Raw genomic sequence first — 55,923 nt, forward strand, 5'->3', positions numbered from 1 at the left:
AATTAAAAGAGGACTATTCAGAAGCTCGTCGGGTTATTTCTATGGAGCAGATATTAATGGTTCCTTAAATATTGGAAGAAAGGTAGTCGGAGAGGCCGCCTTTAGCGGGAATCCGATAGAGAGGTTCGTAGTTAACCCAGTACGGGTCAAAGCGTACAAAGCTAATTCTAGATGCAATATTTGCGTACAGAATTAGTAACTATTAGTCCCACCGTTGTATTGAAGCTCGGCACTACTGTCCCAGATGGATGTCCCATTGAGTCGAATGTCAATTTCGTAGCGAGCGAATAACCCCTGTCCGCTTGTGGGTGTATAGCTGGGAGAAATATAAGCGCTCAGTTCTCCCGGAATGATCGTAAAGGTAAAAGTAGCCGGAGAAGGGAAAGGATTTGGGTTGACAAAGGTATCTTTATAAGTAAACAATCCAGTAATGTCATAGTTGCCATCACCGGAAACCCGTGACCCAAAATTGCCAGTGACATCACCGTAGGTGTGATAAAAGACACCGTTACCAGGGACATCATTGTCCCCAGCCAAGACATCTACATAACCACTGGTTGCTGGTCCGTCAATATCGGGAGAACCTGGTCGCGTAATTCCCGCAAGCTTCCAATCAACTTCTGCTTTAATTATTGCCGCTTGCACCGGAACAGTTGCCAACATTAAGGAAGTTGCGATTCCTGATATTAACCAGTTTTTATGTGAACCAAGTATGTCAGTAAATTGTGAACGCATTTTTGCCTCCTAAGATATTTTTTTATTCGGCTTCCAAAGCTCGTATAAGTGCTACGCCCAAGGCAAAAGGCAGTCTGCTAATATGTTTGCTGGCTGAATAATGCTAATTGCGCGTGGCAATCATACTCCCCGATACTAGAGGATTATCTAGTTTTCGTCAACTGTTTTTAGTTAAGATTTGTTACAAGGTTAAATTACGGACTTTCTCAGATAGATGATACTAAATCCGTTGAATATAGGCTACTTATCAGGACAGGCAAAGGGCAAGAGGCAAGAGGCAAAAGGGGGAATAAATAATCAGTCTTTAATAACCAGATTTAGTATTAGATAGTCAATAGTTTATTCCCAATCGATCGGCAGCCATTGGTGATCTAAAACCTGTTCGAGATTAAAAATTATCTGACTCGGTAAACCGCCGGGGGATAAACCCATTTTTTTTCGGACGGCCTCTAAAGCTGTATGGTAGGATGGCTCAAAAATCTCCCGAAGATAGGGCTTTAAACTAGGACTATCCTTCAGTAAATCTTGAATTTCTGCCCGAAAATTATTGATTTCTCCATGACCATGATTGCCATTCCGGTCTCTTTCCGATTGCCAGTAAGTACCTAAGCAAAATTAATTACACATATCTAACCACCTCTTGCTTCTTGTCTCTTGCCTCTTGCCTATCTTCACTAGGAAATTAATTTTGCACGACTACTTAAGTTAATTTGACTAAATGTTCTAGGAGACGAGTTAAAAGACTTTTGAGCGCGTGTCTTTCACTTCTCCCTATCGATTCAATCTCCTCAATTAAGTTGTCTAAATCCACCTCGGCAAACTGGCCTTTTTTTAATTGTTCTGCCGTGGTTTTTAGCCAGAGATAAAAATCTTCTTCGTATAGTGTTGGGGTCGCTGTTTCTGTCGATCTAGTCATGACGGAACTGCCACAGGTGAAAACTAATCGGGATTCTATATTGTAGCAATTCTCATATCGGTGAGGTACAAAGTCTCTCAAGGCTGAGGAATGACGTTCAAAAAGATCGCACTTAATCAATCCAGCGCGATCGCTTTTAGTTATCGATCTTTAATACCATTTTTCTTTATTCTTGGCAGGTATCTTACCCCCCCTTGCCCCCCCCGACGTCGGGGGGTGGGGGGTTAGGGGTGAGGGCGATTAACCATCTCTGCCATTACTTATGAAAAATGGTATAAGTAGTGATTTTCTGAGTCAGATTCCTACTTTAATAATTTGCGCGTCAAAGCCGAACCTGCACCCAAAGCACCGATGGCAAGTAAGCCTAAGACTGACGCAGGTTCGGGAACTTTTTCAGGTCCTGGGATCTGGGTTGCTTGCAGCATATTAATTGCCCAGGCTGTTTGCATAGGCGCAGTGCCATAGGAGCCGCCAGACCAATAATCAGAACCGTTTTGGTGGTCAACAAGATACTGGGAAAATTCCTCCCACCAGTTCCAGGTACTCCCCGGATCGAGGGGATTCGTTCCCTGACCAACAAGGTTAGTGATCCTGGTCGTATCGTCCAGGCCGATAGTGCTTTCTAAACCCTTATAGACTGCCCACATACCGTAGTAGTCGCCAAAAGTACCACTAGGTCCGGAGGTTTGCCAATTATTGTTGATATAGGTTAGGGCATTCTGGACGCGGGAACTGCTAGTAGCTAGGCCAGCAGCGGACATCTGTACCAGTCCCGATCCAGTCCGCAGGGGAGTTGTACTGTTAGGATCAGTATAGCCCAAGCCGCCCGTCGTGTCATTCTGGCTGTAGTCGATCCAGTTCAGTTGCAGATTCTTCACACTGGTAGGCCAGGTAATACCTGCCCCTTGAGCATACAATCCCGCGAGGGCCGGCCATTGGGAGACCGAGTTATCGGAACTGCCAAAGTTGGGGGTATAGCGCCAGCCGCCAGCGTAACCCCCAGTGCCAGTGTCATTCTGTGCATCAGCCAGGTAATCGATCGCCGACTGAACCACCTGGCCATAGGTTTTGCCGTTGACGAGGGAGTTTGTCGAGCTAATCACCGTACTCAGGGGAGCAGCCTTAATAATGGCAGGCAGGACTAACCCCGTGTTGTAAACCTGATTGTTATCGTTGGGACCGAACCTCAGCCCCACACCCGCACTTTGGGCGTTGCTGAACAGGTAATTCAGTCCGTTAGTCACATTGGTACTATAAGTCCCTGATGTCGGGGTGTTTCCCTCCTCGATAAATGCCAGCAGGGCAGCACCAGTCGCGGCAACATCTGCACTGTTCACGTTGTCGTAAATCCACTTCCCATTAGCTTGCTGTTGGGTTGCCAGCCAGGCCAAGCCAGAATCGATCGCCGCTTGTTTTTGGGTATTAGTTGCCGCTTGCGTTGCTGCCGGGAAAGCAACGGCACCCGCTAGAGCAAAACCTAGAGCGATCTTGATTGAGTGACTCACTCGCCCCGAAGAGTCATATTTTTCATTTATCATAACTATCTCCCTAATGATTTTTGTGTCCAATTAAAGCGAAATCGCTTACGGAGAAGATGTCGAAACCTGCAAAGAGTTGAGTCTGGTTTATACGCCAGTCATCCCTTTATTTGACCGTTGAAATAAAGAGATTTAAGGACTCAATTTATTCCTTAAATATTTTTCACTCGACTTACCTTAAGTATAGATAATTGAATTTTGAAAGTCAAGCATATTCATCTATTTTGGCTTAAATATAAATCTTTTTTTAGAGATATTTTATGAAACAAAATGGACAAAAGTTAACAAAGCTACTCAGATTTTTTCTACAAAGTTGGACATATTTTTAAAAATTTTGTTAAGACAGGTTCAAATGGACATAAAAATTAACATTTTATCGATCTTGCAGTTAACGAAACTTGAAGAATTCCCACCTTTTTTTTGTTGAGATTAGTTACAAATCTTTAGCAAAAATAAACCGAAAAAAAAGGAGAGCGCCAGCTCTCCTTCTTGGTTATTTGCTAATTTTACTAACTAGCGACAATATATTCCTTGACGTTGGCCCGGCGACGGCGTAAATGGGCCAGGGCCTGGTGTTCTAATTGTCGCACTCGTTCCCGACTGATGTTCATTCTCTGACCGATTTTGGCTAGGGATAACTCTTTGCCATCGGTTAAACCGAAACGGAGAGTAATTACTTCCCGTTGTTGGGGAGTTAATTCGGCCAGGAGATTGGCTAAGTCTTGCCGTAATAACTCTTGGGTGATGAAGGTATCGGGAGAAACTCCGCTATCTTCTAATAATTCCGACAATTCCGTATCCTGGTTATCGCCGACACGCACATCAAGGGAGATGGGTTGACGAGCCATACTGAGATATTCGCGGATTTGAGCGGGTTCTAGCTCTAATTCCAGGGCAATCTCGGCAGGAGTGGCACTTCTGCCCAGTTTTTGGGCGAGTTCGCGCTGGGTTCTTTTGATTTTGTTCAGTTTTTCGGTGATATGGATCGGTAAACGAATGGTGCGGGCCTGTTGAGCGATCGCACGGGTAATCGCTTGTCGAATCCACCAGTAGGCATAGGTAGAAAATTTATAACCTTTGGTGGGATCAAATTTCTCTACACCCCTTTCTAATCCCAGACTACCCTCTTGAATTAGATCTAGGAATTCCATGTTCCGCTTTTGATATTTCTTTGCGATCGCAACTACCAAGCGGAGGTTAGCTTCAATCATTTTCCGTTTAGCTCGATCGCCGGTTTTCAAGGCCCGATCCAGTTCATTTTCGCTTAAATTCACCGAATCCGCCCAATCCAAGCGATCTGGTTCCCGTCCTAATTGCTTCGATAGTGCTTCTTTCGCTTCTAACAGGCTCATCATCCGTTGGACTTGTTTGCCGTAAATAATTTCTTGTTCGTGAGTTAGGAGGGGAACTCGCCCAATTTCGTGCAGATAGGTACGCACCATATCGGCATTAAGGGTGGGCAGTGGTTGAGTTTGGTTGGTTTTTGCGGTGGGCATTGGTTTGGTGGTGACTCCTTGACACAGAAAAAGTCTGTTACTATTCCGACTCGCGGGTGAGTCTGGCTTATCTGAAGTCGGTATGAGTTCGTTGGAATTTCCCTGATTGTATCCTGCGCTTTTAGACGCAGACAATCCCCTAAAGGTTCAGAGTTAATTCATTCTTTGGTATGATGTTAGGTTTATCCTTTTTTCTCAACATCCAGAACAACAGTATTATAGTTTAGGACTATCAACTACAATCGCTTGTTTTTGGGTCGCTTTTTCCTGAATCCTCGGCAGTGCTGCTGATACTGTTAGGTAAGACTACAAGACCAAAAGGTGATTTTCCCGATTAGTCGTCAACAATCCGGCCGACTTCCGACTCTTTCGCCCTCAGCCTTGAGAGCCAAGCAGAACCAAGCTGAAAACTGACAGCCGAGAACCGACTTCTATATATATAATGACCGATCAACACCAGCAAAGGGAGATGTAATCATTGCGGATTTCCGAACTATTTTCTGTAGTATTTGCTACAAAATGCTAAATTAGCCCCGATAGAGAATCGGGAAAAATTGTTATAAAAATTAGGATTGCCAGGGGGGTAATAACTATCATAGAGACAGCAGGGCGGGGATCGGGATAAATTATCGTTTAAACCAAGCTCGATCGCACTCTCCACAATACCGTTCTGTGGAACTCCTGAACAATGAGGACTTACTATGACTAAAACCGTCGTTATCGATCCCGTCACCCGGATCGAAGGCCATGCCAAGATCTCGATTTTCCTTGACGATGGGGGGGAAGTGGATGACGTGCGTTTTCATGTGGTCGAGTATCGCGGTTTCGAGAAATTCTGCGAAGGACGGCCGATGTGGGAGATGGCGGGAATTACTGCCCGAATTTGCGGGATTTGTCCCGTTAGTCACCTACTTTGTGCCGCCAAAACTGGCGATAAAATTCTAGCGGTGCAAATCCCCCCTGCGGGGGAAAAACTGCGGCGCTTGATGAATTTAGGACAATTAACCCAATCCCATGCTTTAAGCTTTTTTCATCTTAGCAGTCCCGATTTTCTGCTTGGTTGGGAAAGTGACCCCGCCAAACGGAATATTTTCGGTTTAATCGCCGCCGATCCCGACCTAGCGCGAGCAGGCATCCGTTTACGTCAATTTGGACAGAAAGTTATTGAACTTTTGGGAGCAAAAAAAATTCACCCCGCTTGGTCTGTCCCGGGGGGTGTGCGTTCCCCTTTGAGCGAAGAAGGGCGACAATGGATTAAAGAACGACTGCCGGAGTCTAAAGCGACTCTTTACACGGCTTTAAACCTGTTTAAAGGACTTCTGGACAATTTAACCACAGAAATCGCCGCTTTTGGTAATTTCCCTTCCCTATTTATGGGATTGGTCGGTAAACGGGACGAGTGGGAACACTACGGTGGTCATATTCGTTTTACCGATAGTCAAGGCAATATCGTGGCCGATAACCTCAGCGAAGACAATTATCGCGATTATATCGGCGAATCAGTAGAAAAATGGTCTTATTTAAAGTTTCCCTACTATAAACCCCTCGGTTATCCCAATGGTATCTATCGAGTGGGTCCGTTGGCACGGTTAAATGTTTGTTCCCATTTTGGCACGGAGGGAGCGGATATGGAGTTACGGGAATATCGCCATCGGGTCGGTGGTGTAGCAACCTCTTCTTTTTACTATCATTATGCTCGTTTAGTGGAGATTTTAGGCTGTTTGGAGCGTATCGAACTTTTAATCGACGATCCCGATATAGTTTCTCCACGCTGCCGGGCCGAAGCGGGAATTAATAATCTGCAAGGGGTGGGAGTTAGTGAAGCGCCCCGGGGTACTTTATTCCATGATTATAAAGTGGATGAAAATGGTTTGATTGAAACGGTGAATTTGATTATTGCCACGGGTAATAATAATTTGGCCATGAATCAAACGGTGAAACAAATCGCCCAACATTATATCCATGGTGGCGAAATTCCCGAAGCGATGTTAAACCGGGTGGAAGCGGGTATTCGTTGCTATGATCCCTGTTTAAGTTGTTCCACTCACGCTATGGGACAAATGCCGCTACAGCTAGAGTTAGTTAATGCAGCCGGTGAGGTGATCAATACTCGACAACGGGGTTAATTATCTAAGTTGTTGGGGGGTTAGGAAATAGGGGAAATTTATCCTAATACCTGACCCCATTTTACTATTTATTTTTACGGTGAAGATTCTAGCTAAGAATTTCTAGGTTTTGATAAAGAGTTTCTATCGGACAAGAAAAGTTAATACAGTTAATAGTGATTAAATCTCCCGCTTGATAAATATGGGGAATCCAGAGGTTATTAGATTGACGTTGATATTGTTCAATTAGGACTTGTTTTTGCTCGATAAGTAGATATTCCTCTAATTCGGGGATAGTTTGATAATCGGCAAATTTATCGCCTCTATCAAAGGCTGCCGTGGAGTCGGATAAAACTTCGATAATCACTCGCGGATGCAGGATAAAATCTTCCTGGGAAACTCGATCCCGTTGGTCACAAGTAATGGCAAAATCGGGATAATAGAAGATATTTAAGCTAGGGAGACGCACTTTCATATCGGTAGCGTAGGCAAGACAACCACTACCCCGTAAATGATTAATTAATTGAGCCGAAAGATTACCTGTGATGATAACATGGGCTTTACTGGCCCCGGCCATCGCCAAGATTTGCCCTTGCATATATTCATGTTTAATGGGGAGCATCTCACTTACGCGATAAGTAATTATACTTAGCCTAAAAGCCACTCTTAATCGTGTCTTGGAACGAAATAGAGGCTTTTAAAGACTGCGTACATGGAGAATTAAAACAAGAATTACCCTCGAAAAGCCTATTTTTCCACTAAGTATTTATGCTCATTGCAAAGGTGAGATGCTCCCTGTTTAATGGGACTAATTTTCTCTATTTCCAGATAGTCTTTTGGAGTAAAATAAGCGTGACTTTTACCGGCTGTCATGGTGTTTACCTCGCTCATTGTTAGTTTTCTAACGGACAATTAAGCAAAATAACTGAGTCTAAATCAGTCTTATTGCCTTCAGTAATTAGCTTTCGTATCAGTTCAATATAATTAAAATTACTCTCGAATAAAACAAAACGTCTATATAAAGAAGCGGCCGCTAGTCCCACGGTTCCTGAACCAGCAAAAGGATCTAAAACCACATCACCTTTAAAAGAGTAATAATTAATCACTTTTTCTGCCAATTCTACGGGAAAAGCGGCGGGATGTTTTGAGTTAGTGACTGGGTTAATTTTCCAGACATTAGTGCGTTCATAACCATCGGCAATTTTTGAGGCTTTTACTACTTCTTGATCGGGATGATTGCGAATATGCCAATCGATGAGTAAATCCGTGTGTTTACGATAGACTAAAACGTATTCAGTCACCGGCACAGTTTTGTATTGGAGAGGATTTCTATCAGCGGCAAATCTGCGTCCTCTACCAGTTGCCCACCCTGATCCCTCTGGTTTTAGCCAAATAATATCATCAATAAAGTCGTAACCTTCCTCAATAAAAATTCGATGCAAATCAAAGGGGACAGCAATACGTTTAGAAGCTTCATTACGGGAAGCACGACGCAACAGCACGGGAGAAATATTAATGACAAAAAAACGTCCTTCACTCAAAACTCGATGGCATTTTCTGATCACCTGTCGCAGCTTCAATAGATAGGTTTCGTATTCTTCAAATTCCGAATATTCCGGGCGAGCATTAAAATAGGGTGGTGAGGTAAAGATTAAATCAACACTTTCTGCGGGCATTTCCTCCAAAAGTTCGCCACAATCACCAAATCCGATCGTATTTCTCAGAGAAGAAAGCTTGTATTCTTTTTTGGTTTTCTTGCGGGTTTCTAATTTAGATTCATCCTGTTTTAACAGACGAGCGATAATAATTTCAGTCCGAGTTGTTTTATCTAACAAAATCTCGGTAGTGTAGGCATCGATCACCACTTCCCCAACGGTTTTTTTCTGGTCATTACATAAAGGAATTCGCCAAATATGATGCCTGTCATCCACTTCTGGTAAACCTAATTTAATCGCATTAACTAAATTTATTTCTCGCAACCAATTAAGGACAATTTCTTTAGCTTCTGCCACCGTGCGAAGCAGATAACCGCGCTTGTCCGATACCAGTTCTTTTTCCATGACATTACTCTAGTTCTCTCTATAATTCTAGCTGATCATTATCCAAAAAACTAGGAGAGTCTCAAGATAGAAATTGGCCACCTTTTAAAAATTCCACATTGCTAACACTTTTCCCGTAACTGTTTGATTTAACCAGAAAGTATTATGACTGAGGGAGTGAAGATTATTTGCTGTTACTTTCCAGCTTGCTTGGGGATGAAAAAGAATTGCTTCTGCGGGATTACCGGGGTTGAGAGATGCCGGTTTTTGTTGTAAACAATGACAGGGATTGAGACTAAGCGCTTGCCATAATTGTAAAGCTGATAATTGCCCGGTTATTACTAATTTTTCCCAGAGCAGCGGTAAAGCTAATTCTAACCCGATTGCGCCGGGGGGTGCTTCTGCAAAAGAGACGGTTTTTTCTTCGTAGGTATAGGGACGATGATCGATCGCGATTGCATCGATAATTCCCTCCTTAATTGCCGCAATTAACGCCTTGCGATCGCTTTCGTTGCCCAAGGGGGGAGCGAGGTGTAAACTAGGATGATAGGTGGCGATCGATCCTGTATTTAAGAGGAGATGCAACCACGTCACACTAGCGGTTATCGGCAATCCCCGCATTTTTGCCTCGCGAATTAATTCCACTCCTCGACGGGTGGAAATTCGCATTAGGTGAACAGGTGTATTAATTTCGCCGACGATTTCTAAAATTGTGGCTAAAGCAGTGGTTTCGGAAATAGCAGGATCCCCGGGTAAACCGAAGCGAATCGAGGTTTCCCCCTCACGCATGACTCCATTACCCTTTAATTGCTGATTTACGGGGGAAAGGGCGATATTTTTACCGAGGGGTTTTAGGTATTCCAATAAGCGCCGCAACAGTCCCAAATCTTCCAGACTGCGATTATCGGTAAAACCCACCGCTACAGGCATTAAATCAGCCAATTCCGTCATTTTTTGCCCTTGCCTGCCTAGGGTGAGACTTGCCCAAAAATGCAGACGGGTCGATTTTGAGTCAAAAAACCCTTGACTTTTTTGTTGTAATGTGCTAATCAGTGCGGGGTGATCGAGGGGAGGGAGAGTATTGGGGAGAATTGCCACCCGGGTGCAGCCTCCGGCCGTGGCCGCTTTGAGCAAAGATGCGAGGGTTTCTCGATCCTCGTGGCCGGGTTCCCCGGAATGACTGTAGAGATCGACTAATCCTGGAGCAAAAATACAGTTTTGACCGGAAATATAGTTACTGTTTTCTCTTGGGGGAAGCTGAGATTCGATCGCTTTAATTACCCCCTCCTCAATCCAGACATCGGCAATGCGATCGGTTTGTGTCAGGGGGTCAAGGACTCTAACCTGTTCTATGATCGTCGAGGATTGGCTATTCACGCAGACTAATTAAAACGTCATTTTTTCCTCTGGCAGTATATCACGTTAAGTAAAAAGTAAAAAGTAAAAAGTAAAAAAGTTGAGTTCTCGGTTAGGTTAAGGGAGGATAAGTTAGAATATTGATCAGCTACGGTTTTAATCTTTATTTTAATTGGCTGACCTACCCTAAGAAGAATTGATAGCCGAATCATGCAGTTAGAACTTTTCAATTTTAATAATTTAGAAGAATTTAATCGGGGGACACCGCGATTAGTTTCCTTTCGAGATTTAGTACCAGAAATCACCAGCACCAGTTATCTAACCCACAGCATCTATTATTATCCTGCCAAATTTATTCCCCAAGTGGTGAGATTCTGTCTTGATAATTACACCAAAAAGGATGATTGGATTATCGATCCTTTTGCTGGTTCGGGTACGGTGGGTTTAGAGGCTAAACTTTGTCAAAGAAATGCGGTTTTAACTGACCTGAATTATCTTTTAAACCATATTATACCGATTAAGATTACAGAACACCAAGAACCATTGAGTTACTCGGAGTTAGATAAAAAAATCTTAGAAGTTTTTGCCAGCAAGGATAAATTTATCCCTCAGTGGTCAAATTTAAACTATTGGTATCCAGAGGAGATTTTAGCAGTTTTACAGAAACTTTGGGCAGGTCAAAAAAGTCTAAAACTTGATTTGTATTCCCAGATCATTCAAGCGGTTTTAGTGAAAGTTAGTAAACAGTTTTCCTATGCAGAACATACCAAACCTAAATTATTTCAATCGAAATACAAAAAATCAGATATACAAGAACTATTACAAAGAGATTGGCAAGAGGAATTAAAACGAACGATTAAAGAGATGAGTTTTGAAACTTTAACCAGCGTCAATCAATATATTACCGTAACTTGGCGCAATTATAATCAGGTGCTTTTTTATGGAGGAGTAGATAGTGCCACTTTTGAGATTGAGCAAAATCTAGAGTTAGATTGTTTAATTAGTTCCCCCCCCTATCTGCAAGCACAGGAATATATCAGAACAGCAAAACTAGATTTATATTGGTTAGGATATACAGAAAAAGAAGTGCAAAAAATCTCTAAGCTAGAAATTCCCTACCGACAGGCTACCAGATTAATCGAAACCGAAACCTTAAATCAAGTGAGATCAAGTTTAGAGAAAGAGAATTTACATAAAATACTCGATTCCTATTTTTGTCACACCATCAACGCTTTAGAAAATGCCACCAGAAAATTAAAACAAGCTGGGAAAGCTTGCATTTTTGTGGGTAATCCGAAAGTGGATGGGGTGGAAGTAGAAACTTGGCGAATATTAGGGGAATATTTTCAGGAAAATGGCTTTATTTTTGATACCGTCTTTGAGGATAGAATTAAAACCAGACAATTATTCAAATCTCGCAAGAATAAAAATCCTGATGGCATGAAATCTGAATATTTACTAATCTTAGAAAAAAGGTAAATTTTTATTGCTTATGTATCCCAAATATTCCCTATTTCATAAATATTTGAACTGTCTGGAATCCTTACCTAATTTTCAGGAAAATATTGAAGATAAACCCTATATATCTGGTCAATTACTGGCTGAAGTAAAGTTAATTATTAAGACAGATTATGCTACCGTTAATTATGTTTGTGAACTTAAAACAAGATTAAATCATGATCTATCTTAATCGGTGATATAATATTTCGTAAGCTTGGGTCAAAGATTACCATGAAATCAAAGACTTTTACTAATGATCGGGGGTTTATTTAGCTTAATTGTTTAGGAATTGATAGCAAGTAATCTTGAATTTATTGATGTGGATGGTAGTAATTACAAAGGCAGAACGCTCGCAATGTTTGATAATATTTGTAAATTTATCGCCGAAAACTTCTCCGATGATCTAGCCACTTGGTTATTGGGTTCTCCCCTCCCCTTAACCGTCCTCGACCCGACGGAATTACAATTAGACCCCATTCGTGCCGATTCCCTGATTTTTTTGCAGTCAGAGGAATTGATTCTCCATACCGAGTTTCAAACCGACCCCGACTCCAAGATTCCCTTCCGAATGCTCGATTATCGCATTCGCGTCTATCGTCGTCATCCCCAAAAACAAATGCGTCAAGTGGTAATTTATCTGCGACGCAGTGATTCCCCCCTAGTGCAAGAAAATACTTTCCGTCTGGGGGAAACCTTTCATTCCTTCCAAGTCATCCGTCTTTGGGAAGAAAATACACCACAATTTTTCCATCATCCCGGTTTATTACCCTTTGCCATCCTCAGCAATACCGATGATCCCGAACAGGTGTTAAGTCTGGTGTCCCGTTCTCTAGAAACTATCCCCGAAAAACAGGTGCAAAGCAATCTCGCTGCCGCTACCAGTATTCTCGCCGGGTTAGTATTAAATCGAGAGACGATTAAAAAAATCCTTCGGAGTGACATTATGAGAGAATCCGTCATCTATCAAGATATTTTAGAGGAAGGCAGAGAGGAAGGCAGAGAGGAAGGCAGAGAGGAAGGCAGAGAGGAAGGCAGAGAGGAAGGCAAAGAGGAGGGTAAAGAAGAAAAAGCTCGACAAATTGCCCTAAAAATGCTATCTGCTGGCTTTCCTATCCCAGAAATCGCCCAGTTTACTGATTTATCCCCCGATGCGATCGAGCAATTACAAAGACAGCAGCACAATTAAAGCTTTTAACCGCAAAGGGTGGCGAATTGGCAAAATTTTGGCTCATCTCCCCACCCCAAGCGCAATTAACCACGTTTAGCGAGGCGACGCACCACTAAACCGCCCCCTAGTATGCCTAATCCGATAATACCAGAAGGTTCGGGCGTTTTGAATACCTGTATGCGATTGTTGAACGTATCGGCCACATAGATGTTACCACCGCCACCGACAGCGATACCGTAGGGTGTATTGAACTGACCGTTCCCCGTACCGGAGCTACCGAAAGCGTACTGGAAGACACCACCGGAGTTAAACACCTGTACGCGGTGGTTGTTCGTATCGGCCACATAGATCTTACCATCGCCATCGACAGCGACACCACCGGGTGACATGAACTGACCGTTCCCCGTACCGGAGCTACCGAAAGTGGACAGCAAGGTACCACTAGAGTCGAACACCTGTACGAGATCGTTGGCAGTATCGGCTACATAGATCTTACCACTGCTACCGACGGCGATACCTTGGGGGAAATTCAAATCAGCCTCCCCGACAGTGGACTGGAAGACTCCACTGGAGTCGAACACCTGTACGCGACTGTTGAGAGTATCGGCCACATAGATATTACCACCGCTACCGACAGCGATGCCGTAGGGGACACTCAACCCACCGACCCCGACAGTGGACTGGAAGACTCCACTGGAGTCGAACACCTGTACGCGGTTGTTGTAGGTATCGGCCACATAGATATTACCAACGCCATCGACAGCGATACCACTGGGTGAATCGAACTGACCGTCCCCCGCACCGGAGCTACCGAAAGTGGACAGGAAGCCTCCATTGGAGTCGAACACCTGTATGCGGTTGTTGGCAGTATCGGCTACATAGATCTTACCACCGCTACCGACGGCGATACCGAAGGGGTTATTGAACTGACCGTCCACTTTACCATTGCTACCGAAAGCGAATTTAAAATCGGCTGCGGTGGCACTGGTGGCAATACTAATACATCCGATCGCAGTGGCCGTGACTAGGGAAAAGGATTTCCGCAGAGCCTTTGATAAGCTACGCTTCTCCCGCCCCCCATGATTGATAACTTTAGATAGGGACATAAAACTTCAGAATATCTGCCCCTAATATACCCTTTCCTCTCGCAATTGTCAAGAAATTTCTGGGAAGATGTGACAAATTTGCCAATATCTATGGGATAAGTCTATGGTTAGAATTGAATTTTGCCTATAATTTATTCCGCGCTACGATTCTCTTCGGCAACAGTTACGGCCAATACAGGATGTCAACACCGGCGACCGAGGGTATCCTAGGAGAAACGGAAAGTAATCCCTGACGATGTTTGATAATATTTGTAAATTTATCGCCGAAAACTTCTCCGATGATCTAGCCACTTGGTTATTGGGTTCTCCCCTCCCCTTAACCGTCCTCGACCCGACGGAATTACAATTAGACCCCATTCGTGCCGATTCCCTGATTTTTTTGCAGTCAGAGGAATTGATTCTCCATACCGAGTTTCAAACCGACCCCGACTCCAAGATTCCCTTCCGAATGCTCGATTATCGCATTCGCGTCTATCGTCGTCATCCCCAAAAACAAATGCGTCAAGTGGTAATTTATCTGCGACGCAGTGATTCCCCCCTAGTGCAAGAAAATACTTTCCGTCTGGGGGAAACCTTTCATTCCTTCCAAGTCATCCGTCTTTGGGAAGAAAATACACCACAATTTTTCCATCATCCCGGTTTATTACCCTTTGCCATCCTCAGCAATACCGATGATCCCGAACAGGTGTTAAGTCTGGTGTCCCGTTCTCTAGAAACTATCCCCGAAAAACAGGTGCAAAGCAATCTCGCTGCCGCTACCAGTATTCTCGCCGGGTTAGTATTAAATCGAGAGACGATTAAAAAAATCCTTCGGAGTGACATTATGAGAGAATCCGTCATCTATCAAGATATTTTAGAGGAAGGCAGAGAGGAAGGCGAGGAAAAGGGACTACAAAAAGGCAAAGAAGAAAAAGCTCGACAAATTGCCCTAAAAATGCTATCTGCTGGCTTTCCTATCGCAGAAATCGCCCAATTTACCGATTTATCCCCCGACGCGATCGAGCAATTACAAAGACAGCAGCACAATTAAAGCTTTTAACCGCAAAGGGTGGCGAATTAGCAAAATTTGGCTCATCTCCCCACCCCAAGCGCGGTTAACGACGTTTAGCGAGGCGACGCACCACTAAACCACTCCCTAAGAACACCAGTCCTGTGATCATACCAGGTTCAGGAACTGCGACGGGAACAGAGGCAACAGAGGCAAAAGAAGCGATAGCGATCTCGAAGGAATCGGCATTTGTAGTATTATTCCCAAAGACGATCGAGCTAAAGTTTGCGTTACCAATAATGCCCAGAAAGCCGTCTGCTCCGCCGATACTGTTATTCACAAGCAGAGTTTGGTTTCCTGTACCATCGAAATTTCCCGTTAGGTTTAGCCTGTCAGCCGCAGTACCTTTAAAATCCGCTCCGAAGGCAAACACAGGTGAGGGAAAAGTCCAAGTGATAGTTTCGGAAGAGAAAACCGCACCTCCATCAGTGGTATTGCGGAAAAGTCCTCCACTAACGCCATTATCCCCAAAGTTAACTGCTGCGGGTGGAAAGGAATTCGCCGAGACGATGCCCGAATCCAGTGTTATTGTTTTAGCAGAGGCGATGTTGTTGCTAAAAGTATCGGTGGTGGTGACACTGCCAGCGATGGCATCGACGGCAGCTTGCCAAGCGGTGCGATTAGTGAAAGTAGTGAAAGCTTCGGCGGAAGATACCGAACTCAGCACAAGGGTAGTGGTAAAAACCGTGGCTAGGGAAAAGGATTTCAGCAGAGCCTTTGATAAGCTATGCTTCTCCCCCCCCCCATGGTTGATAAGCTTGACTAATAACATAAAGCTTCATAAAATTGATGTGATTGTAATCTACTCCCTTCCTCTAGCAATTGTCAAGAAATTTCTGGTTAAAATGTGACAAATTTACCCATATCTAGGGGATTAGTCCATAGTTAGAATTGATTTTTGCCTATAATGTATTCCGCGCTACGATTCTCTTCGGCAACAGTTACGGCCAATACAGGATGTCAACACCGGCGACCGAGGGTATCCTAGGAGAAACGGAAAGTAATCCCTGACGATGTTTGATAATATTTGTAAATTTATTGCCGAAAACTTCTCCGATGATCTAGCCACTTGGTTATTGGGTTCTCCCCTCCCCTTAACCGTCCTCGACCCGACGGAATTACAATTAGACCCCATTCGTGCCGATTCTCTGATTTTTTTGCAGTCAGAGGAATTAATTCTTCATACCGAGTTTCAAACCGACCCCGACTCCAAAATTCCCTTCCGAATGCTCGATTATCGCATTCGCGTCTATCGTCGTCATCCCCAAAAACAAATGCGTCAAGTGGTAATTTATCTGCGACGCAGTGATTCTCCCCTAGTGCAAGAAAATACCTTCCGTCTGGGGGAAACCTTTCATTCCTTTCAAGTCATCCGTCTTTGGGAAGAAAATACACCACAATTTTTTCATCATCCCGGTTTATTACCCTTTGCCATCCTCAGCAATACCGATGATCCCGAACAGGTGTTAAGTCTGGTGTCCCGTTCTCTAGAAACTATCCCCGAAAAACAGGTGCAAAGCAATCTCGCTGCCGCTACCAGTATTCTCGCCGGGTTAGTATTAAATCGAGAGACGATTAAAAATATTCTTCGGAGTGACATTATGAGAGAATCCGTCATCTATCAAGATATTTTAGAGGAAGGCGAGGAAAAAGGACGACAAGAAGGACTGCAAGAAGGACGACAAGAAGGTAAAGAAGAAAAAGCCCGACAAATTGCCCTAAAAATGCTATCTGCTGGCTTTTCTATCCCAGAAATCGCCCGATTTACCGATTTATCCCCCGCAACTATCGAGGAATTACAATCGGGAGACGATTAAAAATATTCTTCGGAGTGACATTATGAGAGAATCCGTCATCTATCAAGATATTTTAGAGGAAGGCAGAGAGGAAGGAGCATTAACCTCTAAATTAAACTCTATTCCCCGTTTATCAGCCTTAGGATTAAGTGTAGAACAAATTGCTCAAGCTTTAGACTTAGACTTAGAAATTGAACAAGTACCAGAAGTCAATGAGGGACAAAATTGAGTGAAAACGGACAGTATTTTCTATCGTCTCTTTGAGACTTTTCCCGAAAGTTTCTTTGATTTGCTCAATCTTCCCCCAGAAACCGTCAATCATTATCAATTTTCCTCCCTAGAAGTTAAACAACTCGCTTTTCGTTTAGATGGGGTTTTTATTCCCGATAACCTGAATGATCCGATTTACTTTGTCGAGGTACAATTTCAAAAAGATGAACGGTTTTACTCGCGCTTTTTTAGTGAAATATTTCTCTATTTTCATCAAAGTGAGATTAGTAACAACTGGCAAGGGGTGATCATTTATCCCCATCGGGAAATTGAAAATAGTCCCAAATCTCGTTATCAAGAATTCTTTGAGTCAGGTCGGGTTAACTGTTATTATCTGAATCAGTTAGATGAGGGAGATTCTCTGGGGGTAAAAGTGTTACAATTAATTGTAGAATCGGAAGCCAACACCTTAGCTCAAGGCAAAGAACTGATTCAACAGGTTAGACAACAATTCCAGGAGTCTTTAAAAAGAGAGGACATTCTGGAATTAATTGAGACAATTCTCATTTATAAATTGCCCAAATTAAACCGTAAGGAGATTGAAAAAATGTTTAGCTTAAGTGATTTAAGAGAAACTAAAGTCTATCAAGAAGCTTTAGAGGAAGGCCGAGAGGAAGGCCGAGAGGAAGGCCGAGAGGAAGGCCGAGAGGAAGGGGAATTATCCGCTAAAAAAAGCCTGATTTTGCGTCAGCTAAACTTAAAACTCGGTTCTATTCCTTTAAAGCTAGAACAAAAAATTAAACAATTAAATCCTAATCAACTGGATAATTTAGCTCTTGCGTTGTTGGGGTTTTCGGATTTAGAAGATTTGCAGCAATGGTTAAATTAATAAGATTAAGTCTAGAACAAATTGCTCAAGCTTTAGACTTAGAAATTGAACAAGTACCAGAAGTCAATGAGGGACAAAATTGAGTGAAAACGGACAGTATTTTCTATCGTCTCTTTGAGACTTTTCCCGAAAGTTTCTTTGATTTGCTCAATCTTCCCCCAGAAACCGTCAATCATTATCAATTTTCCTCCCTAGAAGTTAAACAACTCGCTTTTCGTTTAGATGGGGTTTTTATTCCCGATAACCTGAATGATCCGATTTACTTTGTCGAGGTACAATTTCAAAAAGATGAACGGTTTTACTCGCGCTTTTTTAGTGAAATATTTCTCTATTTTCATCAAAGTGAGATTAGTAACAATTGGCAAGGGGTGATCATTTATCCCCATCGGGAAATTGAAAATAGTCCCAAATCTCGTTATCAAGAATTCTTTGAGTCAGGCCGGGTTAACTGTTATTATCTGAATCAGTTAGAGGAGGGGGATTCTCTGGGGGTAAAAGTGTTACAATTAATTGTAGAATCGGAACAAAATACCTTAGGGCAAGGAAAAGAACTGATTCAACAGGTTAGACAACAATTCCAGGAGTCTTTAAAAAGAGAGGACATTCTGGAATTAATTGAGACAATTATCATTTATAAATTGCCCAAATTAAACCGTAAGGAGATTGAAAAAATGTTTAGTTTAAGTGATTTAAGGGAAACTAAAGTCTATCAAGAAGCTTTAGAGGAAGGCCGAGAAGAAGGCAGAGAGGAAGGCCGAGAAGAAGGCCGAGAGGAAGGGGAATTATCCGCTAAATTAAACTCTATTCCCCGTTTATCGGTCTTAGGATTAACTAGAGAACAAATTGCCCAAGCTTTAGACTTAGAAATTGAACAAGTAAAACAAGTCATTGAGGGACAAAATTGAGTGAAAACGGACAGTATTTTCTATCGTCTCTTTGAGACTTTTCCCGAAAGTTTCTTTGATTTGCTCAATCTTCCCCCAGAAACCGTCAATCATTATCAATTTTCCTCCCTAGAAGTTAAACAACTCGCTTTTCGCTTAGATGGGGTTTTTCTTCCCGATAACCTCAATGATCCGATTTACTTTGTCGAGGTACAATTTCAAAAAGATGAACGGTTTTACTCACGCTTTTTTAGTGAAATATTTCTCTATTTTCATCAAAGTGAGATTAGTAACAACTGGCAAGGGGTGATCATTTATCCCCATCGGGAAATTGAAAATAGTCCCAAATCTCGTTATCAAGAATTCTTTGAGTCAGGCCGGGTTAACTGTTATTATCTGAATCAGTTAGAGGAGGGGGATTCTCTGGGGGTAAAAGTGTTACAATTAATTGTAGAATCGGAACAAAATACCTTAGGGCAAGGAAAAGAACTGATTCAACAGGTTAGACAACAATTCCAGGAGTCTTTAAAAAGAGAGGACATTCTGGAATTAATTGAGACAATTCTCATTTATAAATTGCCCAAATTAAACCGTAAGGAGATTGAAAAAATGTTTAGCTTAAGTGATTTAAGAGAAACTAAAGTCTATCAAGAAGCTTTAGAGGAAGGCCGAGAGGAAGGCCGAGAGGAAGGGGAATTATCCGCTAAAAAAAGCCTGATTTTGCGTCAGCTAAACTTAAAACTCGGTTCTATTCCTTTAAAGCTAGAACAAAAAATTAAACAATTAAATCCTAATCAACTGGATAATTTAGCTCTTGCGTTGTTGGGGTTTTCGGATTTAGAAGATTTGCAGCAATGGTTAACTTAATAGGATTAAGTCTAGAACAAATTGCTCAAGCTTTAGACTTAGAAATTGAACAAGTACCAGAAGTCAATGAGGGACAAAATTGAGTGAAAACGGACAGTATTTTCTATCGTTTCTTTGAGACTTTTCCCGAAAGTTTCTTTGATTTGCTCAATCTTCCCCCAGAAACCGTCAATCATTATCAATTTTCCTCCCTAGAAGTTAAACAACTCGCTTTTCGTTTAGATGGGGTTTTTATTCCCGATAACCTGAATGATCCGATTTACTTTGTCGAGGTACAATTTCAAAAAGATGAACGGTTTTACTCACGCTTTTTTAGTGAAATATTTCTCTATTTTCATCAAAGTGAGATTAGTAAGTAGGTAGGCACAATTATTTGTAGGATGGGTTAGCGGTAGCGTAACCCATGCGGGCGTTGGGTTTCATGCTTCAACCCAACCTACGTTTATTTTATATTTAATTCCACCCACCTACTTAACAATTGGCAAGGGGTGATCATTTATCCCCATCGGGAAATTGAAAATAGTCCCAAATCTCGTTATCAAGAATTCTTTGAGTCAGGCCGGGTTAACTGTTATTATCTGAATCAGTTAGAGGAGGGGGATTCTCTGGGGGTAAAAGTGTTACAATTAATTGTAGAATCGGAACAAAATACCTTAGGGCAAGGAAAAGAACTGATTCAACAGGTTAGACAACAATTCCAGGAGTCTTTAAAAAGAGAGGACATTCTAGAATTAATTGAGACAATTATCATTTATAAATTGCCCAAATTAAACCGTAAGGAGATAGAAAAAATGTTTAGTTTAAGTGATTTAAGAGAAACTAAAGTCTATCAAGAAGCTTTAGAGGAAGGCCGAGAGGAAGGCAAAGAAGAAGGTAAAGAGGAAGGCAAAGACGAAAAAGCTCGACAAATTGCCCTAAAAATGCTATCTGCTGGCTTTCCTGTCCCAGAAATCGCCCGATTTACCGATTTATCCCCCGCAACTATCGAGCAATTACAAAGACAAAACGCTCACGATGTTTGATAATATTTGTAAATTTATTGCCGAAAACTTCTCCGATGATCTAGCCACTTGGTTATTGGGTTCTCCCCTCCCCTTAACCGTCCTCGACCCGACGGAATTACAATTAGACCCCATTCGTGCCGATTCTCTGATTTTTTTGCAGTCAGAGGAATTAATTCTTCATACCGAGTTTCAAACCGACCCCGACGCCAAAATTCCTTTCCGAATGCTTGATTATCGCATTCGCGTATATCGTCGTCATCCCCAAAAACAAATGCGTCAAGTGGTAATTTATCTGCGACGCAGTGATTCCCCCCTAGTGCAAGAAAATACTTTCCGTCTGGGGGAAACCTTTCATTCCTTTCAAGTCATCCGTCTTTGGGAAGAAAATACACCACAATTTTTTCATCATCCCGGTTTATTACCCTTTGCCATCCTCAGCAATACCGATGATCCCGAACAGGTGTTAAGTCTGGTGTCCCGTTCTCTAGAAACTATCCCCGAAAAACAGGTGCAAAGCAATCTCGCTGCCGCTACCAGTATTCTCGCCGGGTTAGTATTAAATCGAGAGACGATTAAAAAAATCCTTCGGAGTGACATTATGAGAGAATCTGTCATCTATCAAGATATTTTAGAGGAAGGCGAGGAAAAAGGACTAAAAAAAGGCTTGCAAGCGGGTAAAGAGGAAAAAGCTCGACAAATTGCCCTGAAAATGCTATCTGCTGGGGTTCCTATCTCAGAAATCGCCCGATTTACCGATTTATCCCCCGACGTGATCGAGGAATTACAAAGACAGCAGCACAATTAAAGCTTTTAACCGCAAAGGGTGGCGAATTGGCAAAATTTTGGCTCATCCCCCCACCCCAAGCGCGGTTAACGACGTTTAGCGAGGCGACACACCACTAAACCGCTCCCTAGTATGCCTAGTCCGATAATACTAGAAAGTTTGGGAGTGGACACATTACCAATATCACCCGGAATATCAGCAGCAACAAGGCGAAAGTTATCGATTGCAGCATAACCACTGCTGAGAATATCGGTTTTATCCCAAAAAAGCCCCAATTTTCTCCACGGCAGCCTCTAGAATATCGGGATCGTGAACTAAGGCAAAACGCACATAACCCTCACCACCCTTACCAAAACCGGAACCGGGGGAAACAGCGACACCGGTTTGGGCCACCAATTGCCGACAAAAATCAACGGAATTACCCGGCCAACTGGGGGGAATTTTCGCCCAAACGTACATAGTGGCGGCCGGAGTGGCAACTGGCCAACCGATGCGATTTAGGGCATTAATAAACACATCCCGGCGTTTTTGGAAGATAGCGACGGTTTCCTTGACCGAATCTTGATTACCAGTTAAAGCGGCAATTGCACCGTTGAGTATGCCCAAATACTGATTAAAATCAACCATGGCTTTAATCTGTCGCAAAGCCATAATTAACTGCGGGTTGCCAATGGCGAAACCGATGCGAAAACCGCCCATATTATACGACTTGGAAAAGGTAAAAAACTCGATCGAATTAGTTTTAGCTCGATCGGCCTGTAAAATTGACGGGGGGGGCGATGTTCCCGCAAAAAAGATGTCTAGATAGGGAAAATCGTGGATTAAAACTAAATTATGCTGACGGCAAAAATCAACCGCTTTTTGGAAAAATGCCAAAGGTGCGATCGCTGTAGTGGGATTATGGGGATAACTCAAGACCATCAGCTTCGATTGTGCCAGCACTGCCTCAGGAATGTCCTCTAAAACCGGCAGAAAGTCATTTTTTGCCAAAATTGGCATTCCGTAGATTTGACCGCCAGCAAGGGCAACACCGCCCAAATGGGAGGGATAACCCGGATCGAGAAGCAGGGCAAAATCCCCGGGGTTGAGAAGGGCCAAAGGTAGATGGGCCGTGCCTTCCTGAGAACCAATTAGGGGTAAAACCTCCGTTTCTGGATCGATGGGAACACCAAAGCGATCGCTATACCAGTTAGCGGCAGTTATTCGGAAGTCTCTGGTCCCATTATGGAGTAAATAGCCGTGGGTGTGAGGATCGTGGAGAGATCGCTCTATAGCATCGACAACGTGGGGAGCAGCCCCAAGATCGGAGGAACCGAGCGAAAGATCGATAATGATATTACCCGCTTCTCTACTGGCAGCTTTTGCCCGATCCATATCGGCAAAAACGTTGGATTGGAGTGCCTGTAAGCGGTGTGCTAGGGTTAAGTTATTCATAACCACAGATACCTAATTAGCTGACATAGGTATCGATAAAAGATTGTAATTGTTGTTTGCCGATCGCCCCTTCATGAGTGGCAATAATTTCGTTATCTTTAAAGATGCGTAAAGCAGGAACACCTTTCACATCACATTTAGCCACCGAGTTGGGGTTAGGGTCCACCTCTAGTTTAACTACTTTTAGCCGTTCGCCGTAGGTGTTGGCCACCCAATCGATCGAGGGGGATACCAAACGACACGGACCGCACCAACTCGCCCAAAAATAGACTAAAACGGGTTTTTCGACCTCAAAAACCTCTTGGTCAAACTTCTGATCGCTAATGACAGTTACGCTACTCACAGTATTTATTTCCTCACCATCGTTACTGATCATCATAGGGGTTCTGGGTAATTTTCGGCAATTATCCACTTCCACAATTCCTCAAACATGAGGATCGAAGACATCGCGTAAACCATCACCGATAAAATTAATACTTAACACTGTGATCACGATAGCCAGAGCCGGAAAAATGACCAAGTGGGGGGCAGTTGTCAAGTAATCTTTAGCTTTAAATAACATTTGTCCCCAAGTCGGCACATCGGGGGGGAAACCCAAACCCAAAAAACTCAGGGTTGACTCGGTAATAATCGCATTACCCACCGCTAAAGTAGCCGCCACGATGATCATTCCCAAAACATTAGGCAATAAATGCACCCAGATTAAACGGAAAGGAGTGGCCCCCAAAGCAATCGCAGCCGAGACAAACTCCATCTCTCGTAATTTTAAAAAATTTCCCCGCACCAATCGGGCCACCGACATCCAATTTAAACCCCCGATTACTAAAACCACGAGGATAAAAATACCCGTTTCCGGTCCGGCGATTTTTTTGATGCTATCGCGAAATAGATAGACAATCAGTAAAAGTAGGGGCAATTGGGGCAAAGATAGGAATAAATCCGTTAATCGCATCAATAAGCCATCGATTGCGCCCCCGTAAAACCCGGAAATAGCCCCGATCGCTGTCCCTAGAATAATCGCAACTATCATAGCAGCAATCCCCACCGCTAGGGAAATTCGACCCCCCACCAAAATCCTCGCCAATTGATCCTGGCCCAGATCATTAGTGCCGAAAAGATGTTTTAAACTAGGGGGAGCAGTGGTTTGACTAAAATCGATGGTATCGATGGGGACCCGATAAAAAATCGGACCGAATAGGACGGCAAGAATAATTATAATTAATGCGATCGCTCCTATTGTTGCCAGGGGATCTCGGTAAAAACGTCGCCAAGTATCGATAATTGCAGAAGACAGGGGAGACATAAGCTGTTAAGTGTTTAAATTACTTTTTGAGACGAGGCACTCTTGCATTAGGGGAGATTCCGCTAATCTAAGAATAAACGGTTTAAATGAGTCTTTTTAGTCTGCTGTATTTTAGGTAAAATCTCAAGATGAGTCCCTTTATTGAAGGAACCGTTGTGTTATAGTATAACTCAAGTTCAGAAAATAGAGAGTAAAACTATGACTGTTAAAGAACTTATTCAAACAGCAATTGATAATTTACCTGAAGAACAACTAGATGAACTTTATCAATTAATTAAAAATTTCACCGCCAGCAAAAACAACTTATTAGAAGAAAAACCATCCTTATTCAAACGTCATTTTCCAGTTGAGAATATGGTGGGTAAAGCTAAAATACTAGGTGATATGGTCAGTCCTATTGTAGATGAAGAAGATTGGGAATGTCTGAAGTAATTGTGCTTGATACTCATATTTGGTTGTGGTTAATAAATGGCAATTTTGACAGATTTCCCGAGCATTGGCTAGAAAAATTTGAGTTAGCAGAATCTCTCGGAGTTTCCCCCATTTCTTGCTATGAAATAGCCCTTGCTAACCAACGGGGGAGATTAGAATTAAGTTATCCCCTTCAAGAGTGGATTCAACAAGCTTTAACAGTAGCTAAAATAGATATATTTTCAATTACCCCCGAAATTGCCATTAGAGCCGTTAATTTATCTCCCATTCACAAAGATCCTTTTGACCGTATTATTATGGCTACAGCCCTAGCATACGGGGCAAAACTGGCTAGTATTGATAACTTATTTTCTAAATATGTTGAAATCAAAGATCATCTCATGGAGAGAGGGAAATAGTGATAAGTAAGAGGACAAAATCAACAGATGATTAAAATTTACACGGAAATCGAAGGGGGGCAAAATTGGTTAGAGCGCCATCAAAAATCTTCTCCGATATTTGCCCTAGTTTTGGGGTTTACCGAGACGGGATTAATCCCCGGAATCTCCACCGCCGGTGCTACCCCGGAAGATAGAAAATACACTGCGATCGCCGATGCCGAATTTATCGTTAAAGGAGTTTCACCCCATCCCCGTTATCCCTTACCCCCCCTAACGGTGGGAGCCTCCCCTGCCTATATTACCCGCGCCGTGGTGGAAAAATTAGCCATTCCCGTCCGGGTTTTTAACGCCGGTTTACCCTTGCCCCCGGCCGTCGATTATATCGAACTGGGGGGACAACCGGCCTGTTGTCTCTCCACCGGCCGCGCCCTAGATTTCGACATAGTAAAACACCTGTTCGCCCAAGGACTAACCTGGGGAGAAAAACTAGCCCGCGAGTCTAGTTATCTAATTATCGGCGAGTGTGTGGTCGGTGGCACCACCACCGCCCTCGCCATCCTCACCGGATTGGGTTATCGAGCCAACGGCAAAGTTAACAGCAGCCATCCCCAGTGCAATCATGCTCAGAAATGGGCAATAGTTGAGCAGGGATTAGCCCGAAAAGAAATTTTTGATCCTTTTGAGGTAATCGCCGCCCTAGGCGATCCTCAGCAGATTTTCGTCGCTGGCATGGCGATCGCCGCCAGTGGGCAGGGTGGGGTACTCCTCGCCGGAGGAACCCAAATGTTAGCCGTTTCTGCCCTAATTAAAGCTCTGGTGGCTAAATATGCCTATCCCGTTAACTGGGAAAATATCATCGTCGGCACAACTCGCTGGGTAGCGGAAGATAAAACGGGGGATACGGTGGGATTAGCCCGAATGATCGGAAAAGTGCCTTTATTAGCCACACAATTAAACTTTTCCGCCTCTAAATACCCGGTTTTGCAGGCTTATGAACAAGGTTTCGTCAAGGAAGGAGTCGGTGCGGGGGGATGTGCGATCGCCGCTTATCTGTACCAGAATTGGACTAATCAAGATTTGCTCAAAGCGATCGAAAATTTAATCGGGTTTCAACTAAACTGTTGACTATCTATTTGGGCATCACCTATCGCTGAAACCCTAGATTTTTTATCCGAATGCTTCGCCCCTACCCCTGAACAATAACCTATCGCTGAAATCCTAGATTTTCTAATCAGAGAAAGTTATGTTAACAGAGATCAATATTGGGACTTTTATAAAAAGCGATCCCAAAATTCATGGGGGTTGTCCTATTATTGCGGGAACTGCTGTTACTGTACGAAGAATAGTGATCTGGTATAAATTAGGATATAGCCTGGAAGAGATTGCCGATGAAATCCCTCATCTTTCTTTGGCACAGGTTTATGATGCTTTGACCTACTATCATACTAACAAAGAAACAATAGAAGCAGAAATTATAGCCGAAGCCGCCGAAGCAGATCGCATTGAAGCATTACATTATTCTTCTTCTTATGAGTAGAATTGGCTTATATATGGATGAGGATTCTACAGCGTTCAAAATGATTTAGATAATCCGGCTTGTTTCAAAACTGCATTGGCAGTATGGCGTGATTTAATAGTATTATCAACTACAAATCTTCTTTCTGTCAGAGGACTATACCAAATTTCATGATCTCCTTTACCTTGACGTTCAAAATAACATCCAGCTGCTGAGAGCAGTTTTTTTAATGCAGGTGTTAAAGAAGTAGCCATCTAAACAGCGCACTCAATTGATTCTTGACGATGACTAATTAGTTCAAAAGTTATCGGTGCTTGAGGTTCAAGAGTAATTAGATGATTGAGTTGTAATAATTCTGGAATCATCTGTCGTAATTTAGCTGTTAAAGCTTCGATGGTATCAGCTTCGGTGACTAATCCAGGAATATCTTCACTCTCTGCTACCCAAACTTGCGCCTCTCGATCCCAAAATGCTTCTACTTGGTACGGTTTTTGATTCATGATGATTTAGTTCAAGTGAGTAGAATTAGCTTATATATTAATCAAGATTATACAGTGCGATCGCTTTTCTGACAATCTTACCACCAATCCCCAACTCTTGATGATTGCCGATGAATCGCTTATAACTGAATTTACCACGCTATGAATGAACAACGCACCCAATACCGTCTAAACTATGATTTTTTTTGATTGTTTGATTGACTAGGATTTTTTTCGGCTATCGTCCCTGTGATAGAATTCTGATAATCTCCCCATTCAATCCCCTACCCCGACCAATGCTTGGGCTATGCTAGAATGGTGATAAAAGCATAGAATCCTATGTAGTTTAATTAGTTGAAACTAAATCGAAGAAAGTTATGTTAACAGAGATCAATATTGGCACTTTCATAAAAAGCGATCCCAAAATTCATGGAGGTTGTCCTATTATCGCGGGAACTGCTGTTACTGTGCGAAGAATAGTGATCTGGTATAAGTTAGGATATAGTCCTGAAGAAATTGCCGATGAAATCCCTCATCTTTCTTTGGCACAAGTTTATGCCGCTCTAACTTACTATCATACTAACAAAGAAACAATAGAAGCAGAAATTATAGCCGAAGCCGCCGAAGCAGATCGCATTGAAGCATTACATTATTCTTCTTCTTATGAGTAGAATTAGCTTATATATGGATGAGGATTCTACATTGCGATCGCTTGCTTTTATTTTGAAAAGTAGAGGTGTTGATGTGATTACTGCTTTAGAAGCTAATAGATTGGGATACTCTGATGAAGAACAATTAATCTGGGCAACTTCTCAGGGGTGTAGTCTTTATAGTTCTAATGTTAGAGATTTTTATTATTTACATACACTTTTCTTACAACAAAAAAGAAATCATGCAGGAATCATTCTAGTCCAACAACAAAGATATTCAATGGGGGAAATTATGCGAGGGATTTTACAGCTAATTGCCACTAAATCAGCCGAAGAAATGATCGATCAGGTTGAATTTCTGAGTGCTTGGATTACTCGATGATTGTTATGAGGATTTGATAGACTGTTTTAAAAATTCTAACCACGACCTATTATCATAGCCCCTCATTATTCAGCCTTGATTCAGCGCGATCGCCTTTCTGACAATCTTACCACCAATCCCCAACTCTTGATGATTGCCGATGAATCGCTTATCACTGAATTAACCGCCACCATCTGCCACGCTATGAATGAACAACGCACCCAAACATACCTAAACCTCATTAATCAATTATCATCGTCCTCATTCAATTATGTCCAATTTTTTACGGAATGGCGAATCAAGGTGTTGTAGTTCTGATAAGTTTCGTGGTTTAGAAGTGATAAGGAGTCTAAATTATGTTTGAACGGTTTACAGAGAAAGCGATTAAGGTAATTATGTTAGCGCAGGAGGAAGCGCGTCGCTTGGGGCATAATTTTGTAGGAGCGGAATTTATATTTTTAGGGTTAATCGGTGAAGCGACAGGAATTGCGTCCCAAGTTTTAAGACAGCAGGGAATAACGCTAAAAAATGCTCGGATTGAAGTTGAAAAAATTCTAGGAAGGGGTTCAGGAATTAGTCCAGAAATGAATCCTGTAGATATTCCTTTTACAGAGTCGGCAAAACTCGTTTTAAACAGTGCATTATCATTTGCTGATAAATTAGGGAGTGAATCTATTGATACAGAGCATTTACTGATTGGGATTTTTCAACAACGGGAAAGTACAGCGATAATTTTACAAAATTTACAGGTTAATCTAAAAGATTTAACTGTTTCTTTGACTCAGTATTTTCAGCAGCAACCCTCTAATCAGTTACCTCAAACTGTTTATGTTCTGCTTTACAATGTGGGAGCAGATGATGAGGGTATTCATACTATAAGCACAGGCAATAAGGATACAATATTAATATTTGAGACTCAAGAAGATGCGGCTACTTTCGCACGACGATTAGGGGAGCAGAATTTTCCTGTACCGAGTGTTGAAGCAATAGAAGCTGAGGCGATTTTATTGTTTTGTAAGAACTCAGGTGATGATTGGGAATTTGTAGCGCAAGGAACAAATAGAATTCCTCCTTCTGAAAATCAAACGATAAATCAGCAAAATACTTTTGTAGATCAATCTTCACCAGGAGTAACTCTTGACATTGAAATACCTAACCAACAAGATTATCTCAATTTTTTAATGGAGACATTACAAAAAATCTCTGAAAATCCTAATCCTCAAGTTATTTATCCCTTCTGGGCGCAGAATCTTGATAAGTTAGATTATAATTTAGCGCAAATTCTAGACAGTTGGGCGAGAGAGAGACTAACGCAAGCCACGCCAGAACAAGCCTATTTTATCGCTATTGTTATTTTCTATTTCAGTGCCTTAATCCAACAATTTCCTCTCGGTGACATCGCTGTCAACCAAGAAATTGCCATCACGGGTTATGAAATAGCCTTAACTATCTTCACTTTTGACGCATTTCCCCAAAATTGGGCAGAGACACAGAATAATCTCGCTATTGCTTACAGGGACAGAATCAGAGGGGAGAAAGCTGAGAATTTAGAAAGGGCGATCGCCGCTTGCCAGGAAGCCTTGAAAGTGAGGACTTTTGACGCATTTCCTCAAGATTGGGCAGCGACACAGAATAATCTCGCTATTGCTTACAGGGACAGAATCAGAGGGGATAAAGCTGACAATTTAGAAAGGGCGATCACCGCTTACCAGGAAGCCTTGAAAGTGTTTACTTTTGACGCATTTCCCCAAGATTGGGCAATGACACAGAATAATCTCGCTATTGCTTACAGTGACAGAATCAGAGGGGAGAAAGCTGAGAATTTAGAAAGGGCGATCGCCGCTTACCAAGAAGCTTTGAAAGTTTATACTTTTGAGGCATTTCCCCAACAATGGGCAATGACACAGAATAATCTCGCTATTGCTTACAGTGACAGAATCAGAGGGGAGAAAGCTGAGAATTTAGAAAGGGCGATCGCCGCTTACCAGGAAGCCTTGAAAGTGAGGACTTTTGACGCATTTCCCCAAGATTGGGCAATGACACAGAATAATCTCGCTGCTGCTTACCGTCACAGAATCAGAGGGGAGAAAGCTGAGAATTTAGAAAGGGCGATCGCCGCTTACCAGGAAGCCTTGAAAGTGAGGACTTTTGACGCATTTCCCCAAGATTGGGCAACGACCCAGAATAATCTTGCTGCTGCTTACAGTGACAGAATCAGAGGGGAGAAAGCTGACAATTTAGAAAGGGCGATCATCGTTTACCAGGAAGCCTTGAAAGTGAGGACTTTTGAGGCATTTCCCCAACAATGGGCATTGATACAGAATAATCTCGCCTTAGCTTACTCAAACAGAATCAGAGGGGAGAAAGCCGAGAATTTAGAAAGGGCGATCGCCGCTTGCCAGGAAGCCTTGAAAGTGAGGACTTTTGACGCATTTCCTCAACAATGGGCATTGATACAGAATAATCTCGCCTTAGCTTACTCAAACAGAATCAGAGGGGAGAAAGCCGAGAATTTAGAAAGGGCGATCGCCGCTTGCCAGGAAGCCTTGAAAGTGAGGACTTTTGACGCATTTCCTCAAGATTGGGCAGCGACACAGAATAATCTCGCTATTGCTTACAGGGACAGAATCAGAGGGGATAAAGCTGACAATTTAGAAAGGGCGATCATCGTTTACCAGGAAGCCTTGAAAGTGTTTACTTTTGACGCATTTCCCCAAGATTGGGCAGCGACACAGAATAATCTCGCTGCTGCTTACAGGGACAGAATCAGAGGGGAGAAAGCTGAGAATTTAGAAAGGGCGATCGCCGCTTGTCAGGAAGCCTTGAAAGTTTATACTTTTAAGGCATTTCCCCAACAATGGGCATTGATACAGAATAATCTCGCCTTAGCTTACTCAAACAGAATCAGAGGGGAGAAAGCTGAGAATTTAGAAAGGGCGATCACATCCTATCAGAATGCTTTAACAATCCGCACAAAAGAATCTGATCCCTTTAATTGTTTACAAACTGCCCGCAATTTAGGCTCTCTACACTACAGCGAAGAACAATGGCAACCTGCCACAGAAGCCTATCATATCGCCATTGAAGCGGTAGAAAATGCCCGCTTAGAAGCATTAAACCCCCACAGTCGCCAAGAGGTTTTATCCAATGCTATTGGTGTTTTCCATCGCATTGTGCAAGCATATCTTAATCTCAATCAGCCTGAGAAAGCTTTAGAATATATTGAACGCAGTAAAGGGCGTAATCTGGTGGAATTAATCACCCAGAAAAATCTACAACCCCAAGGGGTTAGCCAAGAAATTATCGCCCAATTAAATGAATTAAAGCAAAGAGTGGTTAATGAACAAATTCGCTTACAACATCAAAGTATTAACCAGAATTTAATGGGTCGTGATAACCTAACTCCCTACGTTCAAGATCACAGTTATCTGAAAGAATATCAACAAGACTTAGATAATTTTATTGCAAGAGAAATTAAAGATACTCTCTTTAGCCTCACTGAAAAAGTTGAGCCGATCCCATTTACAGAGATTCAGGCTTTAACTGATGCTGAAACTTGTCTGCTGCAATGGTACATTACAGGGGAGAAAATACTCGCTTTTGTGGTGTCTGCTGAGGGAGAGGTTAAAGTTTGGCAATCTTCCGAGGATGATAAAAATCAATTATTTGATACATTCAATAATTATCTACAGCTTTACTACTCAGGAAATGGGAAGCAAGAATGGAGAAATCAACTGTCTAACCTCCTACAGACTTTTGCTGATATTCTGCATATTAATGATATTCTTGCCCTCATTCCCGATACTTGTCAACGCTTAATTATTATCCCCCATTGGTTTCTGCATATTTTACCCTTACACGCCTTACCTGTTGATCCCCCCCAACCCCCCTTAAAAAGTGGGGAGTCGGCAACGGGGAGATCAGAATTACAAGATTTATTCCCCAAAGGCGTACAATATGCACCTAGTTGTCAAATCTTGCAAAAAATCTCCCAAACTTTTCACCATTCAGACTTTAATAAACTGTTCGCTATTCAAAACCCCACCAAAGACTTATTTTACACTGACTTAGAAGTTAATATCCTCTCAACTTTCTTTACTGAACCTCAAGTTATCGCTAAAGATAACGCCACTAAAAACGCTGTTCTTCCCCATCTTAAATCCTCAGATAACCACTGTTATCACTTCTCCTGTCATGGAAGCTTTAACCCAGCTAATCCCCTTGAATCCGCCTTATTCTTAGCCAATAAAAAATCCTTAACATTAGGCGAAATCTTTGAACTGCGCTTGAATAAATGTCGCCTTGTCACCCTTTCTGCCTGCGAAACTGGCTTAATTGATTTAAACTCTATCAGTGATGAATATATCGGTTTACCCAGTGGTTTTCTGTTTGCGGGAAGTCCCAGTGTTGTCAGTAGTTTATGGACAGTTAATGACCTATCAACCTCCTTCTTGATGATTAAATTATATGAGATTTTATTTGATGAGAATCAGCAAGTTTCTGTACCAGTTGCTTTAAAAACTGCACAAAATTGGTTACAGAATTTAACCGTACAAGAATACTTTAATCAGTTGGATAGTTGCCTAAAAATTGTCAAGTCAATGCAACAAAAATTAACATCAAAAGAATTTAATCGATTGATGGATATGATTGAAGATGAACAAATTAGAATAAAAGGGTTTGAACTTAATTATAAGCTGTTCAATAACCCTTTTTATTGGGCTGCTTTTACCGCATCAGGTATCTAAACTAATCACAAAAATTGTCTAATGTTTCCCTAAAAACGTGAATAGCGAGAGGAGTTGCTACCACTACCAAAACTGGATTACCAGAAGTAGCAAGTAAACCAACTAATCCACCTAATATATTAGGTGCTAAATCATCTTTAACTCGGTCATGACATATTAATTGACGTGCTTGGGTGATAGCTTGTTGCCAAAAATTATCTTCATCTGCTCTCACTGTATCAATATTTGAACGCCTTGCTAATCTCATAGCAGCATACTTCAAATCGCCATCACACTGCTCAATTAAGTCAATATCTCCTAATGCGTTAGAATCCTCTGCCAATTCAGCGCGAAACTGGGCAATTTCTTCAGCAGTAACTTTAGTTGATTCAATATCCATAGGTTGTTCTTATTTACAGACAATGCTGATTGTATAGTTTCTATTTTGCCATCTATCGATAGTTTTTAATAGACAGTGTTAAGTGGTCAATTTCTCTTCTCTGACCCATGTTAAGAGCATCTTAACAATCCTTGACAAAATGAACTTTATGTGGGTTGCTTACCCAGAAACAAACTGACCACAAAATTGGCTAATTGTCAATAGCTTTTGAGATGCTCTCATTCCACAATACCCTCGATCGAGCTTAGGGTAACATTTTGGGCTTATTGAACTTAACTAGCGATAGATTCGAGGATTTATTAGCCCCATCAAAACCAAAAACCCTGATTTTAGCTAGATTTTACCCGATCTACCGCCCTAGCCCAACAAATAATTTTTCGCACAGATAAGAATTATTCTCAATAGCTGTACAATAGGAAAAGACAACTTTACCAAGAATCGAGCAATGAACGATAAAATAACTCGTAGAGTCTTTCTAGGCGCAGGAACAGCCACCTTAGCCCTAGCGGTGGGTCAATTAGGGAAAATAAACGAGGTTTCTGCCCAAACTAACCAATTAAACCTCTATTCCTCCCGTCACTACAACACCGACCGACGATTGTATGACAACTTCACCCGACAAACGGGAATAAAAATTAACCTCGTGGAAGGGGAAGCGGACCCATTAATCGAACGAATCAAAAGCGAAGGCCGCAATAGTCCTGCTGATATACTCCTGACGGTAGATGCGGGGAGATTATGGCGGGCCGACCAACAGGGAATTTTTGCCCCGGTCAATTCCCGCATTCTCACCCAAAGAATTCCCGCTAATTTGCGTCACCCCAAAGGTCACTGGTTCGGGTTTAGTAAACGCTTGCGGGTAATTATGTACAACAAAGACAGAGTTAACCCCAGAGAAATCGATTCCTATGCAGATTTAACCAATCCCAAATGGAAAGGAAAAGTCGTCACCCGGTCATCTAGTAACATCTATAGTCAATCTTTTACCGCTTGGTTAATCGACATCCAAGGGGAAGCGGCCGCAGAAAAATGGTGTCGAGGATTAGTGGCTAATTTTGCTCGTTCACCCCAGGGAAATGATAAGGCACAAATCGAAGCTGTAGCCGCAGGAATTGCCGATTTAGCCCTAGCTAACACCTATTACTTAGCTGGGTATGCCGAAGAAAAAGACCCCGCTAAACGGGCAATTTATGACCAAGTAGGCGTAATTTTCCCCGACCAAACAGGGCGCGGCGCTCACGTTAATATTAGCGGTGGTGGTTTAATTAAAACTGCCCCCAATCGAGAATCGGCAATTAAATTTTTAGAGTATCTTTCTAGCAATGAAGCACAGAACTTTTTTGCTAAGGGTAATCAAGAATATCCCGTCGTTCGAGGCGTTGCTTTAGATCCTGTTCTGGCAAAACTCGGACGCGGGAAAGAAGATACCGTTAGTGTGGCTAATTATGGTCCTAATTTAGCCAAAGCAGTACAGGTAATGAATCGCGCTGGTTGGAAGTAAGTTATCAGTTATCAGTTATCAGTTATCAGTTATCAGTTATCAGTGGGAAGTGGGGAGCTTTTTTCAGTGATCAGAACGTAGGTTGGGTTGAAGCATGAAACCCAACGCCCGATTATGTTACGCTACCGCTAACCCATCCTACAAATAATTGTGCCTCCCTACTTAATTGGTTAAGCTAAAAGCTTGGATGTACTTAGTTTATAACCTTCTTTTTAGGTAGGAGAATTGCCAGATTCTTTTTTTTGCCTTTTGCCTTTTGCCTTTAGAAGCTAATTACCGATTACTGTTCACTGATAATTGCTATGTTAAGGCAAATAAAACCGAGAGATTATTAGCGGGCATAGGAATTACTTCTAACAATTGTAAACCTCGATCGCTCGCTGCTTGCACCACATCTTCTAAATTCCTAACTCCCCAAGCAGAGTTTTGAGAACGGAGAGAAAGATCAAAGCTTTCATTACTAGGAGAAGTATGTTTTCCCTGTCGTTTATAGGGACCATAAAGATAGAGAATTTCCCCCGAACTGAGAATGCGACTCGCTCCTGCCATTAAAGCTAAACAAGCGGACCAGGGGGCGATATGAATCATATTAATATTAACAATGGCATTAATAACGATATTTTCCTTCTCTACCGCCCAAACTGACTGATGAACATCGATAAATAGGGGGCGATCGAGATTAGAACTAGGATAATAATCGCACCAACTGCGAATACTATCTAGAGCCAGAGGGTTACAATCCGAGGGAATCCAACGACAAGGAGCAAGACGAGGGGCAAAAAAAACAGCGTGTTCACCCGTGCCGCTAGATATTTCTAAGATATTGCCAGTCTTCGGTAAAAATTGGCTGAGAACTTCCAAAATCGGCTGACGATTGCGTTCTGTTGCTGGAGCGTATTGACGTAAATCAGACATAATACTAAATCCTTTGAGTACAGGCTAGTTATGAGGAGAGGCAAAAGGGGGAATAAATAATCAGTTTTTAATAACAGGATTTAGTATAACTACAGCGTTTCTCCTAAAGATGAAGCGTAACCTAGATCAGTGATCAGCTTTTTTCTCCCTTCTCCCTTCTCTTCAATTCATAATTCATAATTACCACTCCTCAAACAGATTATATTACCCTTGGCAGTGCCTTGAGTCCGATCGCTGCTCTGGAAAAATATTAAGTTTTATTAAGAAGTTAGTGACAAAACACCAGCTTTAATCTCTATTATCGTAGTAAGTGGCTTTTGACTGGAATCAAGCCGGTCAAGATAAATAGTAACTTTTGCCCATCATCAAACAAAGATGGTCAGTCTAACTAAAACAGTCGCTGTGGCCATGCCCTCGTGATCAATTCCTATGTCAACCCTGGTTATTGTCGAATCCCCCACCAAAGCTCGGACGATCAGTAATTATCTGCCTAGCGGCTATCGAGTCCAAGCCTCCATGGGCCACATCCGCGATCTGCCCGCCTCCGCCGAAGAAATTCCCCCCGCCCAGAAAGACAAATCCTGGGCTAACTTAGGCGTGGATGTGGAGAACGATTTCGATCCTCTCTACGTCGTCCCCAAAACCAAAAGTAAAATCGTCAAAGAATTAAAAGAAGCCCTCAAAGGGGCCAGCGAACTGATCCTTGCCACCGACGAAGATCGGGAAGGGGAAAGCATCAGTTGGCATCTCTTGCAGGTACTCAACCCGAAAATACCCACCAAAAGGATGGTATTTCACGAAATCACCAAAGAAGCGATCCAAACCGCCCTGAAAAATTGTCGCTCCATCGACGAAAATTTAGTTCACGCCCAAGAAACCCGCCGCATACTCGATCGCCTCTACGGTTATACCCTCTCCCCCCTACTCTGGAAAAAAATCTCTAAAGGGTTATCCGCCGGCCGGGTGCAATCCGTAGCCGTGCGTCTGCTCGTGCAACGGGAACGGGAACGACGGGCCTTTAAAACCGCCAATTATTGGGACCTGAAAGCGACTTTAGAAAAGGACAAAAATCAATTCGACTCGAAATTAGTCACCTTAAACGGTCAAAAAGTGGCAAATGGGAGCGATTTCGATGCCGACACCGGCAGACTGCTCCCCGGTCGCCAGGTGACACTCTTAGATCAAGCGACGGCGGCGGCCTTAAAAGAACGCATCCAAGACAAAATCTGGCGCGTTAGCCACACCGAAGAAAAACCCACCACTCGCAAACCATCCCCCCCCTTCACTACTTCCACCCTACAGCAAGAAGCTAACCGGAAACTAGGCATATCCGCCAGGGACACCATGCGAATCGCCCAAAATCTCTACGAACAGGGCTACATCACCTATATGCGGACTGATTCCGTCCATCTTTCCGATCAGGCCATCACCGCCGCCCGCAATTGTGTAGAACAAATGTACGGCAAAAACTATCTCAGTCCCCAACCCCGGCAATACACCACCAAAAGCAAAGGAGCGCAGGAGGCCCACGAAGCCATCCGGCCCGCCGGCAGTAGCTTTCGCCTACCCCGGGAAACTGGTCTGAGCGGACTAGAATTCGCCCTCTATGACCTAATCTGGAAACGCACCGTCGCCTCACAGATGGCCGATGCCCGTATTACCCAGATCGCCGTCAATATTCAGGTGGAAGATGCCGGATTTCGCTCCTCCGGCAAAAGAATCGACTTCCCCGGCTTTTTCCGCGCCTATGTGGAAGGTTCCGACGATCCCGAAGCCGCCATCGACGACCAAGAAATCATCCTACCCCCCCTCAGCGTCGGTGATACCCCCAATTGTCGCAAACTAGAAGCCATTAGCCACGATACCCAACCCCCCGCCCGTTATAGCGAAGCCTCACTCGTAAAAACCCTCGAAAGTGAAGGAATCGGGCGACCCAGCACCTACGCCACCATTCTCGGCACCATTATCGATCGCGGTTATGCCCAAATGCGGAATAAAACCCTCATTCCCACCTTCACCGCTTTTGCCGTGGTTAGTTTGTTAGAAAATCATTTCCCCGACCTGGTAGATCCCAAATTTACCTCAAAAATGGAAGAAACCCTCGACGATATCGCCACCGGTTCCGCTCAATGGTTGCCCTATCTCGATCGCTTCTATCGCGGCGAAAAGGGGCTAGAAAGCCAAGTAAAAGAGCGCGAGAGTCAAATTAACTCTAGCACCGCCAAATCGGTGATTTTAGAGGATTTACAGGCAACTATCAAGATCGGCAAATACGGTCCCTATCTGGAAGTCTCCCGAGACGATCAAATCCTCACCGCTTCCATCCCCGCCGATTTAACCCCCGCCGACCTCAACCCCGAACAGGTAGAAACCCTGCTGCGACAAAAAACCGCAGGTCCCGATAAAATCGGTCTTGATCCCGACACCGGAGAACCCATTTATCTGCTCGTCGGTAGTTATGGTCCCTACGTCCAGTTAGGAGATGTCAGCGACGACAATCCCAAACCCAAACGCGCCTCCCTACCCAAAGGAGTCAAACCCGACGATATCACCCTCGAACAAGCGGTGGGTTTATTAGCACTGCCGCGACTGCTGGGAACCGATCCCCTCACCGGAGGCAAAATCAAAGCCAGTTTAGGACGCTTCGGTCCCTATATAGTTCGCGAAGAAGGCAAAGAAAAAGAATATCGTTCCCTCAAAGCCGGCGATGATATCCTAACCATCACCCTCGATCGCGCCTTGGCCCTATTAGCCGAACCGAAAAAAGCTCGCAGCACCCGCGGTTCGGGCAAACCACCCCTAAAAGAATTGGGCAAACATCCCGACGACGGGGAATTGGTGGCATTGTACGAGGGTCCCTACGGAGTTTATATCAAACACGCTAAGACCAACGCCAAAATTCCCGAAGGCGAAACCGCCGAAACCCTCACCCTAGAACAAGCTTTGTCGGCCCTAGCGGCCAAGGCAACTACTGCCAAGAAAACCACCACCAAGAAAACTACTTCTAGCACCACCAAAAAAACTACTTCTCCGGGTAGTAAAACCAGCAAAAGTAAGAAGGTTTAGCAGTTAGTGGTGAGGCAATTTTCTCCATGGTTAATTCCTCACCCCGACGCGGCGACAAATCCGGTTGGCTTTTTTGTCCTCTGCACCACTTTGACTAGGCTGATCCTAAGTAGGTAGGCGTTAAAAATTATCAGACACCACCCTTATCAAGGGTAGGGTTGATTCATGAATCAACCCTACCTTATCAAGTGGGGCAGGGGGGATCGAACGTAAAATCCATTTTTAATTTAATTATAACCAGCTACTTATACCTCAAATTCCCCTACTGTAAAGCAATCGCCATCGCTTCTTGGGGAATTTGCCGGTAAATTGGTTTTAAAAATTGTTCTATGGCATCGGATTCGGGAGCAGCCAGGGGAAAATTGCCTAAAATGTCGAGAATGGTTTGATTTTCATTCCCCGGCGTAATTACGACTAGGGAGGGATCTAGCTCTTCATCGTACTGCCAAAAGCGATCGATAGCACTTTCGGGGGCAGTTTTTTCGACTACTGCGGAGGGTTGACTGACTGCTAAAGGTTGATTATCAGAGGAATAGGAGCGTTTTTCCCGTAAAGCTTCCAGAATTTGGCTTTTGGTTCGGCCGCGCAGTTGCAACAGCAGGAAGGGATCGACGCTAAAACGATCGCCCAATTGATAATATACTGCTCCTATATGTTTGCAGGGGTTGGCTTGATCGGGACAGGTGCAACGGGAGCGAATATCGGCCAGGGAAAAGGGAAATAAATTCACCCCACTGTCGATAAAAATACGCTCGATATGATCGGGCATTTGTCCGGTGAGTAATTGAGCAGAATAAATGGCTTTTTTGGAGAGAAGCTTAATAATATAGTCCCATTCTTCATCACTAAAGGCCGCTAGGGATAAATCCACTATATAAGGCGCTGGTTCACTGCCTTGTACTCTGGCAATAACTTGCGAGTCTTCAAAGTCAATACTTAAAACATTGCCTTCTCTTGCGTACAGTCTGGCTCGTTCCAAGCGTTTTTTAAAGCGATAGGAATCGAGGAGTTCTAACCATTTTTGTACCCACCAAGCTTGTTCTGTCATTTTTTATTCACCCTACCGCTTATCAGCTTCGTTACCAACAAAAACGCCAATTCAAAAAGGAAAAGCATCAGCCTAGAGGCTTTACTAGGAAAGGCTCATCAGGTATAGTCTGATCAATACAACAACAAATCAGACCCAAAAACGAAGCCCTCAATATCTTAACATAAGTAGGTAGGCACAATTATTTGTAGGATGGGTTAGCGGTAGCGTAACCCATGCGGGCGTTGGGTTTCATGCTTCAACCCAACCTACGTTTATTTTATATTTAATTCCACCCACCTACTTAGAACCAAGAAAGTTGCTCTACCAACTTAGTCAAGAGGAAAATTTATCTCAACGACAAATAGCCGTCTTGATCCTATGTCATCAAAGCACCACCTGAGCAAGTATTAAGAAGGAATCAGAGTTCCTGCGGATGCTATCTACAAAGGTATAGCACAAGCTGATACTAAATCGGTTTTTAGGCTAAGACGTATTTAAATCGCTTATTCTTAGATTAGCCGAATCTCCCCAAATCCCTTTACTGTTGCCTCTTGCCTCTTGCCTCATCTCAACAGGCAATTTAAATTACGAACAGCTTAATAGTGTGATTAACTCCCAATCGAACTTTAAAAATCCACTCCCCACTTCCCACTTTCCTATACTTTTTAAACAGGATTTAGTATGAGAGTGAGACTCGCCGCAAAAACTGAAAACAACCTTTTAAAAAAGTAAGTAAGTACCTAGGCAAAATTAATTACATACTCGCCTCCAAAATTGTCCAGCACTTTTTTAACGTAAGCGAGGAGGCTCTTTCGGTCTTTATAGGTGCTAAATTCAATCCATTCATATTTTAAAAATCTCCATAATATTTCAATTAAATTTCGCTAGTAACCGTTCCGACCTGTATCTCATAAAATAATTGATTATCTCGTTTCATTATTCCTAAAATATTTAGTCTTTTACCTTCAATTGGTGGCAACTTAATCGTGGTTTTTTCTTCTTGCCAAGCGTAAGGAATACAAGGCTTTGAATCCCATCCCATTTCATCCAAATATCCTATCTCAATCTCTCCTCTTTTTTCCTGTTTTTTGAGTTCTTCTAAAATAGGTAGTTTGACCTCAATCTCCCACTCATCAGACGTTTTGGCGACCCCTTTTCTCACCCTTTTCCACCTCATGTTGATTTTTTTTATGAGTCTTTTTATCGTGTCTTTGCTTACGGTTAATTTCCATTCTTCTACAATTTTTATCTGGATTTTTTTAAGCTTTTCGGTTCTTCAACTTGTTGACCTTGTGCTTCTATCAATTTAGGTTTTCTCCCTCTTCCTAGACGATTATAAAAACCAATTAGTTTTCTATCTTCCCAGGCCGTCAACCAATTATAGATGGTCTTTCTCGTAACTCCAAATATTCCGCTCAATTCTTCTATCGTGGTTCCCTGAAAACTTAAGAGTATACATTTCGCTCGCTCTCTTACTTGATGATGTTTACTAGCTCGATAAATTCTCTCTAGCATTTTCTGGCTCTCGGGGTTTAGGTCTCTAATCAATCTCATTGTATTTTCCTGCTGCTTGGTTTTTTCATGTATTATACTTCTTAATTTTTTATTTGGGTAATTAATTTTGCATGACTACTTAACATTCTTTGTCCCAGACTATATACTAATAAGCATATTCCCATTAAAAAAACCATTGTTTCTATCCTTTTTGGGTTTTTCACAAAGACACTATCTGCTAGAAATAAGGGGTCTTTAATGAATCTAAATCCTCGTTCACAAGATTGTTGTGCTTTATATTCATCAAGCATTTCTTCCGCCGATAGGTTTTCCTTGTCGAGAACATTAGTGGCGATAATAAATCTTCCTGCTCTTTCTGTTTCGGCTTTAATAATTTCAGCTTTTTTTCAATTACTCCTTGACAGCTATAGACTTTCTTCTTCTTGTTATTGAGGGTTTCTTGATATTCTAATTCTCCTAACTCATGATATTTTAAAGTTTTATTAAATTTCTTTACTTCGAGTTTCAATTCAGTCAGGTTAGGCTTTTTTCTGTGCTGCCAATTCTTTAATTGTTTTTCAATTTTTTCTTTCTCCTTCCTTAACTTATCAGACAATTTTTCCAAGTTTGAATCTTTTCTAGCTGCACTCTCTACGATAAGCCATCTTTGCCTAATTCCGTGATAATTTACTGGCTTTTCTTGGTATTTATAGCCTTTTTTTTGACTTAAATGAAACTCAGCTTCCTTAGCTTTTTCTACAATTTCTTTCGCCTTTTTTAAGCTAAAAGGTACTCTGGTTAATCATTTTATTTCTCCTAAAATCTGAAGATTTTTGGCGGTGTATAAGGCACTATCTGCTACCTATATTGTCTCCAGATTCAGGTTTTTTTGATAAGCTTTTATGATTAACGGAAAAATATTTTTGTCCGACTCGTTCCCTGAACCTGTTCTCATTAGCAAAGGAACATCCCCATCACTACTTACCATCAGCTCTAGCATAAACTGTTTTAAGTCAGGTCTTTCATCTTGCGAATATCCATAAGTAATTTCGATAACATTTTCTGAGTTTTCTTGCTGATTTTCTTCCTCTTCTTCTTTGAGCTTGTATTCTCCATGAACGGACACCGAAGCTCGAATCTAGATGACTGTATTTAGTATTTATTTCGTACTTATTGATCGTATTTATCGCTAAACTTGTCCAAGTTTTTTCTAGACCCTATTTATGTAGATAATCCATAACTCTGCCGATTTTATCGTCATTTATCTCTTCGGATTTTATTCCTTTTCCTAATAAGTGTTCTATCGGTTTATCTTCAAAAAACTTGGGGAACAAATATAAAGGTTTACTAACAAATCCCAAACCATTTAGGATGATGGCTTTCACGATTGTGCCAGCACTAATTTTCTCTCTCTTGTCTATTCCTAATGCTTCATTGACTAAATCTTCGATTCCTAATTCATCAATAATTCCCGCAACTATCCCTAAGTGATCTAAGTTTTTTACCTTGATTTCCTGGTTCATTTTTTTTCTCTAGGTATGAGCGGTTCACTTTAATTATTATCTCATCTTTTTCGTCTCAGGTGTTTGAATATTTATACTTAGCTATCTCAAGAGCTTTCCGAGTATTTATACTTAGTGGTTTGCTCAACTTTCTCTGTCCTTCCCTTTGTGTTTTTCAACCTGCGGAATGTGGGTTATATCATTTTAGGAAACTTGCGCAAACAGCTAATTTATCCTCAAACGACAACGGAGATGAGTGAATCCCAATTAAAAGAAATCTTACAAGAAGTTAACCTGCAAGATGTTCTTAATCGCATCAAAAATTTTGATGAGGAAGTGGATTGGGAAAATATTTTATCTTTAAAAGAACAACAGCGTCTAGCCTTTGTGCGACTATTCGTTAATCAGCCAGATTTTGTGATTTTAGATGAAGCCACCAGTGCTTTAGATTTAAAAAATGAAGATCATTTATATAAACAGTTACAACAAACTGGCAAGACTTTTATTAGTGTCGGACATCGAGAAAGTTTGTTTAACTATCATCAAAAGGTTTTGGAACTTTCCGAGGATTCTACTTGGCGATTAATGAGAATGGAAGACTATCATCCATCAGCAGCGATTGCAACTCATTCTAACAATGCCAAAACCGTTGATGAAACGATAGGAATTGTCTCTGAAATGAACAATCAAGACAATTTTACCCATCAAGAAATGCAAAAACTGACCAACTATAGCTTAAGTACGGGCTCTCCCAGCTTTGGTGGGTAAAATGTATTCTAAGATACATTTCTCAAGAGCGAGGGGGTGGAACGAACCACAAAGACACAAAGGACACAAAGATCGATCCTATGTAAGTTAAACTTATCACACAGAACCTAGAAGAGCCTAAGTACGATCAAAAATAAAGCCAGTCGAGGTCAAATAATTGTTGCCAATGATGGCATGATCTATCGTTATGACAAAACCCTTGATATTGCCCAATGGGTGAGAGTTTAGCTTCTCAGGGAGCTTCGATTGAACTTAAAAAGATATATTGCCGCAGTTCGGGAACCTTCAAAGAAGATTCTCGACCCATTACATTGTTCGCCAATTCCGAGTTAAATTGACCAATTAAAAGCCGCCTGGACTTAAATAACTGGGATTTTCCTGTAGGGAAGTATCGAAGGGATTGGCCAAATCTTGGGTGCGAATTAAGGGGCCAGACTGTTGCTGTTGCATGACATCATAGTATAAAGTTTCAGTTAATTTGGCATCCCGGGTAATCATATTATCGAAATAGGAACCTTGCATAAAAGTACGCCAACCAAAAAGAGAGTTGAACTGTCCTAAAATGCTGGTGTAGTCGTAGAAACGACCCGTATTGTTATTAACAGCGCGGTTAAACAAACCAGGGATATTATTAAATCCTACCGCCGTATCGGGAGAGGGGACAATTTGCAATTGTTGGGTTTTTACCGGTGGGGGATTGGTGGCGGGTGGAGTTTCGGCGATCGCAGTAGGCGAACTCAACCAGACTAAACCGGTTAAACAAAACAGGGAAGGAAGTAAAAACTTAGCGCGCATGGGTAAAAATCTCCTCACAGGGATAGGGTTAATTTAAAAATCGCGTCAATGGGATGAGAAAGAAATTAATACTAGCGATCGAGTCAATATATAATGACTTTTGGCTCAATTGTAACCGAAATTTTGGAGTCAGTCAGGCTCCCAATCCTGAAAATATGGCTAATTCCTCGGTAGCGAATCTCGACACTGCTTCCCTGCGTCAATTTCTCCTCGATGCTCTTGTCCGTCTTGCCTATCGAGAGGGGGATTTCACCCTGTCTTCAGGACAAAAAAGCAGCTACTATATCAACGGCAAACAAGTTACCCTCACTGCGGAGGGAGCTTTAGCCGTGGGGCGTTTATTGCTGTCTCTACTGCCTCCAGATACCCAAGCGGTGGCAGGATTAACCCTAGGGGCGGATCCGATTGTCAGCGCCGTTAGTGTGGTATCTGCCTACGAAAATCGCCCGATTCCAGCTTTAATCGTCCGCAAAGAGGCAAAAGGTCACGGCACTATGGCTTATATCGAGGGGCCGACTTTAAACCCCGGTGCCGCGGTGGTTGTCCTCGAAGACGTGGTGACAACGGGGAAAAGTGCCATGGTAGCGGTAGAAAGATTACGGGATGCGGGTTATCAAGTAGATTTAATCATTGCTTTGGTGGATAGAGAGCAAGGAGGGGCGGAATTTTACCAATCTCAGGGAATAAAGTTTCAAGCTTTGTTTTCGATTCAGGATCTACAGGCGGCTTATCATAATCAATAGCGGTGAGTGGCCAGAAACGCTCGATAACTGGGTTTTAACAGTCGGATTGGCTCTGGGGATAAACCACAAAGGCACAAAGAACACAAAGAGGAAGACAGATTCAAGCGGGCTGCCTTCATTGCCTAAACGATAAGTTAAGTAGGTAGGCGTTAAAAATTATCAGAAACCCCCCTTATCAAGGGGGGCAGGGGGGATCGAACCTAAAATCCATTTTAAATTTAATTATAACCAGCTACTTAACTAGATTTTTTTCCTGTGAATAATTTGGTAACTAGCCGAGGTTTTCGTCCCGAAGAAACAGCTAGTAACATTGATAGATTCAGAGTCTAGCTATTGACTAATAGCTATTCTCGCACGGGGACTCAAGATGCCTTGGCTCTCTTTGGCTCTAAGAATTGAAGCCTTTATCACTTTCTGATAACCCTCAGACCGACTAACTGTATACTAGGCTATAAGATTTGCTTAAAAATCTTCAAACCATGCCGAACTATCGACAGTACAGCGATCGCCAAATATGAATCAAGGCATAGATTTACAAGAAAGTTTCATTAAATCCCTAACAGACTTGGGATTAAGTGGAGGACTGGCTAAAGCGATTTGGATGCCTTTACCCATGTTCCTGATGATTATAGCCGCCACAGTGGGGGTTTTAGTCTGCGTCTGGTTAGAAAGGAAAATTTCCGCCGCCGTCCAACAGCGTATTGGACCGGAATACGCAGGACCCTTGGGCGTTTTACAACCGGTCGCCGACGGTCTGAAATTAGTCTTTAAAGAAGATGTCGTCCCCGCTAAGGCTGACCCCTGGTTATTCCTCTTTGGGCCGATTTTGGTGGTGATGCCAGTGTTTGTCTCCTACCTCATCGTCCCCTTCGGTCAAAATCTGCTGATTACTGACCTAAACGTAGGGATCTTTTTATGGATTTCCTTGTCCAGTATTGCCCCCATTGGTTTATTAATGGCGGGTTATGCCTCAAATAATAAGTATTCCTTGCTGGGAGGCCTGCGGGCGGCGGCGCAATCGATTAGTTATGAAATTCCCTTGGCTTTATCGGTATTAGCGATTGCGATGATGTCTAATAGTCTCAGTACCATTGATATTGTCGAACAACAATCCGGTTATGGCATTTTAGGCTGGAATATCTGGCGCCAACCGGTGGGTTTTCTGATTTTCTGGATTGCCGCTTTAGCTGAGTGTGAACGTCTGCCTTTCGATTTACCAGAAGCGGAGGAGGAATTAGTCGCCGGTTATCAAACCGAATACGCGGGGATGAAATTCGCTCTCTTTTATGTGGGTTCCTACGTTAACCTGGTGCTGTCGGCCCTAGTTTTCGCCGTCCTCTATCTTGGTGGTTGGGAATTTCCTATCCCCGTCAATGCTTTAGCCGGCTGGTTGGGAGTTAGTGAAACCAATCCCTGGCTACAAATTATCACCGCTTCCCTCGGGATTACGATGACGGTATTAAAAGCCTATTTTCTCATCTTCATCGCTATTCTCTTGCGTTGGACTGTACCCCGGGTTCGCATTGACCAATTACTCGATTTAGGCTGGAAATTCCTCTTACCGGTATCTTTAGTTAACCTACTACTTACCGCCGCCCTAAAACTAGCTTTTCCCTTTGCTTTTGGCGGTTAATTCCCATTTTTGCCCTGTTAACCTACTATACCTCTGACCATCATGTTTAACATCCTCAAACAAGTCAGCGATTACGCCAAAGGTAGCATTCAAGCGGCGAAATACATCGGCGAAGGTTTATCCGTTACCTTCGACCATATGCGTCGTCGTCCGATTACCGTTCAGTATCCCTACGAAAAGTTAATTCCCTCGGAACGTTATCGGGGTAGAATTCACTTTGAGTTCGATAAATGTATCGCTTGTGAAGTTTGTGTGCGAGTTTGTCCGATTAATTTACCGGTAGTGGATTGGACTTTTAACAAGGAAATTAAAAAGAAAGAACTCAAACACTACAGTATCGATTTTGGGGTCTGTATTTTCTGTGGCAATTGTGTGGAATACTGTCCGACTAATTGTTTGTCCATGACCGAAGAATACGAACTAGCGACCTATGATCGTCATGAATTAAACTATGATAACGTCGCCCTAGGCCGTTTACCCTACAAAGTCACCCAAGACCCGATGGTAACACCTCTGAGGGAATTAGGTTATCTGCCTAAAGGTGTTATCGAACCCCACGATTTACCCGCCGGTAGTCAACGCGCCGGTAAACGTCCGGAAGAAATTACCGATTAATTAGCAGTTAGCTATCAGCCGTCACGGTTTTTAGGTAGGAGAATTGCCAGATTCTGTCTTTTGCCTCTTGCCTGTTGCCTCTTGCCTTCAGAAGCTGATAACTAATAATTAATAACTCTCAAACATAAAAGGAGATGAAACTACTGTGAATTTAGCCGAGGGCGTTCAAATAGTATCTTTTGGCATTTTAGCAGCCCTAGTAATCGGGACAGCTTTAGGCGTGGTACTATTATCTAATATCGTTTATTCCGCCTTTTTATTGGGCGGTGTTTTTATCAGCATTTCCGGTTTATATCTCTTACTAAATGCTGATTTTGTAGCGGCGGCACAAATTCTAATTTATGTGGGTGCGATTAACGTTTTAATTCTCTTTGCTATTATGCTTGTTAACAAGCAAGAGGACTTTTCTGATATTCCTAAACGTTGGATCCGTCAGGCATCTACTGCTTTAGTTTGTGTGGGTTTATTTGTACTGTTATCGACCATGGTTTTAATCACACCTTGGTCAATTTCTACCACTTCTCCCGCCGTTGTGACTAATACTTTAGTAGAAATCGGTAAGCATTTCTTTAGTGATTTCCTGCTACCCTTTGAATTAGCTTCCGTGCTATTATTAATGGCCATGGTCGGAGCAATTATTTTAGCTCGTCGCGACCTTATCCCTACCCTAAAAGCTGAAGAACCTACGGCCACAGCCTTAACATTACCCGAACGACCTAGAGAATTAACCGCCCCTAAATAGGACAAAAGAAAGAGGTATCATGCAGATTCAGTTAGAGTATTATTTGTTATTAGCGGCGGCTTTATTTTGTATCGGAATTTACGGTTTAGTCACCAGTCGCAATGCTGTCCGGGTTTTAATGTCGATCGAATTGATGCTCAATTCTGTTAACATTAACTTAATGGGTTTTTCCAACTATCTTGACCCCGCTAATATCCGAGGCCAAATTTTTACTATTTTCGTGATTACCGTAGCGGCAGCCGAGGCAGCCGTGGGTTTAGCGATTATCCTGACTATCTATCGTAACCGCGACACGATCGATATGGAACAGTTTAACCTGCTCAAATGGTAAGGTTTTAAATATTTACCCCCCTCTCTCCCTTTTTTGGGGAGAGTTTTTTTTGGTTAATTTTTCCCTGTTAACGAGGATAAATCTCAGTGACAACTCGATCGGGGGAGCTACTGGTAACAACAATGTTATTATCTTCTAAAGTGCCGATCGCTTTATCGCCGGTGAGATTAAATTTTGGTTCCTGTTGTTCATAGATAATATTCCCCTCGGCCTCGACAATTTTTTCCGACATTTTCCAAGTTAATATCTGACTATACAATTGCGCCCCAGTTTTCTGATTAATTCCCTTAACCCCATCCTTGAGATAAGCGATACGATTGCCTAATTCCACCACCACACGATTACCAGTAATAGTGATTTGATCTTGATATTGAAAAATTTCCGTGGGGCGATCGGACGTTAGGGTACGATTTTGATAGTTCCAAATTGCCTGAGAACCAGAAATCTGTAAAGGTGGTTCTAAAGAGCGATATTCGAGGTTTTCTTGCAGGATAACCTGATTATTTTTTCTTTCCCAACGACCGCCGATAGCAGTAAGGCGATCGATAATAGTTTTATTAATATAGCGATCAAAAGCGACTTTTTGATCGGTACTAATGACCTGTTGCGGAATTTCCCAGTACAGGCGCTCGGTTTGCAGGACGACACGGGATTCCTTGGCGGTAGCCACCACTTGACCTTGTAATTCTAGTTTTTCTTGGCGCGTGTCGTAGCGTCCTTGGCGGGCCTTAGCTTCTAGTTGTAGATGACTACCTTTGATCCCTTTGGGGGAGATTAAAATACCTTCCTTGGGTAGCCAACGCAATTCCGGCGCGTTAATAATGGCCTTATTGCGGGGATCTACAGCCACAATATTATCTTTGAGGAGAATTTCCTGGCCTTCCTTGTAAACTTCACCGCGGTCAGCACTAACCTGTAAAACTACTTTCCCCTCTTGATAGATATTACCCTTGATATTTTCCAGACGGGCAATTTTTTGGTCTTGGGTGTAGGTAGCTTTTTTGACTTGAATTTTCCAGAGGGGTTGTCCCGAGGGGTTAGCCTGTTCTAAGGTGGCATTATTGAGAATTAAGCGGCCAGTTTCCTCGATTTTAGGCGATTCTGTCGGCGAAATTGTCGGCGGATCGGGGGGTTGACAGGCCGTTAATCCCAGCAAACCGATGAGGAGGGCAGCCCCGCGCCCAATTGATAGTTTTAAGTGTAACCGCTGCCTCAATTTCGATCGCTCCGCTGCTATTTTATTAGGGGTCGAGAATAGAGTCGCCTCCATCCCCTCCCATCCAGAACCGTACATGAGAGTTTTACCTCATACGGCTCCTCGTTTGACTGTTCCCTTGTTAAGGATACAGCCTGACATTCATTGGCTGTCTATATATCATTGTAGTTGACTCAAGGTCAAGTTAACTACGGATGATTCTAGGTTTCCATTGGCTGCCGTTTGATCACTGAAGACCTGACTAGGCAATTATTTCAGGCATTTCAGCCTTATTTGATGCCTAAACGTTTCGCACATCTTTAGTTATTTTATCTTGACCAAATTTCAATAGCCAGATCAGCTAGATAATTAGCTCGCTTTTCAATTTCTTCCTTATTCCAGACATTTTTGTCATAAAAGTATTTGTTCAAAGAAACATTAGTTTTTTTATTAAACAAACTAACTTTATCTAAAAACTGTTTATTAGATAAGTCTGAATTGTAGGCCGTCAAAGTCAGATTACCTAAAGTATGTAGCCAAGTTTTATGTATTTGTTCGTGATTATCACCAAGCATATCTTGCCAGTTCGGTGTTAATTTCTGGGGCATTATATGCTCTATTGTTAGGTTATCAGTATCAACCATCTCTTTGGTCATGCGGCGTTCTATGGTTTCCAGAATAAGCTTAACTCTATCATTTGTTTTGGCATTTTTACCATAGATGTCTTTTTTGATTAGTCCTTCACGAAATTCATCGTCTGATGGCCATGACTTTTCTCCTTGATAATCTCTCAGAACTTTTTTGAGATTAAACAGTGTATTATTAGACTTAGATTGTTGTTTTATTTCTTTATATAAATTTTCAAAAATTTTCCCTAAAATTCTTGTAGATTTATTGACAAAGAAGCGTCGAACAAAGTATGATTCTAAACAATCAACAATTTGAAGGAAATCCTGAATAGATAAATGCTTGTCTTGAAAATCTTTATAGATATTGAGAAGAAAAATATGACAAGTACCAAAATCTAGGCGATTTAATCGAATAAACCGATCTTTTAGTTCGTCTTTGTTTTCACTTTCTTGGGGAAAAACAAGACACTGATAATATTCAGCAAAGTTAATCAACTCATCTAGTTTATCTTTAATGTTAAAACTATTGTTTTCCGCATTTTTGTCTAGGCGTTTTTTAATTTCTTTATAAACTTATTTTTGACTAATTGATTCACCGTCTTTGCGAAGATAGAACCAAAAAGAATTAGTCAATAATTCAGCATATTTTTCCTCTTTTTTTATTGGCTCTGTAGTAGCTAGTCTTTTAAAAGATGCTTCAAGAGGTTGCCACTTTTGTTTGTATATATCTTCTCGTTGTTCACTAGGTAACTTCATAAAAACATAGTTGCGGACTAAATCGGCTTGGGTAAGTTCTTGTCCTTTTGTATTGAGACTTTCAAAAATAAGATAAGGATTTTCTTCGCTATCAGAAGTAATATTGACTAAAATTAAACGCTATAAAAGAATATTTTTGAAGAGTTTATGTTCTCCCTCTGCAAAATTCTTCTTTTTAAGACGTTCCTTAAAGTATTGATATGCCTTATATATTATTTTGTTATCAAATTCTCTGCTATTTTGGTTTTTTATGATACTTTTGTAAGCTTCACGATCACCTTGAGTTGGCAAGATTTTATAAAAATCATCATCTTTTTTAAACTTATTTATCAGATAGTATTCATATAATTCTTCCGCCAACTCTGTATGGTTTTTCTCTTGTAAATAATTTCGCAAAGCCGCTATGATGATGGCAAGAGTAGTAAGACGTTGTTGTCCATCTATTACGACATACGGAGATATACCTTCGGCTGTTCCAGGAATTGACTGGGTGACAATAGAACCGAGAAAATGAGGTTCTTGCTCCTTATCATAGAGACTCATTAGATCTTCCCATAAAGTATCCCATTTTTGCTTGTCCCAAGAATAAGGTCTTTGAAATAGAGGGATCTGAAATTGTTTAGTACCTTCAAGTAAATTACGAAGACTGGTTTCTGATGCTTTCATGATTTGATTTGCTCCTGCAATCGTTTTGTCTTTGGTAAAAGTGGTAAAAATTGTCTCAATTTGATTAGCCCATAAACGCCGAGCTTAGGGAACCGTCCGAAACCTTCCACGGCAAACTAAGGAAATCAACTAACTAAATAAAATCGCCCAGTTAACGGGAGAATGACCCCCACCGAGGCGGTTTATCCTCCTTCAAGGTGACATCTTTCACCCAGTTTAACTGATTTTCAATACTCCAATGCCCCTGAATTGCCTTCAAAAAGGCTTTCGCAGACAATCTTTCACTACTGATGAAATAAGTCTTCTCCTCAAAGTTCTTTCCCTCCCGTTTGCCTTGACGTTTCACTAGGACAAAGCTTTGTCAACCTTTCCATCCTGCTCATGGTTATATACTGAAACGATGCTGACTCACATCTTGCTCGCAAGTCTGTCCACCTTCTACCGTACACTTAATACTTTTTGCCCCAGTTGCCAGGATGGTCTGGTATTTGCTTTAATCGCTAGTTTTGCTGGGAAAAACCCCCGGTTGAACGGTGAGAGTTTGTTGTTTACCCCTGCGGTTAATCTCGATTTCCAGATTACCACCGATCGCACTGGTTTCTACACCTTGCTGCACATCGGCGGCGGTTTTAACGGGGTTTCCTGCCACAGTTTCGATAATATCACCCGCTTGCATCCCGGCTTTTTGGGCGGGGGAATTTTCCACCACTCGCAGGACGATTACCCCTTCATTTTGGTCAATATTAAAGTTTAATTCTTTAGTTTCGTTCAATTGCTGCCGTAATTCTGGGGTTAGCGTCACCATGTGGATACCGATGTAGGGATGTTCCGCTTTACCCTTGCTAGATAGCTGTCCCGCCACTTTTTGGGCGGTTTCGATGGGAATGGCAAACCCTAAACCCTGGGCATCGGCCCGAATTGCCGTATTAATGCCGATAACTTCCCCCTTGGCGTTTAGCAACGGGCCGCCGGAATTGCCGGGGTTAATAGCGGCATCGGTTTGGATAAAACGAACCCGTTTATCGGGAACCCCCACTTCGCTGCTAGTGCGTCCTAGGGCGCTAATAATGCCCACTGTCACCGTATTATCTAAGCCTAGGGGATTGCCAATTGCGATCGCCCACTCCCCTGGGATTAAAGTTTCGGCCTTGCCAAAAGTCACCGTCGGTAAATTTTCCGCCTCAATTTTCACCAAGGCCACATCGGTCATATTGTCAACCCCCAGAACTTTACCCTGATAGATTTGACCGTTTTTCAAAGTCACTTTTACTTGGGTTGTCCCTTCCACCACATGGGCATTAGTTAAAAGCAGTCCATCTGTACTAACAATAAACCCGGAACCGGTTCCTCGTTCCAAATGCTCCTTGGGAATCGGCACTTCATTACCAAAAAAGCGCCGAAAAAAGGGCTGTTTAAATTCTTCGGGAATTTGGTCGGCCACTTCCCGGGCTGAGTCAATCCGCACCACCGCCGGCCCGACTTTCTGCACGGCCTGGGCGATAAAATTAACATTGCCGTCGTTTTGGGGAATAACAGGGAGAGAGAGGGAAGCGGGGAGGATTGCCGGCGGTTTATTTACCTCTAGGGGTGCTTTTCTGCTTAAATACTGATTTCCTAGCACACCCACAGTACCACCTAGGGCGAGTAATCCCAGTGAAATCCCCAATCTTGTCAATAAACCCATAAGCTCTAGCCCTAAAATGTGGTGTGCGGTAGAATCGGCCCCAAACTTACCTATATTATAGGCTGTCTTTTTTGTCAGTAGGAAAGAATCAATGGGAACTTACCCCGTTTACGGGTCTTCTTTTAGGGGTAAAATCACGAAACAGCTATAAGAATCTCACTTCATGCAATTGTTTGATCGTATCCGTTTAGGGATAGCCGTAGCGGTGGCTAAAACCGTTACTGCTGTGGTTAAAGGACTCCGTTTAGGGGCTGCCAGCGTCTTGCCGGGGGAAATTGCCCGTCGTCTCCATCCCCGTTTGTTGCCGCTACTTTGTGGGCAAGTCCGAGGGGGGGTAATCTTGGTGGTTGGCACGAATGGAAAAACTACCACTTCCCTACTCCTAAGAACTATTCTAGAGCGTCAGGGGGCAAAAGTCACCCATAATACCACTGGGGCAAATTTAATTAATGGTTTAATCACTGCTTTATTAGCCGATGCCAATTTATTCGGCACTTTAAAGGCTGATTATGCCATTTTAGAAGTAGATGAAAATATTCTCCCTTTGGTTTTAAAAGATTGTCGTCCTCGCGCTATTTTAGCTCTTAATTTGTTTCGCGATCAACTCGATCGCTATGGGGAAGTGGATACGATTAGTCGCCGTTGGCAAGGGGCTATATCTCCCCTGCCCACCGATACTTTAGTGATTCTCAATGCTGATGATCCGACTCTTTCCCATTTGGGTCAACAACTGCCCCAAAGAGTTGTATATTTTGGCTTAAGTGAGCCAGAATTATATCTAGAAGAAATTCCCCACGCTGTCGATTCTATTTACTGTCCTAAATGTGGTGCTTCTTTGGATTATCGCGGGGTTTATCTCTCCCATTTAGGGGATTTTAGTTGTCCTAGTTGTGGCTTTAAAAAGAGTAGTCCTGCTTTTCATAGTCACGATTGGCCGCAGATATTAATCGGTGTTTATAATAAATATAATACTTTGGCGGCGGGTTTAGTAGCCCAGGAATTGGGGATTAAAGATCGAGAAATTTTTGAGACAGTTCAGGGTTTTAAAGCGGCTTTTGGTCGAGCGGAAGAATTAGAAATTGAGGGTAAAAAAGTTAGAATTTTACTGTCCAAAAATCCCGTGGGTATGAATGAAACAATTCGCGCAGTGGCTGATATTTTACAGAAAGAAAAGTCTTCTACTACTCTCTTAGTTCTCAATGATCGCATCCCCGACGGGACGGATGTTTCTTGGATTTGGGATGTGGATACGGAAAAATTAACCCGTTTGGGAACAACTTTAGTGGTAACAGGTGATCGACTTTATGACATGGCTTTGCGCTTACAATATAGTCAGGATAGTCTCGCTTATCCCGTTAATTTAGTTGTTGAATCCGATCTGAAAAAAGCGATCCAAATTGCCCTTAAGAACACCAAAAATGAGGAAACTTTACATATTTTACCCACCTATTCTGCTATGTTAGAAGTAAGAGAGATTCTCACAGGTCGAAAGATTTTGTAGAAATTAGAAAAGAGTGAAGATTAGTGTTAGGTGTTGGGGTGTTAGGGTGTTAGTTGAATTCCCCCATTTCCCCATTCCCCCATTTCCCCATTCCCCCATTCCCCCATTCCCCCATTCCCCCATTCCCCATTTCCCCATTCCCCCATTTCCTAATCCACTAAAAAATTATGCAAGAACTAGAACTAAAAATCGGCTGGTTATATCCGACCTTAATGAGTACCTACGGCGATCGAGGTAATGTTATTACTATCCAAAGAAGATGTCAATGGCGTGATATTGCTGTGACAATTATTCCCCTAGATGCTCAAACAGAAGCCGAGACATTTTATCAAGTAGATATAATTGTTGGGGGTGGGGCGCAGGATCGGCAACAGGAGATCGTTATGCGGGATTTACAGGGGAAAAAAGCGGCGGCGATGAAAGAACAATTATCGGCAGGAATACCGGGGGTTTTTACCTGTGGTTCCCCACAATTATTAGGGCATTATTACGAACCAGCTTTCGGTCAAAGAATCGAAGGATTAGGATTATTAGACCTAGTAAGTAAACATCCTGGTCCCAATGCAAAACGCTGTATCGGTAACGTGGTTTTTGAAATTACTGCCTCTCCCTTAGCGGAGGAAATTAAAGCTATGACAGGGGAAAAACCGCTAGTAATTGGCTTTGAAAATCACGGGGGTCGTACCTATTTACAGACCGTTTCTCCTTTAGGAAAGGTGATTACTGGCTACGGAAATAACGGAGAGGACGGTTATGAAGGAGCATTTTACCACAATGCGATCGCTACCTATGCCCACGGTCCCCTACTACCCAAAAATCCCTTTTTAGCCGATTGGTTAATCCAAAAAGCTTTAGAACAAAAGTATCAAAAACCGATTTTTTTAACAAAACTTGATGATTCTCTGGCCCTGAAAGCAAGATTTGCCATGTTTGAACGACTAGAACTAACCGGCGTGACCAATAAAGCCTAAACTGGTCATATACACTTATGGCAGGAGATAGTCAAACTAGCCATTAAGAATTTTAATTCTGGCAGCTTATGAAATTATGACTGGAAAAATTATCGATCGTCAAACGGCGGGGTTTCTCGTCATCATCATCCCCCTAGCGGTGCTAATCATCCTTGTTTTTACCGCTTGGCCATTGATCCTACTTGTCTTCCTCTTAACTCTGGCAGTCAAGGTGTGGCAAGACTATCGCTGGTCAAAATTATCGACGGTGATTAACCCCTATT

60 protein-coding genes and 7 pseudogenes (2 of these 67 cut by a window edge) are annotated in these 55,923 nt (G+C 42.4%); 35 read left to right on the forward strand and 32 right to left on the reverse strand.

The window, feature by feature from the left end; genetic code table 11:
- Positions 1 to 196, forward strand: the end of a protein-coding gene (locus B5D77_RS17760; protein ID WP_046662537.1) for an RNA-guided endonuclease TnpB family protein. Its footprint begins 1,043 nt before the window's first position; only the last 196 of its 1,239 coding nucleotides appear in the window; its start codon lies off the left edge, out of view; its stop codon occupies positions 194 to 196.
- Here the strand turns inward: B5D77_RS17760 and B5D77_RS17765 are convergent.
- From B5D77_RS17765 to B5D77_RS17785, 5 genes and pseudogenes are all read right to left on the reverse strand, one after another.
- Positions 193 to 735 carry a hypothetical protein gene (locus tag B5D77_RS17765; RefSeq protein ID WP_159036976.1) on the reverse strand — a complete coding sequence of 181 codons (543 nt, stop codon included), beginning with the start codon at positions 733 to 735 and terminating at the stop codon, positions 193 to 195. The genes B5D77_RS17760 and B5D77_RS17765 overlap by 4 nt on opposite strands.
- Positions 736 to 1,074: 339 nt before the next feature.
- Positions 1,075 to 1,338 (reverse strand): annotated as a pseudogene (locus B5D77_RS17770) (DUF29 domain-containing protein); the annotation flags it as partial.
- 103 nt (positions 1,339 to 1,441) lie between these two features.
- Positions 1,442 to 1,690, reverse strand: a pseudogene (locus tag B5D77_RS17775) (DUF29 domain-containing protein); the annotation flags it as partial.
- A gap of 263 nt (positions 1,691 to 1,953) precedes the next feature.
- Positions 1,954 to 3,189: a PEP-CTERM sorting domain-containing protein gene (locus B5D77_RS17780; protein WP_106909332.1), complete on the reverse strand. Its 1,236-nt coding sequence runs from the start codon at positions 3,187 to 3,189 to the stop codon at positions 1,954 to 1,956.
- A 509-nt stretch (positions 3,190 to 3,698) separates the two neighbouring features.
- Positions 3,699 to 4,685: an RNA polymerase sigma factor, RpoD/SigA family gene (locus tag B5D77_RS17785; protein ID WP_008203467.1), complete on the reverse strand. Its 987-nt coding sequence runs from the start codon at positions 4,683 to 4,685 to the stop codon at positions 3,699 to 3,701.
- A gap of 701 nt (positions 4,686 to 5,386) precedes the next feature.
- Here B5D77_RS17785 and B5D77_RS17790 point away from each other — a divergent pair.
- Entirely contained in the window at positions 5,387 to 6,811 is a 1,425-nt protein-coding gene (locus B5D77_RS17790) for a Ni/Fe hydrogenase subunit alpha (protein WP_106909333.1), read from the forward strand.
- Between the two features lie 88 nt (positions 6,812 to 6,899).
- On the opposite strand, the gene B5D77_RS17795 is transcribed toward B5D77_RS17790, so the two are convergent.
- The 4 genes from B5D77_RS17795 to B5D77_RS17805 form a co-directional block, all read right to left on the reverse strand.
- Entirely contained in the window at positions 6,900 to 7,412 is a 513-nt protein-coding gene (locus B5D77_RS17795; RefSeq protein ID WP_106909334.1) for a Uma2 family endonuclease, read from the reverse strand.
- A 125-nt stretch (positions 7,413 to 7,537) separates the two neighbouring features.
- Positions 7,538 to 7,681 (reverse strand): hypothetical protein, encoded by a 144-nt coding sequence (locus tag B5D77_RS25950; protein ID WP_159036977.1) that lies wholly within the window; start codon positions 7,679 to 7,681, stop codon positions 7,538 to 7,540.
- Between the two features lie 2 nt (positions 7,682 to 7,683).
- Positions 7,684 to 8,850 (reverse strand): site-specific DNA-methyltransferase, encoded by a 1,167-nt coding sequence (locus B5D77_RS17800; RefSeq protein ID WP_106909335.1) that lies wholly within the window; start codon positions 8,848 to 8,850, stop codon positions 7,684 to 7,686.
- An 84-nt stretch (positions 8,851 to 8,934) separates the two neighbouring features.
- Positions 8,935 to 10,206, reverse strand: a complete 1,272-nt coding sequence (locus tag B5D77_RS17805; protein WP_008203471.1) for a dihydroorotase — start codon at positions 10,204 to 10,206, stop codon at positions 8,935 to 8,937.
- A 189-nt stretch (positions 10,207 to 10,395) separates the two neighbouring features.
- Between B5D77_RS17805 and B5D77_RS17810 the strand changes: the two genes are divergently transcribed.
- The 3 genes from B5D77_RS17810 to B5D77_RS17820 all read left to right on the forward strand — a co-directional run bounded on the left by B5D77_RS17810 (position 10,396) and on the right by B5D77_RS17820 (position 12,871).
- On the forward strand, positions 10,396 to 11,664 hold the full coding sequence (locus B5D77_RS17810) for a DNA methyltransferase (RefSeq protein WP_106909336.1): 1,269 nt from the start codon (positions 10,396 to 10,398) through the stop codon (positions 11,662 to 11,664).
- A 13-nt stretch (positions 11,665 to 11,677) separates the two neighbouring features.
- Entirely contained in the window at positions 11,678 to 11,875 is a 198-nt protein-coding gene (locus B5D77_RS17815; RefSeq protein ID WP_002760234.1) for a hypothetical protein, read from the forward strand.
- A gap of 165 nt (positions 11,876 to 12,040) precedes the next feature.
- Entirely contained in the window at positions 12,041 to 12,871 is an 831-nt protein-coding gene (locus tag B5D77_RS17820; protein ID WP_106909337.1) for an Rpn family recombination-promoting nuclease/putative transposase, read from the forward strand.
- Between the two features lie 65 nt (positions 12,872 to 12,936).
- Here B5D77_RS17820 and B5D77_RS17825 read toward each other — a convergent pair whose 3' ends face one another.
- Complete coding sequence (locus B5D77_RS17825; RefSeq protein WP_106909338.1) at positions 12,937 to 13,959, reverse strand: 6-bladed beta-propeller; 1,023 nt, start codon at positions 13,957 to 13,959, stop codon at positions 12,937 to 12,939.
- Between the two features lie 235 nt (positions 13,960 to 14,194).
- Between B5D77_RS17825 and B5D77_RS17830 the strand changes: the two genes are divergently transcribed.
- Positions 14,195 to 14,989, forward strand: coding sequence for an Rpn family recombination-promoting nuclease/putative transposase (locus B5D77_RS17830; RefSeq protein ID WP_106909339.1), 795 nt, complete (start codon positions 14,195 to 14,197; stop codon positions 14,987 to 14,989).
- Positions 14,990 to 15,053: 64 nt separating this feature from the next.
- Here B5D77_RS17830 and B5D77_RS17835 read toward each other — a convergent pair whose 3' ends face one another.
- Entirely contained in the window at positions 15,054 to 15,779 is a 726-nt protein-coding gene (locus tag B5D77_RS17835) for a PEP-CTERM sorting domain-containing protein (protein WP_106909340.1), read from the reverse strand.
- A 241-nt stretch (positions 15,780 to 16,020) separates the two neighbouring features.
- Between B5D77_RS17835 and B5D77_RS17840 the strand changes: the two genes are divergently transcribed.
- From B5D77_RS17840 to B5D77_RS17885, 9 genes and pseudogenes are all read left to right on the forward strand, one after another.
- Positions 16,021 to 16,824 (forward strand): Rpn family recombination-promoting nuclease/putative transposase, encoded by an 804-nt coding sequence (locus tag B5D77_RS17840; RefSeq protein ID WP_106909341.1) that lies wholly within the window; start codon positions 16,021 to 16,023, stop codon positions 16,822 to 16,824.
- Positions 16,825 to 16,846: 22 nt separating this feature from the next.
- Complete coding sequence (locus B5D77_RS17845; protein WP_106909342.1) at positions 16,847 to 17,032, forward strand: hypothetical protein; 186 nt, start codon at positions 16,847 to 16,849, stop codon at positions 17,030 to 17,032.
- Positions 17,033 to 17,902, forward strand: a complete 870-nt coding sequence (locus B5D77_RS17850) for an Rpn family recombination-promoting nuclease/putative transposase (protein WP_106909343.1) — start codon at positions 17,033 to 17,035, stop codon at positions 17,900 to 17,902.
- The gene (locus B5D77_RS17855) at positions 17,890 to 17,985 is read left to right on the forward strand and encodes a plasmid maintenance system killer protein (protein ID WP_106909344.1); all 96 of its coding nucleotides are present in this window, start codon (positions 17,890 to 17,892) and stop codon (positions 17,983 to 17,985) included. The genes B5D77_RS17850 and B5D77_RS17855 overlap by 13 nt, the downstream gene beginning before the upstream one ends.
- Positions 17,986 to 18,807: an Rpn family recombination-promoting nuclease/putative transposase gene (locus B5D77_RS17860; RefSeq protein WP_106909345.1), complete on the forward strand. Its 822-nt coding sequence runs from the start codon at positions 17,986 to 17,988 to the stop codon at positions 18,805 to 18,807.
- Positions 18,808 to 19,653: an Rpn family recombination-promoting nuclease/putative transposase gene (locus B5D77_RS17865; protein ID WP_106909346.1), complete on the forward strand. Its 846-nt coding sequence runs from the start codon at positions 18,808 to 18,810 to the stop codon at positions 19,651 to 19,653.
- Positions 19,641 to 19,736: a plasmid maintenance system killer protein gene (locus tag B5D77_RS17870; RefSeq protein WP_106909347.1), complete on the forward strand. Its 96-nt coding sequence runs from the start codon at positions 19,641 to 19,643 to the stop codon at positions 19,734 to 19,736. Before B5D77_RS17865 ends, B5D77_RS17870 begins: the two co-directional genes overlap by 13 nt.
- A pseudogene (locus tag B5D77_RS27370) lies at positions 19,737 to 20,675 on the forward strand (Rpn family recombination-promoting nuclease/putative transposase). It begins immediately after the preceding gene.
- Positions 20,668 to 21,462 carry an Rpn family recombination-promoting nuclease/putative transposase gene (locus tag B5D77_RS17885; RefSeq protein WP_106909348.1) on the forward strand — a complete coding sequence of 265 codons (795 nt, stop codon included), beginning with the start codon at positions 20,668 to 20,670 and terminating at the stop codon, positions 21,460 to 21,462. Before B5D77_RS27370 ends, B5D77_RS17885 begins: the two are co-directional and overlap by 8 nt.
- A gap of 65 nt (positions 21,463 to 21,527) precedes the next feature.
- Here the strand turns inward: B5D77_RS17885 and B5D77_RS17890 are convergent, their stop codons facing one another.
- The 4 genes from B5D77_RS17890 to B5D77_RS17905 are packed head-to-tail and all read right to left on the reverse strand — an operon-like array spanning position 21,528 to position 24,178.
- Positions 21,528 to 21,716, reverse strand: a complete 189-nt coding sequence (locus B5D77_RS17890) for a hypothetical protein (RefSeq protein ID WP_002801130.1) — start codon at positions 21,714 to 21,716, stop codon at positions 21,528 to 21,530.
- Positions 21,697 to 22,875: an LL-diaminopimelate aminotransferase gene (locus B5D77_RS17895; RefSeq protein WP_106909349.1), complete on the reverse strand. Its 1,179-nt coding sequence runs from the start codon at positions 22,873 to 22,875 to the stop codon at positions 21,697 to 21,699. Before B5D77_RS17895 ends, B5D77_RS17890 begins: the two co-directional genes overlap by 20 nt.
- Before the next feature lie 16 nt (positions 22,876 to 22,891).
- Positions 22,892 to 23,254, reverse strand: a complete 363-nt coding sequence (locus B5D77_RS17900) for a co-chaperone YbbN (protein WP_008203477.1) — start codon at positions 23,252 to 23,254, stop codon at positions 22,892 to 22,894.
- A gap of 45 nt (positions 23,255 to 23,299) precedes the next feature.
- The gene (locus B5D77_RS17905) at positions 23,300 to 24,178 is read right to left on the reverse strand and encodes an ABC transporter permease (RefSeq protein WP_002801135.1); all 879 of its coding nucleotides are present in this window, start codon (positions 24,176 to 24,178) and stop codon (positions 23,300 to 23,302) included.
- Between the two features lie 198 nt (positions 24,179 to 24,376).
- Here B5D77_RS17905 and B5D77_RS17910 point away from each other — a divergent pair, with 198 nt between their 5' ends.
- From B5D77_RS17910 to B5D77_RS17925, 4 genes are all read left to right on the forward strand, one after another.
- Positions 24,377 to 24,610 (forward strand): hypothetical protein, encoded by a 234-nt coding sequence (locus B5D77_RS17910; RefSeq protein WP_002739069.1) that lies wholly within the window; start codon positions 24,377 to 24,379, stop codon positions 24,608 to 24,610.
- Positions 24,598 to 25,008 carry a type II toxin-antitoxin system VapC family toxin gene (locus B5D77_RS17915; protein ID WP_002738349.1) on the forward strand — a complete coding sequence of 137 codons (411 nt, stop codon included), beginning with the start codon at positions 24,598 to 24,600 and terminating at the stop codon, positions 25,006 to 25,008. The genes B5D77_RS17910 and B5D77_RS17915 overlap by 13 nt, the downstream gene beginning before the upstream one ends.
- Positions 25,009 to 25,035: 27 nt before the next feature.
- Positions 25,036 to 26,115: a nicotinate mononucleotide-dependent phosphoribosyltransferase CobT gene (cobT, locus tag B5D77_RS17920; RefSeq protein WP_106909350.1), complete on the forward strand. Its 1,080-nt coding sequence runs from the start codon at positions 25,036 to 25,038 to the stop codon at positions 26,113 to 26,115.
- Positions 26,116 to 26,233: 118 nt separating this feature from the next.
- Positions 26,234 to 26,527: a DUF433 domain-containing protein gene (locus B5D77_RS17925; protein WP_106909351.1), complete on the forward strand. Its 294-nt coding sequence runs from the start codon at positions 26,234 to 26,236 to the stop codon at positions 26,525 to 26,527.
- A gap of 35 nt (positions 26,528 to 26,562) precedes the next feature.
- Here the strand turns inward: B5D77_RS17925 and B5D77_RS17930 are convergent, their stop codons facing one another.
- Together B5D77_RS17930 and B5D77_RS17935 are read right to left on the reverse strand one after the other, a co-directional pair.
- Positions 26,563 to 26,760 (reverse strand): type II toxin-antitoxin system HicA family toxin, encoded by a 198-nt coding sequence (locus B5D77_RS17930; RefSeq protein ID WP_002799542.1) that lies wholly within the window; start codon positions 26,758 to 26,760, stop codon positions 26,563 to 26,565.
- Entirely contained in the window at positions 26,761 to 27,006 is a 246-nt protein-coding gene (locus B5D77_RS17935; RefSeq protein WP_008203482.1) for a DUF1902 domain-containing protein, read from the reverse strand.
- Between the two features lie 356 nt (positions 27,007 to 27,362).
- On the opposite strand from B5D77_RS17935, the gene B5D77_RS17940 reads away from it, so the two are divergent.
- From B5D77_RS17940 to B5D77_RS17955, 4 genes are all read left to right on the forward strand, one after another.
- Entirely contained in the window at positions 27,363 to 27,656 is a 294-nt protein-coding gene (locus tag B5D77_RS17940; RefSeq protein WP_004268292.1) for a DUF433 domain-containing protein, read from the forward strand.
- Complete coding sequence (locus B5D77_RS17945) at positions 27,649 to 28,017, forward strand: DUF5615 family PIN-like protein (RefSeq protein WP_004162358.1); 369 nt, start codon at positions 27,649 to 27,651, stop codon at positions 28,015 to 28,017. Before B5D77_RS17940 ends, B5D77_RS17945 begins: the two co-directional genes overlap by 8 nt.
- A 75-nt stretch (positions 28,018 to 28,092) precedes the next feature.
- Positions 28,093 to 28,308 (forward strand): hypothetical protein, encoded by a 216-nt coding sequence (locus B5D77_RS27375; protein ID WP_254052980.1) that lies wholly within the window; start codon positions 28,093 to 28,095, stop codon positions 28,306 to 28,308.
- A gap of 44 nt (positions 28,309 to 28,352) precedes the next feature.
- On the forward strand, positions 28,353 to 32,744 hold the full coding sequence (locus tag B5D77_RS17955; RefSeq protein WP_106909352.1) for a DUF3110 domain-containing protein: 4,392 nt from the start codon (positions 28,353 to 28,355) through the stop codon (positions 32,742 to 32,744).
- Position 32,745: 1 nt separating this feature from the next.
- On the opposite strand, the gene B5D77_RS17960 is transcribed toward B5D77_RS17955, so the two are convergent.
- Positions 32,746 to 33,123 (reverse strand): hypothetical protein, encoded by a 378-nt coding sequence (locus tag B5D77_RS17960; RefSeq protein WP_106909353.1) that lies wholly within the window; start codon positions 33,121 to 33,123, stop codon positions 32,746 to 32,748.
- A 445-nt stretch (positions 33,124 to 33,568) separates the two neighbouring features.
- On the opposite strand from B5D77_RS17960, the gene B5D77_RS17965 reads away from it, so the two are divergent.
- Positions 33,569 to 34,624, forward strand: coding sequence for a Fe(3+) ABC transporter substrate-binding protein (locus tag B5D77_RS17965; protein ID WP_008203489.1), 1,056 nt, complete (start codon positions 33,569 to 33,571; stop codon positions 34,622 to 34,624).
- A 300-nt stretch (positions 34,625 to 34,924) separates the two neighbouring features.
- On the opposite strand, the gene B5D77_RS17970 is transcribed toward B5D77_RS17965, so the two are convergent.
- A complete protein-coding gene (locus tag B5D77_RS17970; RefSeq protein WP_106909354.1) occupies positions 34,925 to 35,539 on the reverse strand; it encodes a DUF938 domain-containing protein in 615 nt (204 codons plus the stop codon).
- Positions 35,540 to 35,968: 429 nt separating this feature from the next.
- On the opposite strand from B5D77_RS17970, the gene topA reads away from it, so the two are divergent.
- Positions 35,969 to 38,605, forward strand: a complete 2,637-nt coding sequence (gene topA, locus B5D77_RS17975; RefSeq protein WP_008203491.1) for a type I DNA topoisomerase — start codon at positions 35,969 to 35,971, stop codon at positions 38,603 to 38,605.
- 262 nt (positions 38,606 to 38,867) lie between these two features.
- Here the strand turns inward: topA and B5D77_RS17980 are convergent, their stop codons facing one another.
- Complete coding sequence (locus B5D77_RS17980; protein ID WP_008203492.1) at positions 38,868 to 39,653, reverse strand: SWIM zinc finger family protein; 786 nt, start codon at positions 39,651 to 39,653, stop codon at positions 38,868 to 38,870.
- 268 nt (positions 39,654 to 39,921) lie between these two features.
- On the opposite strand from B5D77_RS17980, the pseudogene B5D77_RS27380 reads away from it, so the two are divergent.
- Positions 39,922 to 40,078 (forward strand): annotated as a pseudogene (locus tag B5D77_RS27380) (IS30 family transposase); the annotation flags it as partial.
- A gap of 297 nt (positions 40,079 to 40,375) precedes the next feature.
- Here B5D77_RS27380 and B5D77_RS17985 read toward each other — a convergent pair.
- The 5 genes and pseudogenes from B5D77_RS17985 to B5D77_RS18000 form a co-directional block, all read right to left on the reverse strand.
- Positions 40,376 to 41,189, reverse strand: a pseudogene (locus tag B5D77_RS17985) (helix-turn-helix domain-containing protein).
- Between the two features lie 41 nt (positions 41,190 to 41,230).
- A complete protein-coding gene (locus B5D77_RS17990) occupies positions 41,231 to 41,485 on the reverse strand; it encodes a hypothetical protein (RefSeq protein ID WP_254053092.1) in 255 nt (84 codons plus the stop codon).
- Positions 41,368 to 41,745 (reverse strand): hypothetical protein, encoded by a 378-nt coding sequence (locus tag B5D77_RS27385; protein WP_254052981.1) that lies wholly within the window; start codon positions 41,743 to 41,745, stop codon positions 41,368 to 41,370. The genes B5D77_RS17990 and B5D77_RS27385 overlap by 118 nt, the downstream gene beginning before the upstream one ends.
- Positions 41,746 to 41,991: 246 nt before the next feature.
- Positions 41,992 to 42,255, reverse strand: a complete 264-nt coding sequence (locus tag B5D77_RS17995; RefSeq protein ID WP_106908226.1) for a hypothetical protein — start codon at positions 42,253 to 42,255, stop codon at positions 41,992 to 41,994.
- Between the two features lie 91 nt (positions 42,256 to 42,346).
- Positions 42,347 to 42,652 carry a DUF4277 domain-containing protein gene (locus tag B5D77_RS18000; RefSeq protein WP_008204946.1) on the reverse strand — a complete coding sequence of 102 codons (306 nt, stop codon included), beginning with the start codon at positions 42,650 to 42,652 and terminating at the stop codon, positions 42,347 to 42,349.
- Positions 42,653 to 42,826: 174 nt separating this feature from the next.
- On the opposite strand from B5D77_RS18000, the pseudogene B5D77_RS18005 reads away from it, so the two are divergent.
- Positions 42,827 to 43,399: pseudogene (locus B5D77_RS18005) on the forward strand (ATP-binding cassette domain-containing protein); the annotation flags it as partial.
- Between the two features lie 342 nt (positions 43,400 to 43,741).
- On the opposite strand, the gene B5D77_RS18010 reads toward B5D77_RS18005, so the two are convergent.
- Positions 43,742 to 44,194, reverse strand: a complete 453-nt coding sequence (locus B5D77_RS18010) for a porin (protein ID WP_106909356.1) — start codon at positions 44,192 to 44,194, stop codon at positions 43,742 to 43,744.
- 53 nt (positions 44,195 to 44,247) lie between these two features.
- Here B5D77_RS18010 and pyrE point away from each other — a divergent pair, with 53 nt between their 5' ends.
- The 5 genes from pyrE to nuoK all read left to right on the forward strand — a co-directional run bounded on the left by pyrE (position 44,248) and on the right by nuoK (position 48,258).
- A complete protein-coding gene (gene pyrE, locus B5D77_RS18015; protein ID WP_008203497.1) occupies positions 44,248 to 44,937 on the forward strand; it encodes an orotate phosphoribosyltransferase in 690 nt (229 codons plus the stop codon).
- 514 nt (positions 44,938 to 45,451) lie between these two features.
- Complete coding sequence (nuoH, locus tag B5D77_RS18020) at positions 45,452 to 46,570, forward strand: NADH-quinone oxidoreductase subunit NuoH (protein WP_002734266.1); 1,119 nt, start codon at positions 45,452 to 45,454, stop codon at positions 46,568 to 46,570.
- Positions 46,571 to 46,612: 42 nt separating this feature from the next.
- Positions 46,613 to 47,185, forward strand: a complete 573-nt coding sequence (gene ndhI / locus B5D77_RS18025; RefSeq protein ID WP_002733194.1) for an NAD(P)H-quinone oxidoreductase subunit I — start codon at positions 46,613 to 46,615, stop codon at positions 47,183 to 47,185.
- A gap of 145 nt (positions 47,186 to 47,330) precedes the next feature.
- Positions 47,331 to 47,927 (forward strand): NADH-quinone oxidoreductase subunit J, encoded by a 597-nt coding sequence (locus B5D77_RS18030; protein WP_008203498.1) that lies wholly within the window; start codon positions 47,331 to 47,333, stop codon positions 47,925 to 47,927.
- A gap of 25 nt (positions 47,928 to 47,952) precedes the next feature.
- Positions 47,953 to 48,258, forward strand: coding sequence for an NADH-quinone oxidoreductase subunit NuoK (gene nuoK, locus B5D77_RS18035; protein ID WP_197533180.1), 306 nt, complete (start codon positions 47,953 to 47,955; stop codon positions 48,256 to 48,258).
- 67 nt (positions 48,259 to 48,325) lie between these two features.
- Here nuoK and lptC read toward each other — a convergent pair whose 3' ends face one another.
- The 6 genes and pseudogenes from lptC to B5D77_RS18060 all read right to left on the reverse strand — a co-directional run bounded on the left by lptC (position 48,326) and on the right by B5D77_RS18060 (position 53,188).
- Complete coding sequence (lptC, locus tag B5D77_RS18040; protein ID WP_106909357.1) at positions 48,326 to 49,474, reverse strand: LPS export ABC transporter periplasmic protein LptC; 1,149 nt, start codon at positions 49,472 to 49,474, stop codon at positions 48,326 to 48,328.
- A gap of 308 nt (positions 49,475 to 49,782) precedes the next feature.
- Entirely contained in the window at positions 49,783 to 50,577 is a 795-nt protein-coding gene (locus B5D77_RS27390) for an HNH endonuclease family protein (RefSeq protein WP_254052983.1), read from the reverse strand.
- A gap of 78 nt (positions 50,578 to 50,655) precedes the next feature.
- A complete protein-coding gene (locus B5D77_RS27395; RefSeq protein WP_254052984.1) occupies positions 50,656 to 50,838 on the reverse strand; it encodes a hypothetical protein in 183 nt (60 codons plus the stop codon).
- Between the two features lie 120 nt (positions 50,839 to 50,958).
- Entirely contained in the window at positions 50,959 to 51,504 is a 546-nt protein-coding gene (locus B5D77_RS27400; protein WP_254052985.1) for a DUF262 domain-containing protein, read from the reverse strand.
- Positions 51,505 to 51,642: 138 nt separating this feature from the next.
- A pseudogene (locus tag B5D77_RS28170) lies at positions 51,643 to 51,805 on the reverse strand (ISAs1 family transposase); the annotation flags it as partial.
- A gap of 192 nt (positions 51,806 to 51,997) precedes the next feature.
- Complete coding sequence (locus tag B5D77_RS18060; protein ID WP_106909359.1) at positions 51,998 to 53,188, reverse strand: HhoA/HhoB/HtrA family serine endopeptidase; 1,191 nt, start codon at positions 53,186 to 53,188, stop codon at positions 51,998 to 52,000.
- A gap of 163 nt (positions 53,189 to 53,351) precedes the next feature.
- On the opposite strand from B5D77_RS18060, the gene B5D77_RS18065 reads away from it, so the two are divergent.
- From B5D77_RS18065 to B5D77_RS18075, 3 genes are all read left to right on the forward strand, one after another.
- A complete protein-coding gene (locus B5D77_RS18065; protein ID WP_008203504.1) occupies positions 53,352 to 54,689 on the forward strand; it encodes a Mur ligase family protein in 1,338 nt (445 codons plus the stop codon).
- Between the two features lie 167 nt (positions 54,690 to 54,856).
- The gene (locus tag B5D77_RS18070) at positions 54,857 to 55,660 is read left to right on the forward strand and encodes a type 1 glutamine amidotransferase (RefSeq protein WP_008203505.1); all 804 of its coding nucleotides are present in this window, start codon (positions 54,857 to 54,859) and stop codon (positions 55,658 to 55,660) included.
- Between the two features lie 76 nt (positions 55,661 to 55,736).
- Positions 55,737 to 55,923, forward strand: the start of a protein-coding gene (locus B5D77_RS18075) for a hypothetical protein (RefSeq protein WP_008203506.1). The gene runs 734 nt beyond the window's last position; 187 of the gene's 921 nt are visible here — the first part of the coding sequence; it begins with the start codon at positions 55,737 to 55,739; the stop codon falls past the right edge of the window.

The sequence above is a fragment of the Microcystis sp. MC19 genome (assembly GCF_003019735.1).
GTDB lineage: Bacteria > Cyanobacteriota > Cyanobacteriia > Cyanobacteriales > Microcystaceae > Microcystis.

What these genes read in the sequence shown, in the direction of transcription:
- B5D77_RS17915 (WP_002738349.1), top strand. Translation starts at nt 24,598, where the DNA reads ATGTCTGAAGTAATTGTGCTTGATACTCATATTTGGTTGTGGTTAATA.
- ndhI (WP_002733194.1), top strand. Translation starts at nt 46,613, where the DNA reads ATGTTTAACATCCTCAAACAAGTCAGCGATTACGCCAAAGGTAGCATT.
- topA (WP_008203491.1), top strand. Translation starts at nt 35,969, where the DNA reads ATGTCAACCCTGGTTATTGTCGAATCCCCCACCAAAGCTCGGACGATC.
- B5D77_RS17855 (WP_106909344.1), top strand. Translation starts at nt 17,890, where the DNA reads ATGGTTAAATTAATAAGATTAAGTCTAGAACAAATTGCTCAAGCTTTA.
- B5D77_RS17960 (WP_106909353.1), bottom strand. Translation starts at nt 33,123, where the DNA reads ATGGATATTGAATCAACTAAAGTTACTGCTGAAGAAATTGCCCAGTTT.
- B5D77_RS17895 (WP_106909349.1), bottom strand. Translation starts at nt 22,875, where the DNA reads ATGAATAACTTAACCCTAGCACACCGCTTACAGGCACTCCAATCCAAC.
- B5D77_RS17980 (WP_008203492.1), bottom strand. Translation starts at nt 39,653, where the DNA reads ATGACAGAACAAGCTTGGTGGGTACAAAAATGGTTAGAACTCCTCGAT.
- B5D77_RS17810 (WP_106909336.1), top strand. Translation starts at nt 10,396, where the DNA reads ATGCAGTTAGAACTTTTCAATTTTAATAATTTAGAAGAATTTAATCGG.
- B5D77_RS17945 (WP_004162358.1), top strand. Translation starts at nt 27,649, where the DNA reads ATGAGTAGAATTAGCTTATATATGGATGAGGATTCTACATTGCGATCG.
- cobT (WP_106909350.1), top strand. Translation starts at nt 25,036, where the DNA reads ATGATTAAAATTTACACGGAAATCGAAGGGGGGCAAAATTGGTTAGAG.
- B5D77_RS25950 (WP_159036977.1), bottom strand. Translation starts at nt 7,681, where the DNA reads ATGAGCGAGGTAAACACCATGACAGCCGGTAAAAGTCACGCTTATTTT.
- B5D77_RS17765 (WP_159036976.1), bottom strand. Translation starts at nt 735, where the DNA reads ATGCGTTCACAATTTACTGACATACTTGGTTCACATAAAAACTGGTTA.
- B5D77_RS18060 (WP_106909359.1), bottom strand. Translation starts at nt 53,188, where the DNA reads ATGGGTTTATTGACAAGATTGGGGATTTCACTGGGATTACTCGCCCTA.
- B5D77_RS17820 (WP_106909337.1), top strand. Translation starts at nt 12,041, where the DNA reads ATGTTTGATAATATTTGTAAATTTATCGCCGAAAACTTCTCCGATGAT.
- B5D77_RS17845 (WP_106909342.1), top strand. Translation starts at nt 16,847, where the DNA reads ATGAGAGAATCCGTCATCTATCAAGATATTTTAGAGGAAGGCAGAGAG.
- B5D77_RS17795 (WP_106909334.1), bottom strand. Translation starts at nt 7,412, where the DNA reads ATGCTCCCCATTAAACATGAATATATGCAAGGGCAAATCTTGGCGATG.
- B5D77_RS18000 (WP_008204946.1), bottom strand. Translation starts at nt 42,652, where the DNA reads ATGAACCAGGAAATCAAGGTAAAAAACTTAGATCACTTAGGGATAGTT.
- B5D77_RS17785 (WP_008203467.1), bottom strand. Translation starts at nt 4,685, where the DNA reads ATGCCCACCGCAAAAACCAACCAAACTCAACCACTGCCCACCCTTAAT.
- nuoH (WP_002734266.1), top strand. Translation starts at nt 45,452, where the DNA reads ATGAATCAAGGCATAGATTTACAAGAAAGTTTCATTAAATCCCTAACA.
- B5D77_RS17930 (WP_002799542.1), bottom strand. Translation starts at nt 26,760, where the DNA reads ATGGCTACTTCTTTAACACCTGCATTAAAAAAACTGCTCTCAGCAGCT.
- B5D77_RS17800 (WP_106909335.1), bottom strand. Translation starts at nt 8,850, where the DNA reads ATGGAAAAAGAACTGGTATCGGACAAGCGCGGTTATCTGCTTCGCACG.
- B5D77_RS17970 (WP_106909354.1), bottom strand. Translation starts at nt 35,539, where the DNA reads ATGTCTGATTTACGTCAATACGCTCCAGCAACAGAACGCAATCGTCAG.
- B5D77_RS17905 (WP_002801135.1), bottom strand. Translation starts at nt 24,178, where the DNA reads ATGTCTCCCCTGTCTTCTGCAATTATCGATACTTGGCGACGTTTTTAC.
- B5D77_RS17830 (WP_106909339.1), top strand. Translation starts at nt 14,195, where the DNA reads ATGTTTGATAATATTTGTAAATTTATCGCCGAAAACTTCTCCGATGAT.
- B5D77_RS17965 (WP_008203489.1), top strand. Translation starts at nt 33,569, where the DNA reads ATGAACGATAAAATAACTCGTAGAGTCTTTCTAGGCGCAGGAACAGCC.
- B5D77_RS17790 (WP_106909333.1), top strand. Translation starts at nt 5,387, where the DNA reads ATGACTAAAACCGTCGTTATCGATCCCGTCACCCGGATCGAAGGCCAT.
- B5D77_RS17870 (WP_106909347.1), top strand. Translation starts at nt 19,641, where the DNA reads ATGGTTAACTTAATAGGATTAAGTCTAGAACAAATTGCTCAAGCTTTA.
- B5D77_RS17825 (WP_106909338.1), bottom strand. Translation starts at nt 13,959, where the DNA reads ATGTCCCTATCTAAAGTTATCAATCATGGGGGGCGGGAGAAGCGTAGC.
- B5D77_RS17780 (WP_106909332.1), bottom strand. Translation starts at nt 3,189, where the DNA reads ATGATAAATGAAAAATATGACTCTTCGGGGCGAGTGAGTCACTCAATC.
- B5D77_RS17885 (WP_106909348.1), top strand. Translation starts at nt 20,668, where the DNA reads ATGTTTGATAATATTTGTAAATTTATTGCCGAAAACTTCTCCGATGAT.
- B5D77_RS17940 (WP_004268292.1), top strand. Translation starts at nt 27,363, where the DNA reads ATGTTAACAGAGATCAATATTGGCACTTTCATAAAAAGCGATCCCAAA.
- B5D77_RS17840 (WP_106909341.1), top strand. Translation starts at nt 16,021, where the DNA reads ATGTTTGATAATATTTGTAAATTTATTGCCGAAAACTTCTCCGATGAT.
- B5D77_RS17910 (WP_002739069.1), top strand. Translation starts at nt 24,377, where the DNA reads ATGACTGTTAAAGAACTTATTCAAACAGCAATTGATAATTTACCTGAA.
- B5D77_RS17900 (WP_008203477.1), bottom strand. Translation starts at nt 23,254, where the DNA reads ATGATGATCAGTAACGATGGTGAGGAAATAAATACTGTGAGTAGCGTA.
- B5D77_RS17815 (WP_002760234.1), top strand. Translation starts at nt 11,678, where the DNA reads ATGTATCCCAAATATTCCCTATTTCATAAATATTTGAACTGTCTGGAA.
- B5D77_RS18065 (WP_008203504.1), top strand. Translation starts at nt 53,352, where the DNA reads ATGCAATTGTTTGATCGTATCCGTTTAGGGATAGCCGTAGCGGTGGCT.
- B5D77_RS17925 (WP_106909351.1), top strand. Translation starts at nt 26,234, where the DNA reads ATGTTAACAGAGATCAATATTGGGACTTTTATAAAAAGCGATCCCAAA.
- B5D77_RS17835 (WP_106909340.1), bottom strand. Translation starts at nt 15,779, where the DNA reads ATGTTATTAGTCAAGCTTATCAACCATGGGGGGGGGGAGAAGCATAGC.
- B5D77_RS18070 (WP_008203505.1), top strand. Translation starts at nt 54,857, where the DNA reads ATGCAAGAACTAGAACTAAAAATCGGCTGGTTATATCCGACCTTAATG.
- pyrE (WP_008203497.1), top strand. Translation starts at nt 44,248, where the DNA reads ATGAGAAAGAAATTAATACTAGCGATCGAGTCAATATATAATGACTTT.
- B5D77_RS27395 (WP_254052984.1), bottom strand. Translation starts at nt 50,838, where the DNA reads ATGAAGTTACCTAGTGAACAACGAGAAGATATATACAAACAAAAGTGG.
- B5D77_RS17935 (WP_008203482.1), bottom strand. Translation starts at nt 27,006, where the DNA reads ATGAATCAAAAACCGTACCAAGTAGAAGCATTTTGGGATCGAGAGGCG.
- B5D77_RS17955 (WP_106909352.1), top strand. Translation starts at nt 28,353, where the DNA reads ATGTTTGAACGGTTTACAGAGAAAGCGATTAAGGTAATTATGTTAGCG.
- B5D77_RS27400 (WP_254052985.1), bottom strand. Translation starts at nt 51,504, where the DNA reads ATGAAAGCATCAGAAACCAGTCTTCGTAATTTACTTGAAGGTACTAAA.
- B5D77_RS18010 (WP_106909356.1), bottom strand. Translation starts at nt 44,194, where the DNA reads ATGCGCGCTAAGTTTTTACTTCCTTCCCTGTTTTGTTTAACCGGTTTA.